This is a genomic window from Stenotrophomonas sp. GD03930 (genome assembly GCF_029839665.1).
Classification (GTDB): Bacteria; Pseudomonadota; Gammaproteobacteria; order Xanthomonadales; family Xanthomonadaceae; genus Stenotrophomonas; species Stenotrophomonas forensis.
On the sequence record NZ_JAOCAV010000003.1, the window covers coordinates 283,606 to 340,509 of the forward strand.

Genomic DNA, 56,904 nt, shown 5'->3' on the forward strand with positions numbered 1-56,904 from the left:
ATCGCAACCGTCATCGCCGCCCTGCTCTACAGCCCTCTGTCCGGCCTGGTCGGCGAGGCCCATCACCCGCGGCTGGCCGATGTGGTTGCGGTCATCTATCTGGCGTTGTCGCTGCTGGCCCTGGTGATCGGCCGCAACGAACGCTGGCTGCGGCCGATCGTGGTCAGCGGCGTGCTGGTGGACATCGTTGCCGCCACCCTGCTGTCGCATGCCCTGCCCGGTGCAAGCGCCGGCATCTCGATGTCGCTGCTGTTCAACATCGCCGCCGCCGCCACCCTGCTGCCACTCAGCCTCGGCCTGGGCCTGGCGCTGGCCGCCAGCCTGGCCACCGGCGTCGAATACACCTGGAAGCTGCTGGAAGGCGGCGACCCCACCCGCACCCTGGCCGAGCTGGCGATGTTCACCACCAGCTACCTGGCCCTGGCCTTCATCAGCTACCAGGTCGGCAACCGCGCCCGCCGCAACCAGCAGCTGGCCAACCAGCGCGGCGACGAAGTAGCCAACCTGTTCCAGATCAACGAACTGATCATCCGCCGCATGCGCACCGGCGTGCTGGTGGTGGACGCCGACAACCGCATCACCCTGGCCAACGAGGCCGCCTCGATGCTGCTGGGCGACAGCGACGGCAACGGCGAGAGCGGGCGCCTGGACCTGGCCAGCGCCGCGCCGGAACTGACCCGCCGCCTGCAGCGCTGGCGCAATGGCTGGGCACAGGACGAACTGCCGCTGCAGCTCAACCCCGACCAGCCGGAAGTGCAGCCGCGCTTCGCCCGCCTGCTGGCCGGCAGCGACCTCGCCCTGGTGTTCCTGGACGATTCCAGCGTGGTGTCCCGCCGCGCCGAATCGCTCACCCTGTCGGCGATGGGCCGCTTCTCGGCCAGCCTCGCCCACGAGATCCGCAACCCGCTGGCGGCCATCAACTATGCCGTGCAGCTGCTCGAGGAAGGCACCGGCTTCAACGAAAGCGAGCGCCGACTGCTGCAGATCATCCGCCAGCAATGCCAGCGCACCAACGGCATCGTCGAAAGCGTGCTGGGGCTGGCCCGACGCGAGCGCGCCACGCCCGAGAACGTGGACCTGGCCGCCTTCGTGCGCCGCTTCGTGCTGGAGTACAAGCAGGGGCAGACTCTGGAGACGGACAGCATCGAACCGATCATCAATGACACCGCGGTGATGGCCCAGGTCGATACCCGCCACCTGTACCAGGTGCTGACCGTGCTGGTGCACAACGCGCTCAAGTACGGGCGCATCGGCCAGCAGCCGGCGCGGGTGCGCCTGCGCGTGGCCCAGCACGAGCGCAGCGCGGTGATCGACGTGATGGACCGCGGCCCGGGCATTCCCGAGAGCGTGGCCGCGCAGTTGTTCCGCCCGTTCTTCACCACGTCCGAGCACGGCACCGGCCTGGGCCTGTATATCGCCCGCGAGCTGTGCCGGGCCAACCAGGCGCGGCTCGACTACATCCCGGTGCCGGCCGGTGGCTCCTGCTTCCGCCTGGTGCTGCCCGGTCCGCACACGCTGCTGCCCACCTGATTCCGATTCCGTGCGTCAAACATTTGTCGCATCCAGCCCCCTCGTTTATCTTTCACGCCCATGAACGAAACCCGCAGCGCCCTCGTCGTCGACGACGAACGCGACATCCGCGAACTGCTGGTACTGACCCTCGGCCGCATGGGGCTGCGCATCAGTACCGCCGCCAACCTGGCCGAAGCACGTGAACTGCTGGCCAGCAATCCGTATGACCTGTGCATCACCGACATGCGCTTGCCGGATGGCAACGGCATCGAACTGGTCAGCGAGATCGCCCAGCACTATCCGCGCACGCCGGTGGCGATGATCACCGCCTTCGGCAGCATGGATCTGGCGGTGGAAGCGCTGAAGGCCGGGGCCTTCGACTTCGTCAGCAAGCCGGTGGACATCTCGGTGCTGCGCGGCCTGGTCAAGCACGCACTGGAACTCAACAACACCGAACGCCCCACGCCCGGCCCCAGTGCCGAACAGGGTGCGCGCCTGCTCGGCGATTCGCCGGCCATGGACGTGCTGCGCACCACCATCGGCAAGGTCGCGCGCAGCCAGGCGCCGGTCTACATCCTGGGCGAGTCCGGGGTGGGCAAGGAGTTGGTCGCGCGCACCATCCATGCCCAGGGCGCGCGTGCGGCCGGCCCGTTCGTGCCGGTCAACTGCGGCGCCATCCCCGGCGAGCTGATGGAGAGTGAATTCTTCGGCCATCGCAAGGGCAGTTTCAGCGGCGCGCACGCCGACAAGCCGGGCCTGTTCCAGGCTGCCCATGGCGGCACCCTGTTCCTGGACGAAGTGGCCGAACTGCCGCTGCAGATGCAGGTGAAGCTGCTGCGCGCGATCCAGGAAAAATCGGTGCGCGCGGTCGGTGCGCCCAACGAGGAACCGGTGGACGTGCGGATTCTCTCGGCCACCCACCGCGACCTGGCGGAACTGGTCGAAGACGGGCGCTTCCGCCACGACCTGTACTACCGCATCAACGTGATCGAACTGAAGGTGCCGCCGCTGCGTGAGCGCCGCCAGGACCTGCCGGAACTGGCCGCGGCAGTGCTGGCGCGGCTGGCCCGCAGCCATGGCCGCGCCACCCCGCTGCTGGCGCCGTCGGCACTGGAGGCGCTGGCCCAGTATGCCTTCCCCGGCAATGTGCGCGAGCTGGAGAACATCCTGGAACGTGCGCTGGCACTGGCCGAGGAAGACTGCATCGGTGCCGATGACCTGCGCCTGCCGCAGCACGCCCCGCGCGCCCCAGGCAGTGCCGCCCCGGCCGAAGCGGTGGCCGACCTGCAGCCGGGCAGCGCCGCCCTGCCCTCCTACATCGAGCAGCTCGAGCGCAGCGCCATCCAGCGCGCGCTGGAAGAGAACCGCTGGAACAAGACCCGCACCGCCGCGCAGCTGGGCATCACCTTCCGCGCGCTGCGCTACAAGCTGAAGAAGCTGGGAATGGAGTAGAGCCGGGACCACGCAGTCCCGATCACGAACGCAGACCCAAGCGGTAGTGCCGGCCGCTGGCCGGCAACCTCATGCATCGCGGCATCCACGCATGGCGTGGATCTACCTCAATCCTTGGTGACGCGATTGATCTCGGCCAGGCTGGTAATGCCCGCGGCCGCCTTCTTCAATGCCGACTGCCGCAGATCATTCACGCCGATCTGCTGCGCCGCTTCGGCAATCTGCAGCGCGTTGCCGCCCGCCAGCACGATCGTGGCGATCTCATCGGTCATCGGCATCACCTGGTAGATGCCGGTGCGGCCCTTGTAGCCCTCGGTGCACTCGTCGCAGCCGACCGCCTCGTACAGCTGGATGCCCGCATCCAGCTGCGCCTGGGTGAAGCCCTCGGCCAGCAGCGCATGCTCGGGCAGCGTGGCCAGGCGCTTGCAGTTGCCACACAGGCGGCGCGCCAGGCGCTGGGCGATCACCAGCGTCACCGAGCTGGTGATGTTGTACGGCGCGATGCCCATGTTCATCAGGCGCGCGATGGTCTGCGGCGCATCGTTGGTATGCAGCGTGGACAGCACCATGTGGCCGGTCTGCGCCGCCTTGATCGCAATCTCCGCCGTTTCCAGGTCGCGGATTTCGCCGACCATGATGATGTCCGGGTCCTGGCGCAGGAACGAGCGCAGCGCAGCGGCAAAGGTCATGCCGCGCTTGTTGTTCTGCTGCACCTGGTTGACGCCGGGCAGGCGGATTTCCACCGGGTCTTCGGCGGTGGAGATGTTGCGCGTCTCGTCGTTGAGGATGCCCAGCGCCGTATACAGCGACACGGTCTTGCCCGAACCGGTCGGGCCGGTCACCAGCACCATGCCGTAGGGCTTGTGGATGGCATCCTGGAACAGCTTCTGCTGGTCCGGCTCGTAGCCCAGCTTGTCGATGCCCAGCTTGGCCGCACTGCCATCCAGGATACGCAGCACCACCTTCTCGCCGAACAGGGTCGGCAGTGTGCTCACGCGGAAGTCGATCTGCTTGGTCTTGGACAGGTTGAGCTTGATGCGGCCGTCCTGCGGCACGCGCTTCTCGGCGATGTCCAGCTGCGCCATCACCTTCAGGCGCGCGGCGATGCGCTGATTGAGCTTCACCGGCGCGCGCGCCACCATCTTCAGCAACCCGTCGATGCGCAGGCGCACCCGGTAGTCGTCTTCATAGGGCTCGAAGTGGATGTCCGAGGCGCCCTTGCGGATGGCATCCACCAGCACCTTGTTGACGAACTTCACCACCGGGGTGTCGTCGCCCTTGGCATCGATGCCGGAATCACCGCCGGTTCCCAGGTCCTCGTCACCCGCCGCTACATCCAGGTTTCCCATGCCCTCGTCGTCGCCGCCCAGCGCGTCACCGAGCGCTTCGTGGCTGGCATGCCATTGCTCCAGCGTGCGGCGGATCTGGTCTTCATCCACCAGGATCGGTTCCACCACCAGATTGGTGTGGAACTTGATCTCATCCAGCGAGTGGGTCGGGTTGCTGGTACCGACGAACAGCTTGCCGCCGCGTTTGAACAGCGGCAGCACGTTGTGCTTGCGCAGCAGTTCCTCGCTGACCAGGCTCATCGCGTTCTGGCTGGCGTCGAAGGTGGAGACATCGAACAGCGGCATGCCGAACTCGACCGCATTGGCCGCGGCCAGCTGCGCGGCACCTACCACCCTGTTCTGGGCGAACCAGGTCGGCAGGGGCTGGCGCGCGGCAGCAGCCTTGGCCATGGCATCGCGTGCGCCCGCTTCATCCAGGGCGCCGTCCTGGACCAGGCGGCGGGCCAGGCCGGTGATGCCGACGAGGTTGGCGGTGGTTACAGCATTCATATGAATCCTTGGCTCATGGGTCTGGCGGTACCACGCACCTTCCAGAGGCGCAGCACCGGGCAGCAGAACCTGCCACGGCCCCGTGACCGTCGGCATTGCCCATCCATAAGCAACACTGCCATGCCTGAACCTTCCGGCCCGGCAGGCATGATCCTGACTCCCCCGGGCATGATAGCCCCGTCAACGACCCGCCAACATCCCATTGGCGGGCCGGATTTCACTCAACAGCCTGCCGGACGATACCGCGCTTCGAAGGCACTGCCATCGCAGCTCCAGATGCCATCCGCCGCACGGCGGAGGATCAGATCCTTGCCCTGCACCGCGCTACCACCTTGCAGCGTGCAGGTAATGCTGCCGACACCCGCACTGTCCAGCTTCGCTTCAATCGTCGGGCAACGCTGTGTCGGCACAAGGCCGATATAGGCTGCCGTTACAACACTTGCATCTTTCGCATCCTGCGCCACGTACTCCATCGTGGTTTTCCCCGGTCGGATATCCGCCAGAGCAGCACCTACCTGTGCCTTGGCCATGTAGACCTGGTAAAGAGGCACAGCGATGGCAGAGAGGATTGCGATGATCGCGATGACGATCATCAGTTCGATGAGGGTGAACCCCTCTTCGTTTGGATGCTTCATGACCAGTCTGTCCCCAAACAGATTGTCTAAACCTAACCTTCGGACCCGTTGCTTCAACGTACCGATATCCCATAAACAAGAGCCCCGCATCGCGGGGCTCTTGCTCACATCATGAAAACCCGTAATCGATTACGGGTTTGCTGCGGCTTCGCCACAACCGGCCGGACGATACTTATCTTCCAAGTCAGTGGTGCAGGTCCAAGCACCGGCTGCACTGCGGTTCAGGGTGACATTCTTGGTCGCAACCTTGGAATTGCCCTTCAGCACGCAAGCAATCGAAGCGGTGCCGTCCTCGGCATCGCCGGTACCGGAGATGGCGCAGCGCTCAGTCGCCGCCGTCAGACCGATGCCAGCAGCGTCGGCGTAGCTCTTGCCTTCATTCAGCAGAACTTCGGCCTGGGTCTTGCCCGGGGTGATTTCAGCGAGGCCGGCAGTGGCCTGCGACTTGGCCACGTAGTCCTGGTACATCGGCAGAGCGATGGCGGCCAGGATGGCGATGATCGCGACGACGATCATCAGTTCGATAAGGGTGAAGCCCTTCTGGTTCTTCATTGTGGTACATCCCCAAGATAGTGGTGGTTGATATCAGCGGACAGGTTCGGTCCGGCCAGCGGCCAGTTGAGCGGGTCCTGCCCCCTGCGGGTGGATCAACGCAGGTTGCGTGCCAACCCCGGCACGCCTCCCCCTGGATTTCCCCGCGCCCATGATGGCAGCAATTCTGCGGATGGGAACCCCCCATATCCGAATCTGCGATGGACGCGGCAATGTGACGCAGTGCGTCACCTTTGGCCGGCCCCCGGCACGAAATCGCACGCTGGGCCGCCTTCCAACTGCCCAGACGGCCATGAACCGGCTACCATCGACGGCTAGACGCCCGCTGGGGATGGCGGGTCTTGGGGAGCCTATATGTCTGTCAGTGGCAGTGCGATCCAGAAGGAGCCCGTGGCGCGCAGCACCACGGAGCTGCAGCCGTTTGTCTGGGAGGGGACCGACAAGCGCGGAGTGAAGATGAAGGGTGAGCAGATGGCAAAGAACGCCAATCTGCTCAGGGCCGAACTACGCCGACAGGGCATCAACCCGGGCCAGGTCAAGGTCAAGCCCAAACCGCTTTTTGGTGCGGCAGGCAGCAAGATATCGCCGAAGGACATCGCCTTCTTCAGCCGCCAGATGGCGACCATGATGAAATCCGGCGTGCCGATCGTAACGGCGCTGGACATCATCGGCAGCGGGCACAAGAACCCGCGCATGAAGAAGATGGTGGACTCGCTCCGCACCGATATCGAGGGCGGTTCTTCGCTCTACGAGGCGGTCAGCAAGCACCCGGTGCAGTTCGATGAGCTGTACCGGAATCTGGTCAAGGCCGGTGAAGGCGCCGGTGTACTGGAGACGGTGCTTGATACCGTCGCTACCTACAAAGAGAACATCGAAGCCCTGAAGGGCAAGATCCGCAAGGCGATGTTCTACCCGGCCATGGTGCTGGCAGTCGCACTGATCGTCAGCGGCATCCTGCTGGTATGGGTTGTGCCGCAGTTCGAAGACGTGTTCAAGGGCTTCGGCGCGGACCTGCCGGCCTTCACGCAGATGATCGTCAACATGTCCCGGTTCATGGTGTCGTGGTGGTGGCTGATACTCATCGTCATCATCGGCTCCATCTTCGGCTTCATCGCCGCCTACAAGCGCTCGCCCAAACTGCAGCACACGATGGATCGGCTGGTCCTGAAGGTACCGGTGATCGGGCAGCTGATGCACAACAGTGCTATCGCCCGCTTCTCCCGTACAACGGCCGTCACCTTCAAGGCAGGTGTCCCGCTGGTGGAGGCGCTGGGCATCGTGGCCGGTGCCACCGGCAATACGGTGTACGAGGAGGCCGTCCTTCGCATGCGAGACGATGTCTCGGTGGGCTACCCCGTGAATGTGGCGATGAAGCAGCGCAACCTGTTCCCGCACATGGTCATCCAGATGACCGGCATCGGCGAAGAGGCCGGCGCCCTGGATGCGATGCTGTTCAAGGTGGCCGAGTACTATGAGCAGGAGGTCAACAATGCCGTTGACGCCCTGAGCAGCCTGCTGGAGCCGATCATCATGGTGATCATTGGTACCATCGTCGGCGGCATGGTCATCGGCATGTACCTGCCGATCTTCAAGCTCGCTTCCGTCGTCGGATAACACATACATGGCTTTTCTCGACCAGCATCCCGGCCTCGGCTACCCCGCCGCGGCCGCCCTGGGACTGCTGCTGGGCAGTTTCCTGAACGTCGTCATCCTGCGCCTGCCCAAGCGGCTGGAGTGGCAGTGGAAGCGCGATGCGCGCGAGGTCCTGGAGGAACCGGACTACTACGAACCGCCCCCACCGGGCATCGTGGTCGAGCCTTCGCACTGCCCGCACTGCAAGCACAAGCTGAGCTGGTACGAGAACATCCCCCTGTTCAGCTGGATCATCCAGGGCGGCAAGTGCCGCCACTGCAAGGCGCCCATCTCGCTGCAGTACCCGCTGGTGGAGGCCATGACCTCGCTGCTGGTGCTGGCCTGCGTCTGGCAGTTCGGCTTCGGCTGGCAGGGCTTCGGTGCCATCGTGCTGACCTGCTTCCTGATCGCCCTGTCGGGCATCGACCTGCGCACCCAGCTGTTGCCGGACCAGTTGACCCTGCCCCTGATGTGGCTGGGGCTGATAGGCAGCATCGACAACCTGTACATGCCGGCCAAGCCTGCCCTGATCGGCGCAGCGCTGGGCTATCTGTCGCTTTGGGCGGTCTGGTGGCTGTTCAAGCAGCTGACCGGCAAGGAAGGCATGGGCCACGGCGATTTCAAACTGCTGGCGGCACTCGGTGCCTGGTGCGGGCTGAAGGGCATCCTGCCGATCATCCTGCTGTCCTCGGTGCTGGGCGCCATCATCGGCTCGATCTGGCTGTACAGCCGGGGCCGTGACCGCGCCACCCCCATCCCGTTCGGGCCGTACCTGGCCATCGCCGGCTGGCTGTACTTCATGTGGGGCGGGCCGTTGGTAGAGCAGTATCTGGTCCTGAGCGGCCTGCGCTGAGGGGATTCCCCATGAGCCGGTATGTGGTTGGCCTGACCGGCGGCATCGCCGCCGGCAAGAGCGAGGTGACCCGGCGCTTCGAGGCGCTGGGCATCGTGGTGGCCGATGCCGATCTGGCCGCGCGCGCCGTGGTGGCCGCCGGCAGCCCGGCGCTGGGCCGTATCGCAGAACGTTTCGGCGCTGACATGCTGCTGGCCGACGGCAGCCTGAACCGGGCGCGCCTGCGCGCCCACGTCTTCGCCGACCCGGCCGAACGGGTGGCACTGGAAGCCATCACCCACCCGGCCATCCGCCTGCTGATGCAACAGCAGTGCGAGCAGGCCACCAGCCCCTATGCGATTGCCGCCATTCCACTGCTGACCGAGGTTGGCGGGCGGCAGGCCTACCCGTGGCTGGACCGAGTACTGCTGGTGGATGCCCCCGAAGCCGTGCAGCACGCGCGGCTGATGCAGCGCGATGGTATCGACGCCGCACTGGCCGACCAGATGATTGCTGCGCAGGCCAGCCGGGCGCAGCGGTTGGCGCAGGCCGATGACGTGGTGGTCAACGATGGGCGGCCGCAGGATCTGCAGGTGCAGGTGGAACAGCTGCATGCGCGGTACCTGGGCTTGGCCGCGGGCTGAGACCTCGTTGCCGGCCAGCGGCCGGCACTACCGAAGCGCGTCCACGCGCCGCGCAGCTCTACTCCACCTGTTGCCGCGCGTGGCGGACCAGCTCTCGAGCGCCCAACAGCAAACCATCAACCACATCCGGGCTGAGCTGCTGGTGGGCACCGCCCTGTTCGCGTGCGGCTGCAGCGGCGTGCAGCACCTGGACCAGCACATCCAAGCCCGCCAACGTACGGCCAAGCCCAGCCCGGGTTGCGGCCTGCGCGGGACTGAGACCCTGCGCATCACACCGCTGACCATCCGCGCCGTCATGGCCATCCATGCGGGCCAGCAGGGCCGGCAACAGGTCTTCGGGGTCATCGAGCAGGGCTTCGAGCCGCTCGGCCGCATTGGCAGGCAGCCGGTTGACGGCATCGCCAATCAGGGCGGAAAGATGGGGAAATTCGGGGCGTGCGGACATGGTGAGTTCCTCGCAGACGGCAAGCCACCTGCAGAAGCAAGGTGGCGGACGGTGCGGGTTGGCGTACCGGACAACTCCCGACAGGTAGAAACTCCGGCGGATTTCAAGAATCCCCTCGCACCGTCCGCCGCAGGCGAAGCACGGTGCATTGTCTTCGATGCAAAACAGAACATCGGAGACTTCCTGTCGAACAGTTGATTTCAGGACGCCAATCCCGGCCAAGGCACCCGCCCCGGCCCAGCCATCACGCCACCTCACGAAGCGCATTTCTGTAGGGAAAATCGCCACTGCAAGGATTCGTGCAACGACACACGCCAGAGGCGCGCAACGCATCACACAGGTGTCGCGATGCACCTCGGCGCTGAGCCGCACCAGTAGCGCCGAGCACGCCGGTTACGACACTCCGCGCGCTCCCTAGGCGGCCGCCTCCTCCGCACGCTGCCACCTGCGTGCCGATGCCTCGGCCACCGTCACGCCGGGCGGATTGAGATAGCAGGTGCGCCAGCGCAGATAGCCCCACTGCCAGTGGTACTCGCGCCCGGTCAGCTGCAATGCTTCATCGAAGTCGTCGGGGCGCTGCCGCCAGTCAGTCAGCGCTTCCAGCTCCTGCACCGACATTCCCAACGGCACCCGCGGCTGGAACATCTGCCCGGAGCGTTGCATGCGCTCGCGCTCCTGCCGATGGGACCGCTCAATCGCATCCAGCTCGCGCATCCGCTGCTGATACGCCTCACGCTCGCGCCGCTGCACGTGAACCCACTCGTCATCGTCCAGCCCGAACGGCTTGAACCACGCCCGCGAGTCGTGCACGTATCCATCCAGAAACGCTGCCACGGGCGCCGGCGGGGCCTGCCGCGAGTCCCAGATCGCTTGGATCTGGCCATCCAGCCACTGCTGTTCCTTTTTGCCCCGCAACCTCGCCTGCACGAAATCCTGCACGGGAATACCCTGGAACCGAGGCGGCGTGGCCATGCCGTGGTGGGCCGCGTAAGGTTCCTCGGTGCGCAGGCGGGCCGTGGCGTTGTTGTAGCGCATCGCCCGCGCCTCCTGCACCAGCTCGGCATTGCCGCCACCCAGGTCCGCGCGGTCCTGCGCAGGCGCCTGCAGGTAGCCCGGCAGGCGATCGAAGTCATCCAGATGCTGCCGACGCCACAGCAGGTACTGGCGATAATGGGCATACATCAGCACCGCGGTGCGGTTGGCCTTGGCGGCGGGGGTGCTGGCCGGCAGGAACGGCGCCATCGCCTGCAGGTACGCGTTGTAGTGCTGGCGCAGTTTCGGGGAGACCTCGAACTGAGCGGCGGTTTCCTTATCCGCTTCGTCCATCGGCAGCAACGGCACCCCTGCTGCCAGCGCATGCCGGTACATGTCGCATAGCGGAATCTGCGAAAGCTTGTCGGCATCCTTCGGCGAACGCCCCTGCTCACCGGGCGTGTAGCCGCCGCCCACATCCGAATGTACCCCGGGGTAGATGATCTGCTCGCAGTTCGCGCCGTCCACCAGGTCCACCGGGAACGAACCGCGTACTTCATGCGCAGCCACCATATGCACACAGCGGCGTACATCGGCTGGAATGCGCAGGTCTTCGGCTGTTGCCCAACCACCGTGGCCATCGAACATCGACTCAAAGAAGCTCTGCGCGGCACCTACCGACGCGACCGTATCGAACAAGCCGACGAAATCGATCTGCACCGGAATTCCACACAAGCGCAGGGGCCCGGGGCCTGGGTCGCACGCATCGCCGAGCCAGTTGCAGAACACGCGCGCCTCGGTGGCGCCGCGCGAGAAGCCGAACACCGATATACGGATGCGGTCTACACGGGGATTCTGTTTCTGGAACGGGGCCACCTTCTTCGCAAGAAAAGCGCGTCGCTCCTGCAAGACTGCCCGGCGCCCCACGTGATCGGCGCGCGCCAGATGGGTTCCGCGCACCCGCTGCAACGCGCCCACCATGTTCCAGAAGCCGCCGCTCAGTGAGTTGCGAAGATCGATTTCCTCCTGCCCTTGGTTGACCGCTAGGTAGTTGGACAGCGACATCCGCGCCGCCTGCGCCAAGCGCTCTACGTCCTGCAGGTGCAAGCGGAGATCGGCACTCATCTTGCGCGCGATGGGGACGGTGGAATCGAAGCCCATCGCGGTCGTGACGGTTGTCTCTGCAAAATGGGTCAAGAGGTGGTCCTGGACCTTCATCAGCATCCAATTCACCCGACCCTCGCCGCCCCAGCCCGCCGCCGCGCCGGCACGGGCATGCCAGCCGGTGCCGGTGTCGCCAATTTCTCTCAGCGCCTCGGTGCCGACGCCTTGGATGTAGCTCGCAAAATTGGTTGGCCGACGACCAATTCCTTTGGCTCGCCCTAGATCATAGACGTCGAAGAGTCGAGACACATTGCTCTCGCTCATGTCCTTACGCTTCTTCGATGCCAGCCTGTGATTACGAGTCCCATCGAAGAAGCAGCCCATTGACACGTCTACTCCGCAATCCGTTTCAGTCCCCATACGGGAAGAGGAGTATCTCCCTAGTTCAGTCAAACTGAGTTGCGCCGAAGGATCTGACACCGGAGGCGCCACATTTACTCTCATTCTGTCACCCCGCCCCTTGCCGTCACCTCAAGAAATCCATTGATCTTTTCTGGATCACGCTCGCTGTCGGCAAAATCAAGATCGTAAGCAAATTTAGGGAAACCCGGAAAATATGGCGTAGCTATGACCCTCACCTCATCATCAGGGAAATACATAAAGAAGATGAAACCATCCAAGAAGGGCTTGTAGCGCGGCACAAAAATCTCCTTCTCAATATAGCTATGCGGATCCTTAAGGAACATGCTACTCGTACGGTAAGCAACCGTTACTTTCAGGCCCGGATGCCAAAGCCGAGGAAGCGTCACGCAGCAGGTTCGGCCATTGCTACTGGCTCGGGCACGCATCGCACCACCCCACGCATCATTGATGAAGACTTTTCCTAATCCCTCATCAGAGTAGTTCGCAATTCCAATCATCAGATGCATTTCTGACGGCGCGTCGGTGATATCGTGGCCAGACGCAGCGTCAATGATGCGTGGCTTCGGAGGACTGGGCGGTGGTGGACCCATCCTGAAATCCATGAACTTCAGCACCAGACCCGCCAAGGCAAACAGCGCAAGCCCGATCAGTGCAATCCTGACAAACACCTTTTTCACCACGGCCATTCGCTCAACGCCCTTCATTCAAACGCACCCTCGTCTACGACGCAGGTTGGGGTAGATGATCTGCTCGCAGTTCGCGCCATCCACCAAGTCCACCGGGAACGAGCCGCGTACTTCATGCGCGGCCACCATGTGCACACAGCAACGCACATCGGCGGGAATGCGAAGCAGATCATTGAAAGATCCACACCGCAGTCGGATCCGATTTCCGACAATGAGGCCGCATATCGCCCCGCTTCACTGGAACTGAGCTGCGTTGGTTGCTCTGACGTCGGAGTAGATACCCTTACCCTCACCATTCCGCCTCCTTGCCCGCTGTTGCCTCCAGAAATCTCTTAATCTTTTCTAGATCATCGTGTCCATCACCGAAGTCGATGTCGTAAGCGAAGCCTGGATATCCTGGGGAGTAGGAAGTGGCCGTGACCCGCACCTGATAGCCCGGAAAGCAGAAGAAATCGCGATTAAAAATTTCAAAAAGGCGCGAGATGTTTGATTCAGTTTTATTACCCAGGCGATGATAATTCAGCCTGTGATTTCGCGCTCCATCGAAGAAGCAACCAATGAAGATCCCCGCACCACAATCGGAAGATGATTCGACATTCGCACCTTCATTGCGAGCTAGTTCACGATGACTCAAGCTGGCACTACTGTCAGAAGCCGGAGGTGATACAGCCACTCTCATTGCACTACCTCCTCAGCAGCGGTCTCCATAAGAAACCGTGCAATCTTTGCTTCGTCACGCTCACGCCCTGCAAACTGAATGTCGTATGCGAACCCAGGATAACCGGGCGTATAAGGTGTAGCTACCACCCTCACCTGATCACCTGGAAAGTAGAAGAAATAGATGAATCCATCTAGAAACGGCTCATATGGCGCGACAAGAATGTCCCTCTCAACGTAGCTCTGAGGATCCCTGAGAAACATGCTGCTGGTGCGATAGACCACCGTCACCTTCAACCCCGGATGCCAGAGACGAGGCAACGCTACGCAGCAGGTTGCAGCGTTCCCACTGGCTCGTGGCTCCATCCCACCCGCCCAAGCGTCATTAATGAAGACCGTCCCCAACCCGTCATCCGAGTAGTTGGCTACGCCGATTCTCAATGACATCTCCAGTGGCGCGTCAGTGATATCGTGACCAGTATCCGGCTCAATGATGCGTGGCTTCGGAGGACCTAGCGGTAGTGGACCAATCCTGAAATCCATGAACTTCAGCACCAGGCCTGCCAAAGCAAACAGCGCCAGTCCAATCAGAATCACCCTCGTCAGAAACTTCTTCATGGCGTCTCATCTTCGCCATGGCGCCCATTCCTCACGGCAACCTCCTTGATCGTCATCCGATGCGCCAGCGCGGGATGGTCGATGCCTCGGCGTGCCAGACGTCCCAGCACGTGTTCCGCGCAGCGATGCACCTGCGAGGGCAGCATGCCGTCCGGGCGCAGCACGGGCCGCTGCAGGATGAAGCGCGTGATGGCATCGGCCTGGCTTCCGCTCCGTAGTGTGGCCTCCTGCGCCGCGGTGAACGTGAGCGGCCTGGCGTCGGCATCGAGCGGCACTCCCCCCTTGCCGGTTACGCACATCCAATCTCCGATGCGGGTGGGCAGGTGCCAGTCGTGTAGACCGCCCAGTACGCGCGTCCGCTGTGCATCGTCCAGCGCATCCAGCAGGCGGGCGGCGGCACGCCCATCGGCCCAGCGCAGCAACCACGGCTGGCCGGTGCTGGAACAGCCCTCCCAGATCCGCCGTAGATGCTCGGCCAATGCACGCGGGTCGGCGGTGCTGCGCAGCACCGACAGCATCGGCGCGCCGTTGCTCAGGTCCAGCAGCGCCTGCCAGCAGCGTTCGCGTACTCTGGCTTCGTCCGGCAGGACAGCCAGGCATGGCGACAACCGGTCCAACCCTTTGCCGGTATAGCGATGCGTAAACAGCGGCACCACGTCAGCGGCCAGCGCGCGCAGCTGCGTCCAGGCCTCTGGCGCGAATGCCATGTCCAGCAGCGCACAGGCGGGCTGCGCGTCCACACGCTGGTCGCCGGGGGTCTGCCACGGCAACCTGGAATGCCGCCACGGATCAATCCACGGGGCGTCAGCCATTCTTCGTAGACCATGGCAGGCCGGCCTGCATCGCCTTCAGCAGGCACTCCACGCAGACCGTCTGTGCGAACTGCGGTAGCGGAAACAGCTCCTGCACCGGACCGGTGAAGTGCCGATTGCCGGATTTGAAGGTCAATGTGCCTGGACAGCTCACCCGCAGGTGCCCGTCCTCCAGTGTGATCGAAGCGCCGCCGGCCGTTGCGATGTGCAGCGTGTTGCCTGCCGCCAGTTGCACCTCCCCGTGCTGGCTGGCTGCCACCAGTCCAGCGCGCGCCTGCAGGTGCACGGCGTCTGCCTGCGCCTGCATATCAAGCACCTGTTGGCCAGCCACCACGCTCAACCCGGCACTTCCCGGAGTGCGTGTGGCACCCGCCAACACGCCTATGGCCTGGCGGCACTGCCAACGCCCATGGCCGGCAACGGTCACCGACGAACTGCCGCCACTGGCCAGCAACGTACTGTGCCCCACGCCCAGCTGGATCGCCTGCCCGGCCACCTGGCAGATGCCTGCCGGTGCGGACAGGCCAAGCACCGCAGACCCGGTTGCAGGAATGTCTTCGCCAGCGCCCTGCAGCCGCTGCGATGCCGCCACGCTGTCGGCCAGGGTCTGCAGCACGCTGGCACCGTTGCCCTCGGCGGCGTGGCCGCGCAGCCGCACCGTACGTTGCTGCCGTGCCGCTTCATCAAAGGAGTGCGCCAGCACGAGCGTCTGCCGCAACAGCGCGACCGGCGCAGCGCGCAGACCGGCCGGGGTGGCCGCGGAGCGCTGCATGCTGTCCAGCCACAGGCCTGCCGTGGCACGCACGGCGCCCCACGCGTCGCTGCGCAGTTCGAATCCACTTCCGCGCAGGCTGCCGCGGAAGTTGTGTTGCAGGTGACGCAGATGACCCATGCTGATCGCGCTGTGGCACTGCGTTGTGCCAAGCCGTACCTGCAGCTGGTCATCGCTGTCGTCGAACTCGAGACTGTTACCGCCATGGCCGTCCCAGCTCTGCGAGCTGATGCCCCATACGGCGCCCACATCGCGCTGGGCCGATTCACCCGCGCCTGCAGCATGCCAGCGCGGGGCGTTGCCACCGGCCAGGTTGTTCTGGGCACTGCTGCCAGCATCGCTGGACAGCCCCAGCGCTTCAGCGCGTGACTCGCCCCGGCCGTTGTAGAGCGCACCCATCACGATGGGGCGGCAGAGGTCGCCGTTGATGAAGTCCACCACCACCTCCTGGCCGACGCGGGGCAGGAACTGACTGCCCACGCCGGGGCCGGCAAAGGTCTGGGCGACGCGCAGCCAACCGCTGTCGGCCCTGCTGTCGGTGGCAAAGCCGAACCGCACACGGATGCGCCCGTTGCTGTCCATGTGCAGCGGTGCACCGTCATCGCCACCGAGCACAGTGGCCAGTTGCGGGCCAGGGGCCGTCGACCGCCCAGCCCTGCCATCCGGAGAACGTCGCCATCGACGGTCGTACGGCATGGCCTCGAAGCGATTGGCATAGCCCAGCCTCTGCGCGCGGTCGGCAGGCACGGTGTCGGGCAGTGCGTGCAACGGCAGGTGCTGCTGCAGTTCGAGAACCTCAGGCAGCGTGTTGACCGCTGCGTGCTGCACCGCTGTAAGCAGCAACGCGGGCGCTACTCGCTGGCCGGGCTCTGGCAACACCTCGAATGCGTAGCCGGGCTGGAAGTCCGGCTCGGTGCCTTCGCCGGTCCAGCGCCGCTGCTCACACAACGCTGCCTCGGTGTCGCGCATCACCTCGGCCAAGGCCTCGCGCGAGGTCTCCCACGCCGCGTGGCGTGCCGGCGAATAGTCCTCCAATGGGCCACTGGCCACAGTGCGTACAGGCAGGCTGGCCGAAACCACACGCAACGGATCGTCCAGATCCGCCACCCGGGTCATGTGGGTCGGCACGACGCGACAGGTCTCATGCAACAGCGCGATGCCCGCGTCATCGGGCACGCGCTGGGTCTGGTGCAGGCGTCGGGGCCGTGACAGCAGCGAGCATCGGGTACTGTCGCCGAAGATCATCATCGTATGCCCGCCCGGTACATCGGGCAGCGTGCGGATGCACCAGCCCAGGCCTTCATCGGCCATCAACTGCTGCAGGAACGCCATGTCCGATTGGCGGTACTGCACGCGATAGCCCCGGCACCGGCGGTCGATGGCAGCAGTACTTCCAACGTGCCAGGACCAATGCGCCAGCGGCGCGTGCACCGAGAGCACCGTGCTGATGATGCTGGCCACGTCCTGATCCTGGAACACGCGACTGTGGCGGCTGTCATGCAGCCAGGCGGTCCAGTCGGCCAGGTGCACGCGGTACCGCACGAGGCGGCCTGCGCAGGCCAGGCGCTCGACACTGCGGATCAGCCCGACCCGGACAACGTCTGCACCGTCCGGCAGGCGTGTGGTGATGCTTGCCGGCCGGGCCACCCAATCATCCAGGCTGTGCTCGCACGGCTCGCCCAGCAGATCGATCTGGCAGCGCAGGCCTTCGGACAACGATTCGCTGCCGTGCCAACGCTCCACGATCAACCGCAATGCGGTGGGACCGCAGAATCGATGGACGCGCGACGACGCCTCGTGGGCAGCAACGAACGACGATCGGTGATCCATGGCAGTTCCTTGACAGACACAGCGCGCGAAGAAACGCGCTTTCCATGCTTCAAGCCTTGGCGGATCAATGCCGAGGACGCAATCCGAAAAGTGTCTGAAAAGCGTCGAAGATCAATTTCTGCCCGGTATTACAGCCTTCGCCCGATGCATCGCGGGGGCGTGCAGCCGTTGCCGAGCCACCAGGAAGGCGGAATACGACAACGGCTGTGGGGCGGTGCCTCGCGCGCGGCGACTATTGCAGCGTCGCCGAACCCCGATTCCTTTCGGCCCGCAACTGCCGTTGTGCGTGGCTGGTCAGCTCCCGCGCAGCCAGCAGCAGGCCATTCATCGCATCCGGGGGCACGACCTGCGACGGGCCTCCCCGGGTGCGTGCGACATGCACGGCATACATCATCCGGGTCAAGCTCGTGATTCCTGCGACGGTGTGCCGGATGCCTGCCAGCGTGCCAGCCTCCGGGGCACTCAGCCCGGTGCGCTGCGTGGAACCGTCGATGTCCATCTGCCCCTTCAGCATCGGCATCAGGCCATCGGGCCCGGACAGTACGTCCTCGACGCGCTGGGCGATTTCGACAGACAGCTGCCTGATCGATTCGCCGACCAGTTGATACAGGTTCGGGTAATGGGTGCGGTATGACATGGCGCAGCTCCTGGCGGACGGTGGGTGACCCCGGCAGAAGCATCTGACTCTGTGCTCGTCGGTCCGTCAGGGGGCAAATGCGCCAACAGCGCAATCAGATCGCCGAACCGTGAGCCCTGACACGCAACAGCGCCACAACGCCCGCGGGGATCGCGAACCGGACGGCCCCGGACGGGCGTATTCGTGCTGCGTACGACAGTGGATTCACGCCCTGCGTGGGGCTCACGTGCCGACCAAGGTCGGCACCTACCAAAGCAGCGGCCCTTACAACGGCTTCGGCGAAAACGTGAGGGTGGCGATTACGCCGCGCTCGCCACCCGGGCGCACGCTTACCTGCCAGCCGTACAGATCGCACAGGCGGCTGACGATCGACAGGCCGATGCCGCCGCCCTGCGAATGGCCGGCATGGGTACCGCGATAGCCACGCTGGAACAGCTTGGCCGCGTCTTCTTCGCTCAGGCCCGGGCCGCTGTCGGTCACCGAAACCGCGTTGGCGCTCACATGCACGCGCACTTCGCCATCCTGCGAGTACTTCACGGCATTGCCGATCAGATTGCCCAGGGCCACCGACAAGGCCGCTTCCGGCGCGTCGATCACCAGATCGCGTTCGCCTTCCAGCGCCAGTTCCAGCGGCTTGCCACCCAGCTGTGCACGGTGCGCATCCAGCAGCTGCTCGGCCACCCGGGCCACGTTGCTGGTGCCCTGCCCGCGCTCGTTGCGCGACAGCAGCAGCAGCGCGCCGATCAGGTCGCTGCACTGCTGTTCGGCGCGCTGGATGCGCTGCAGGCGCTGCAGCACCTTCTCATCCAGGCCGGGGCGGGTCAGCAGCAGCTCGGTGGCGCCACGGATCACCGCCAGCGGCGTGCGCAGTTCATGGCTGACGTCAGCATTGAACTCGCGGTCGCGCTGCACCACCTCGGTCAACCGCGACGAGTAATCATCCAGCGCCTGTGCCAGCTGCCCCACCTCATCGTCGGGGAAGCGCGGCGCCAGCGGTTCGGGATCGCTGGTGCCGCCGCGATAGGCACGCAGCCGCGCTGCCAGATCCGAGACCGGCTTCATCACCTTCGACGCCGACCACCAGCCCAGCACCAGCGACAGCACGCTGAACACCAGCACCGACAACACCAGCGCGCGGTTGAGCTGTTTGCCACCGCGCACGCTGTCGGTCATGTCATAGGCAAGGAAGAACCAGGCATCATCGCTCTTGCGCACGGCCAGCTTGTAGGCATACGGCTGCCCTTGCTCGTCGGTGCCGCTCAGGTTGTAGTTGCCGGTCTGCAGATCGGCCCATTGCGGCCAGGACTCGCGCGCCTTGTCGAATTTGTCCGCCGAGTAGGCGTAAGCACGGATCTGCTGCACCGGCACGGCCGGGTTGCGCCCCGGGTGCTCGTAGAAGCGACGCGCGTACTCTTCGATGTTGTGGTTGATCACGTCTTCCACCAACTGGTTTTCCACCCGCATGCGGGCCCAGTTGGTGGCGAACGCGAACAGCGTTGTCAGGCAGAAGCCCAACAACACGAACGAGACGATGATGCGGCTGCGCAGGCGCCGCCGATAAGGCGTGCGCCGACGCTCCCCTTTCGCTGCCACCGAATCAGGCTTCCGGGGTAGCGATGCGGTATCCGATGCCATGGCGGGTCTGGATCAGCGGCACTTCAAACGGCTTGTCGACCACCGCACGCAGGCCATGGATGTGCACGCGCAGCGAATCGGAGTCGGGCAATTCCTCACCCCACACCCGGGTTTCCAGCTCCTGGCGGGTCACCACGGCCGGGGCCGCTTCCATAAGCGCCTGCAGGATCTTCAGTGCAGTCGGGTTGAGCTGCAGCAGCTTGCCCTGGCGACGCACTTCCAGCGTATCCAGGTTGTATTCCAGATCGCCGGTTTCCAGCACGCGGGTCTGCACGCCCTTTCCACGGCGCGACAGGGCATTCAGACGTACTTCCACTTCCTGCAGCGCGAACGGCTTGATCAGGTAGTCGTCGGCACCGGAATCGAAGCCGGCCAGCTTGTTATCCAGCGAATCGCGCGCGGTCAGCATCAGCACCGGGGTCTGCTTGCGCGCTTCATTGCGCAGCTTCCGGCAGACTTCGATACCGTCCATGCCGGGCAGGTTGAGATCCAGCACGATCGCGTCGAACTCGTGCACCACGGCCAGATGCAGGCCGGTGACCCCGTCAGCCGCGAAGTCCACCGTGTGCCCGCGGTCCTCCAGGTAATCACCCAGATTGGCCGCAATGTCGCTGTTGTCTTCGATTACCAGAATTCTCACTGTCACCTCTAATTGACGAATTTGCCGGTGCGCTGGGCCTGGCTCATGTCACGCTGTGCCCTGTCCTTCTGCCGGGCGCGCTCGGCAACGGTGCTGCACTGCGTCGTGGACCGGTTCGAACCCGTCACCTTCTCGCGCTGGCATATTAGACGACTATCCTCACGCGCTTGTGTCAAAACCGTGTTCACGATCTGCTGGTCGTTGAAGATATCGGTTCGCACCTGTTCAGGCATCGAATCGCGGTTCGGATGCTGCTCGACGGCCGTGCGCATGCGCACCAGCGCCTCACGTACCCGGCTGCGATCGCTCTGCTTCAGTTCGCTGTAGGTCTCGCCATCGTTGAGCTGGATTTCGATGCGCTCGATCTGCTGTTGCAGCGGCTTGCCGGGCAGGAAGACTTCGCTGGACTCTTTGGACGCAGAGGCGACGGTGGCCAGGGTCAGCCCCGAGAACAGCACCGCCGACATCAGGAGGGACTTCATGACAAACGAATCCTTGTTTGAATGGATCGCTGACTGTATTCGCACCACCTTCACGCCAGCAAGTGCCAAGCGCAGGGGCGGCGGACGGCCTAGCGGTTGCCGGGAGGCGAGAGGTCGGTGAAGGTGCGCTGGTCATGGAGCAGGGCCTTGCCCTTCTCCTCGATGCGCCGCCGTTCGGCCACGGTCATGCAGCGGCTTTTGGGCATGTTGCTGCCGGTGGTACGGGTGTATTGGCAGACCTGCCGGCTGTCATCATGGGCCCGCGCAAGCAGGGTATTGACCCGTTCCTGATCATTGAAGACGTCGTTCTGGACCTGCGGCGGCAGTTCCTGCAGCGTCTGGCGGTCCCCCATCCGCTGGGTGATGCGCGCCAGTGCCTGTCGCACCTGGGCGCGGTCATCCGCGGAGATCTCACTGTAGTCGCCGTCGTCCAGGGCCTTCTCGACCTTCCGGACCTGTTCGGCCACCGGCATCTGCCGGTCCATCTGTACAACGGCTTTTTCCGGCTTGGCGACAGCCGTGCCTGCCAGCCCCAGCAACAACGCGATCATGGTGACGCGATACATCGCTTGCCTCCGATCCATCCAGGAACGATGGAGGCCACTCTACGGCCGTCACGGCGCCTCCACAAGCGGTGCGCGACGCCCATAAAAAAGGTTCTTCACCCAACTCCGGGGAAGGCTGCGCGGATCTTGAGGAAGAAGTAGGCATCGTCCCGGTATCCGTAGGCTACGCGCTTGATGACCTTGATCTTGTTGTTGACCCCCTCGACCAGGTTCGTCCCCAGCGGCCATCGGCAGTGGGCCATAATGCCTGGCAGATAGGGCTGCAGGCGATGGACAAAGGCCCTCAGGGGCTCAAGGCGACTGCGCAGAGCGCGCTGTCGCCAGCTCTTCCATGCTTTTTCTGCCCACGCTTGGCTGCGGTAGCGCCAGAGCTGCTTCAAGTCGTCTTTGAGCAGATAGGTCGTCAGCAGGGCTTTGTTTGCCTCCAGCAATTCCTTGAGCTTGATGCGCTGATCGCCCGGGACATTCTGTCGGTTACGTAGCAGGAGCCAGCGCGAGGTCTTCACCACGCGCCGGGCAGGCTTGTCGTGGCGCAGCCTGTTGGCCTCATTCACGCGGATCCGGTCAATGACCTCCCGCCCGTATTTGGCCACCACATGGAACAGGTCATAGACCACTTCGGCGTTCGGGCATTGGGCCTTCACTTCCAGATCGAATGCCGAGTTCATGTCCATGGCGACCGCTTGGATGCGCTCGCAGCCCTCCTGGCCCAGCAACTCGAAAAAGGGGCGGATATCAGCCCGGCTACGACCTCGCCCAACCCACAGCACGCGTTTGCGGGACGGCTCTACTATCACCGTGGCGTAGCGATGGCCCTTCTGGATCGCAAATTCGTCCATTGCAAGAATACGGACTCCGGAAAGGTCCACCGGTCCCAGCGTCTGCTGCAAGTGCCTGAAATCAAGCGCCTTGACGGTTTTCCAGTTCAGACCATGCCACTTTGCCGTGGCATGGATCGAGGTAGTAGCACACATCCGTGCAACGCTCTTTGCCAGTCGTTGCGTGACCCGGCTGTGCCGATCCAGCCAGTCCAGATGCTCCAGCCTCGGCCCACAACGAGGGCAGGCCACGCGCTGCCGCTGCACCTCCAGCTCGACCGGCTCATCGAACACAGGCAGATCACGGACACGCCGGATCACCTGGTCGTGGATGGAGGTGACCCACTTGGAGCAGCCGCTGCAGCGGCGCCTACGGCGTCCATCGGGGAACAGCGAAAGCACCAGCCACGAGACTCCATCACGGACTTCGCGTCGCCAATCATCCAGGCGATACCCCGCCCAGGCCCCCAACAACGGCATACAATCCAGCTTGGCCACGGCCGGCCCCAGTTTGTAGTCTCGACAACCACAATCTAGCGGGTCGGCCGTGAGCCTCTCCCCTCAGATGGGAGAAGAACCATAAAAAAGACCCAGGCGGTGCCCCCGCCTGGGTCTGAAGATGTATCCCGATACCGATCCTGCTGAGAGGCAGAGCTGCGGTTCGCTGAAGGCTACGCCGGGGCCGATTAAAGGCATGTTAAACCCGGCCTCATCAACCCATGAGATTTATAAGCAACTGAATAATCAAGGCTTTTTAAGCTTCTCCACGTGCTCGATGATGCGCGTGGCCACGTCCACCCCGCACGCCGCTTCGATGCCCTCCAGCCCCGGCGTGGAGTTGACCTCCAGCACCAGCGGGCCGCGCGCGGAACGGATCAGGTCCACCCCGCACACCGACAGGCCCAGCGCCTTGGCCGAACGTACCGCGACCTGCTGTTCGGCGCGGCTGGCCTTGGCCGCCACCGCCGTACCGCCCGCATGCAGGTTGGAGCGGAAGTCGCCCTCCGGCGCCTGTCGCTGCATCGAGGCCACCACCTGGTCACCGACCACGAAGCAGCGCAGGTCCGCGCCCTTGGCCTCGCCGATGAACTCCTGCATCAGGAAATTGGCGTACAGCCCGCGCAGCGCCTCGACGATGCCACGCGAGGCGCTGGCCTTCTCGGTGAGGATCACACCGCGACCCTGGGTGCCCTCGTTGAGCTTCACCACATGCGGCGGCGGGCCGAGCATGGACAGCAGGTCGACGGTGTCGTCGGGGTTGTCGCCGAACACGGTGACCGGCATGTCGATGCCCTTGGCAGCCAGCAGCTGGTGCGCACGCAGCTTGTCACGCGAGCGCAGGATCGCATCGGACGGGTTGGGCGTGCGGGCCCCCATCAGCTCGAACTGGCGCAGCACGGCCGTGCCATAGCGGGTGATCGAGGCACCGATGCGCGGGATGACCATGTCCACGCCGGTCATCGGCCGGCCCTTGTAGTGCATCGAGAAGCCATCGGCGGCGATGCGCATGTAGCAGCGCAGCGGGTCAAGGATACGCACGGTGTGGCCGCGCGCGCGCGCCGCCTCGACCAGCCGGCGGGTGGAATACAGGGAGCTGTTGCGGGACAGGATGGCGAGCTTCATCGCGGCGGGATCGGGCGGCAGGCGCGCAGCATAGCGCGCGCGTGTGGCGGGCGGATGATGCCGCGCCCGATGACGCCGGCACCGCCGCAGAGGCTGTGCCAAGATGGCCACGCCGGCCACAGGACAGGAACACGGCCGGCTTACACAACCCAAGGAGAACCACAGATGCGAATGGGAATTCCGCTGTTGTTGCTGTTTGGCCTGGCGGGTGGCGCCACCGAAGTGCATGCCGCGCCCACCCATGCAGTCTCCCGGCTCTATTTCGACGCCAGCAACACGCTGATTGGCCAGAGCCTGCGCTACTGCACCGGCAGAACCCAACACCAGGGGGCTGCCTCACATACCAACACCCGCTGGATCGATGTCACCTATGCCTGCAACGGCGACTCGACCGAGGTGAGCTACGGAGGCTGGGTACCGGCCGACCTGCGGCAGGATTTCTGCGGCCTGTATGACGCCTGCACCTTGTTGATGCCGTGGCCGGAACACACGTTGCCCGGCCCGCTGGCGCCCGGATTCAATTCCGACTGACCGGCCGCCCCGCGGCAACGTCTCCGGCGATGGAGCCATCGTCGCCGGAGACACTTTTCGACAGTGCGATGATCTCTTCCATCCGTGCGCGCGCCTGTTGCATCTGCTCGGGCGCAAGCATCCCATGGCTGTACAGCTCCTCAAGCGAGTTGTAACCACACACACCGGCGCGGCACATGCGTTGGAGAATGGGGGAATCGGCGCCGCATGGTACCCCCTTTCGGCAGCCCGCCAGCATCCATGCGGCCTCCTCGACGGCTGTGCCCGCCTTGTAGGGCTTCAACGCTTCGATGCGGTGGGAGGCGGCTTCCCCCATGGTTGCCGCAAGTGCCATGTAGGCTTCACCGTCGTCCTGCATGAGCACGGCTTCGACAAACGTCTTGTGGTCCTCCACCGAAAGATCCTGATCAGCGAGGTGGAGGCCAGGCGCCGCCTGTTCGATCTGTGCAGCAAGGCTTCCCTGATTCACCGCCAGTTCCCGGTAGCGCTTCAGATTGCGGAAGCCGCTCACAACGTCCTCGGGCATTCCTTCGCATCGCGCCTTGAACCACGCCGTGCTGCGCTGGAGTGCGACCTTCTTTTCCTGTGCGATGTCCAATCCCGCGAGCGAGCCCCAGTCAGGAATGACGGCACAGTCGTCATGGATGCGGCTGAGTAAAAAACTCGCGTTCGCGTCGCCGCTCCTGGACAGGAATTCAAGGTCCGCCATCAACGGTTGAACGTTTCGAGCGGTGTAGTACTTCTGATAGGCGGCGGGCGCATTTCCCGTGGCCGCCATGCCGGAGTTAGCGACTCCTGTGGCGGGGATGACCGTGGCGCTTGCGGTGCGCGCTGCATGTCCGGCTTCAGAAGGGGCCGTGCTGTCCGTGCACGCTGTCGTTGCCAGTGCCAGCACTGGAGCCAGCAGAAAGGTGTTCCATCGTGAGCTGGCCCGCATCCTCATTCCTTGTCCCAACGTCATCATCCGGCGTGAAGGGGCATTCACTCTAGTGATGCTGCACGTCGGTCACAAGGCTGGATCGACAGGCATACGAAAGCGGGCATCGAGCGCCCGAATCTGCGGTGCAAAAGAAGGAGGTGCGATGGAGCGGGCGATGGGAATCGAACCCACGTCAGTAGCTTGGGAAGCTACAGCTCTACCATTGAGCTACGCCCGCGTTGCGGTGGAAAGTCTATGCGCTGGGGCCGGTGTTGCGCAATGGTTGGCCGCGCCGCATGCGCCGGACACGGTCCGGCGCTGTTGTCAGGCATCCCGGGCACCGTGCGGTGCCCGGGATGACGCGTGGATCAGAAGCTGCCGCTGAAGTTGGCGAACAGCGTCGCGTCCTGGGCACGCTTCTGCCCGGCCGAAGCGCTCAGGCCGAAGTTGCTCTGCAGGCCGAACATCTCGGTACGGGCACCCAGTACGACGGTGGCGTAGTTCTTGTCGAAGTTCAGGCCCGGCACGCGGTAGCTGCCCAGTTCCGGCAGGGTCTGCAGCCAGGCGCTGGCCTGCTTGGTGTCTTCGAACTCGTGGTCGTAGGTCAGCTGTGCGTACGGCTTGACCGCACCGCCGTCGAAGCGGGCCTGCCAGCCGATGCGGCCGACGGTCGAATCGACATTCTGGCGGTCATAGCCCAACGCGGTGGCCAGCGTGCCGGTCGCGGCGCTTTCGGTGTAACCGTCGATCTTCACCTTCTGCCAGATCACCGAAGCGATCGGGCCGTGGCGGAAACCGCCCTCGGTGCCGAACTCGTAACCGGCGTTCAGCGCTGCGGTCAGGTTGCTGCCGTCCGGCGAACCGCCGTGCTCGCGGGTGGCCGGGCCGAGCTGGACCTTGCGGTTCACGTCATAGGACAGCCAGGTGTAGCTGACCTGGCCGTTGACCCAGATGCGGTCGTGGTACCAGCCGGCGAACAGACCGGCGGTGGTGTCCTTCTGGGTGAAGTCACCGCGGCTGTTGCCGAAGTCGGCGTTGAGGCGGCCGAAGCCGGCGAAGCCGCCGAACACCATGCCGTCGCGTGCCCAGTCGACACCGAACAGGCCGGCCGGCGCCAGGCCGTCGTACAGGTCGGCGTGGTCGTAGCGCTGCAGATCGCCTCGCACGCCGCCCCACCAGGACAGGCCGTCGGCCGGACGCCCACCCAGGTGCATGCTGACCTGGTCGGCGCGCGAACGGCCGATGGTCTGCGCCGAGTGGCTCAGCACCTGCTGCAGGCGCGGGCCTTCCAGTACCGAGACCGCGTACTGGCCCAGCAGCTGGTGGCCGGCCGTGGTCGGATGCACGCCATCGGCGAACAGATAGGTATTGGCCGCATCCGGGCTGACATAGCTGGTCGGGTTGCAGGTCAGGATGCTCTGCGTCGGATTGGTCGGATCGATCTTGCAAGCGGTGCTGGTGACGTTGGTGAAGCCGTACATGGCCGGGTTGGCGGCCACTTCGCCCAGCACGGTGAAGGTGTCGAGCGGAATGAACTCGATGCCGGCCTGCTTCAGGCCGCCGTACAGGGCCTTGTTGTAACCGGCCGACAGCGCGGTGGCGGCACCGGCATTCGGGCCACGGAACGACGGGGTCAGGCCGACGTTGGGCAGGTTCGGCACCAGCACGTACTGCGCGCCGGCCTGCTTGAGCGCGCCGACCAGGGCGATCTGGTCGGTGACGGCCGCGCCGATGATGGCCTGCGCCTGTGCCGGCGCTGCCGCTGCCGCGAACAGGTCGTTGGCGCCACCCCAGACGGTATACAGGGCATTTGCGTCAGCCTTGCCGCCATTTGCGGCGAGGTAACGAGCAGCCTGCGACTTCAGCGAGGGAATCGGACCCAGCGCGCCGCTGCCTTCCACCGACACGCGGGCACCGCCCACGGCGTAGTTGTCACCGTTCTGGCCGTTGCCGTTGGCTGCGCCGTTGAGACCGTAGTAATTGGCCAGCTGCTGCGACCAGACCCAGCCCGGGTTGGTGGTGAACTGGCCGGTGACCGGCTGCACGCCGGGCGGCAGCAGCGGGCGGAAGTAGCCGGCGTCGGTCAGGCTGTCGCCGAAGAACACCGCGTGGGTATACGGGGATTCGCCTGCCATGGCCGGAACCGCGGCCAGCGCGATCGCGGCCGCCATCAGGGAGCGGATCGGGCGTTTGCTGAGCAGCATGTAAAGAACTCCTGTGGGGAAATCGTTGAGGACCCGGCGGACGTACGCCGGCGCACGGTGAATGGTTTCACCGCGCCGCCTTTTGCTCACGCTGCGCCGCCGCATGGATTGTCACCCGGCCCTGCGCCAGCGTGCTGTGCAGGACGTGGCATATGGCGCAGATTGCAACGGTTCCGATCCCGCCGGGCTATCAGCGACAATGCGCCGATGAACATCCAGCTCAATGGCGAACCCCGTACCCTGCCCGCTTCGGCGACCCTTCACGATCTGCTTGAGGCCGAGCAGCTGCTGCAGCGCCGGGTGGCGGTGGAGGTCAACGGCGAGATCGTCAGCCGCAGCCGCCATGGCGAGCATGTCCTGGCCGAGGGCGACGTGGTGGAGATCGTGCACGCGCTGGGCGGCGGTTGAGGCCATTCCGGGTAGTGCCGGCCGCTGGCCGGCCATCCGACGCTGTCTGACGCCTCACATCTGCCGGCCAGCGGCCGGCACTACCTTTGGTTGCGTGACCCCATCTTCAGGCGGATAAGCGATAATCGCGCCATGAACGTTCATGTCTCCCCCGATTCGCTGGTGATCGCCGGCAAGACCTATGGCTCGCGGCTGCTGACCGGCACCGGCAAGTTCAAGGACCTGGAAGAAACCCGCCTGGCCACCGAGGCTGCAGGCGCCCAGATCGTCACCGTGGCCATCCGCCGGACCAACATCGGCCAGAACCCGGGCGAACCTAACCTGCTGGACGTGCTGCCGCCGGACCGTTACACCATCCTGCCCAACACCGCTGGCTGCTACACCGCCGAGGACGCCGTGCGCACCTGCCGCCTGGCCCGTGAGCTGCTGGACGGCCACAACCTGACCAAGCTGGAAGTGCTCGGCGACCAGAAGTCGCTGTACCCGGACGTGGTACAGACCCTCAAGGCCGCCGAACAGCTGGTCAAGGATGGCTTCGAGGTGATGGTCTACACCTCCGACGACCCGATCCTGGCCAAGCGCCTGGAAGAGATCGGCTGCGCCGCGGTGATGCCGCTGGCCGCGCCGATCGGCTCGGGCCTGGGCATCCAGAACAAGTACAACCTGCTGCAGATTATCGAAGACGCCAAGGTGCCGATCATCGTCGACGCCGGCGTCGGCACCGCCTCGGATGCGGCGATCGCGATGGAGCTGGGCTGCGACGGCGTGCTGATGAACACCGCCATCGCCGGCGCGCGCAGCCCGGTGCTGATGGCCAGCGCGATGCGCAAGGCGGTCGAAGCCGGCCGCGAGGCGTTCCTGGCCGGGCGCATCCCGCGCAAGCGCTACGCCAGCGCCTCATCTCCGGTGGATGGGCTGATCGGCTGATGACCAATCCTTTCGACAGCGCCGGCTCCAAGGCCCCGCCCAAGCCTTTCACCGTCAGCGAAGGCCGCCGTGAAGTGCGCAGCTTCGTGCTGCGCCAGGGCCGATTCACGCCCGCCCAGCAGCGTGCGTTCGACGAACGCTGGCCGCGTTTCGGCATCGACTACAACGGCCAGCCGCGCGATCTGGATGCCACCTTCGGTCGCCCCGCCCACAAGGTGCTGGAAATCGGCTTCGGCAACGGCGCCGCGCTGCGCTTCGCGGCCCAGCACGACCCGTCGCGTGATTACATCGGCATCGAGGTGCATGCGCCCGGCGTGGGCCGGCTGCTGAACGCGCTGGCCGACGACAACGCCGACCACGTGCGCCTGTACCACCACGATGCGGTGGAAGTGCTGCAGAACGAGATCGCCGACGGCGCGCTGGATGAAGTGCGCATCTACTTCCCGGACCCGTGGCACAAGAAGCGCCACAACAAGCGCCGCCTGCTGCAGCCGGCGTTCGCCGACCTGCTGGTGCGCAAGCTGCGCCCGGGTGGCCGCCTGCACTGCGCGACCGACTGGGAGGACTACGCCGAGCAGATGTGGGATGTGCTCGACGCCACCGCCGGCCTGGTCAACCGTGCCGGCCCGCGTGGCAGCGTGCCGCGCCCGGACTGGCGCCCGCAGACCCACTTCGAGACCCGTGGCCAGAAGCTCGGCCATGGCGTCTGGGACCTGTTGTACGACCGCACCTGACGATCGCCTGAGGACGCCGCGCCCCACATGGATACCGCGCTGACGCTGACCAACGACATGAAGCTCGTGCTTGGGCTGGTCGGCTTCACGATGGCGATGTTCCTGTTCGAGCGCATCCGTGCCGACGTGGTCGCACTGGTGGTGCTGGTGGTGCTCGGCGTCACCGGGCTGATCGCGCCGGAGGAGATCTTCGGCGGTTTCTCCGGCAACGCGGTGATGAGCATCATCGCCACCACCATCCTCGGTGCGGGCCTGGACCGCACCGGGGCGCTGAACCGGCTGGCCGCCTGGCTGCTGCGGCGCGGCCACGGCGTCGAGCAGCGGCTGCTGATGATGACCACGGCCATTGCCGGCCTGAACTCGTCCTTCATGCAGAACCCGTCGGTGATGGCGCTGTACCTGCCGGTCGCCTCGCGGCTGGCCGCGCGCACCGGGCTGACCCTGCAGCGCCTGCTGCTGCCGATCTCGGCGGCGATCGTGATGGGCGGCGCGCTGACCATGGTCGGCAACTCGCCGCTGATCCTGCTGAACGATCTTCTGGCCTCGGCCAACAACAACCTGCCCTCGGGCCTGGCCACCATCGAGCCGCTGCGCATGTTCGCGCCGCTGCCGATCGGCGTGGCGCTGCTGGTTGCCTCGCTGCTGTACTTCCGCTACTACGGCGACCGCAAGCTGATCGAGGAAGAGAACCTGGTCAACGACGGGGTCACCCCGGCACGTACCGAAAGCTACTTCGCCAAGACCTACGGCATCGAAGGTGATGTGTTCGAGCTGGTGGTCAGCGCCGAAAGCCCGCTGGTGGGCATGACCCTGGGCGAGGCGGAGAACCTGCACGATGCACCGCTGCTGCTGGCCCTGAAGACCGGCAACGACACCCGCCTGGCACCGCCTGCGGAGATGCGCATCTGGGTCGGCAGCGTGCTCGGTGCGATGGGCCCGCGCCAGCAGATCAGCGACTTCGCGCAGAACCAGTTCCTGCGCATGTCCTCGCGCCTGAAGCACCTGGGCGACCTGTTCAATCCCAGCCGCGCCGGTATTTCCGAGGCCGTGGTGCCGCCGACCTCGAACGTGATCGGCAAGAGCGCGGCCGACCTGCGCCTGCGCAAGGAGCGCGGCATCAGCCTGCTGGCGATCAACCGCGACAAGCAGGTGATCCGCGAAGACGTGCGCGACGTGCAGTTGCGTGCGGGCGACATGCTGGTCTTCCACAGCATCTGGACCGACCTGGCACAGGCCGCCAGGAGCCGGGACTTCGTGGTGGTGACCGATTACCCGACCGGCGAGCAGCGCCCGCACAAGTTCAAGATCGCAATGGCGATCTTCGCGTTGACCATCCTGATCGCGCTGACCAGCAAGCTGCCGGTGGCGCTGACCCTGATGACCGGCGTGGCCGGCATGCTGCTGACCGGCGTGCTGCGCATGGACGAGGCCTATGCCTCGATCAACTGGAAGACGGTGTTCATGATGGCCGGGCTGATTCCGCTGGGCTGGGCAATGGACTCCAGTGGCGCGGCGGCGTGGGTGGCCGGCCATACCATCGACAAGCTGCCCACCGGTATTCCGCTGTGGGTGCTGGAAGTGGCGCTGGCGTTGCTGACCACCGCGTTCTCGCTGGTGATCAGCCATGTGGGTGCGACCATCGTGATGGTCCCCATCGCGGTGAACCTGGCGCTGGCTGCCGGCGGCAGCCCGACCGCATTCGCGCTGATCGTGGCGCTGTCGGCGTCCAACAACCTGATGACGGCCTCCAATCCGGTGATCTCGATGATCACCGGTCCGGCCAACTACACCCCGCGCGAGATGTGGCGGGTCGGCGGCCCGCTGTCGCTGATCTACACCTGCGTGGTGGTGTTGATGATCAACCTGATGTTCTGAGGGTTGGGTTTGTTGGCAGGGCTGCGCCCTGCACCCCGGTAGTGCCGGCCGCTGGCCGGCAACCTCAACAGCAACAGCGTGCATTCCGTGGGATGGCGGGGCACTGTGGGTTTGCGGGGACGCCGTAAACCCATCCATGGGGGCTTGGTCGCGGCATCCATGCCGCTCACACCCCGCAAACCCACAGTGCCCCGCCTTCGACAGTTTCACGCGGCTGGTGGTGGGTGCCGACCGTTGGTCGGCACGGATCTCGCTCTGGTAGTTGTCGACCTTGGTCAACACGGCTTTTGTAGAGTCGAGCCGTGCTCGACTGCTCCTGGCTTGATGGGGTCAGAGCCGTTTTCCTGAGGAAACGGATCCGCCCCCTGGCTGGCCTCAGGCCAGATAGACCTGCCCGTCGCGCACGTCCACCGGCACGGCCCGCAGGCGGTCGCCCTTGCACGGGCCGGCGATGCAGTCGCCGCTGTCCAGCGCGAACGAGGCGCCGTGCGCGGCGCACACCAGATGGCCTTCACGGCTCTTCAGGAACTGGCCGGGCGCCCAGTCCAGGCGACGGCCGGCATGCGGGCAGATGTTCAGGAAGGCACGCACCTGCATGCCGTCGCGATACAGCAGCACCGACTCGGCATCGCCATCGACCACCGCTTCGACCTCGGCAAACGCGCCATCGGCAATGGCATCAAGGGCGATCAGGGCAGCAGCGGCAGTCATGGCGAAGGCTCGGACAGTAAAGCGACATTGTCGCACGCCTGCTCAGGTGACTGGCTGCAAGATGAACACAAGTCATTGATTCGTAATAAGCACAGGCTATATTTAACGAGTTTTTCACTCAATGACAGTGGCGCGTCCCGATACTCTGTTTTCGCTGATCCCAGCCTATCGAGCCGCCATGTTCAATCGCGCATCCGCCTTCAACCAGTTCCGCACCCTGTTCGCGCCGCGCAAGCCGCGCCATCCGTTGGTGCGCGTTGCCGTGGGCCTGCTCGGCCTGGCGATCCTGGCCGCGATGGTGTTCATCGGCGTGTTCGTCGGTGCGGCGATGATTCTGGTCGGCCTGGCGTGGAAGCTGCTGGCTGCACGCAAGCCGGGCACCGCCCGTCCGGTCGATCCGACCGTGGTCGAGGGCGAGTACCGTGTGGTGCGCAAGCCGGTGTTGCCGGCCTCGCGTTGATCCATGCCTTCCGCGCCCGCTGACGGCGGGCGCCATGCGTTCTAGACTGCGGGCACGCCCTTCCTGGATGCCCGCATGTCCGATGTCTCCGATGTGATCCCTGCCGTTGCCCTGCCGCGTGTGCCGGTCGTGGGCGGCGGCAGTTTCCCCGTGCACCGCATCTACTGCGTGGGCCGCAACTTCGCCGACCATGCCCGTGAAATGGGCGCGGCGTTGCCGGCCGCCGATGACCGCGGCCGCCCGATGTTCTTCAGCAAGCCCGCCGATGCGATCGTGGTCGGCCATGACGATGCCATTCCCTATCCGCCGGCGACCGCCAACCTGCACCACGAAGTGGAACTGGTGGTGGCGATCGGCCGTGATGCACCGGCCGGCGAGCTGGCCGTGGCCGATGCCGATGCACTGGTCTACGGCTATGCCGTCGGCCTGGACCTGACCCGCCGCGATCTGCAGGCGGCCGCCAAGGACAAGGGCCACCCGTGGGATGCCGCCAAGGGCTTTGATGCCTCCGCGCCGATCAGCGAGATCGTGCATGCCGCCGAGGTTGGTGACCTGGCCGCGCTGAACCTGTCGCTGGAGGTCAACGGCGAAGTGCGCCAGCAGGCGTTGCTCGACCAGATGATCTGGAACGTGCCGGAGATCCTGCATGAGCTGTCCAAGCTGTGGCAGCTGCGCGCCGGCGACCTGGTGTTCATGGGCACCCCGTCCGGGGTGGCTGCGCTGAAGCCCGGCGACCGCTTCAGTGCCCGACTGGAGAACGTGGCCGAGCGCCACGGCGTGATCGCCGGCTGACATCACCTGCGCTACCCTGCGCGCTGTCCACTTCCCTCACCGGAGAAAAACAACAATGGGAATGCTCACCGAGTTCAAGGAATTCGCGATGCGCGGCAACGTCATCGACCTCGCCGTCGGCGTGGTGATCGGCGCGGCCTTCGGCAAGATCGTGACCGCGCTGGTCGAGAAGATCATCATGCCGCCGCTGGGCCTGCTGATCGGCAAGGTGGACTTCTCGCAGCTGGCCTGGACGCTGTCACCGGCCAGCATCGGTGCCGACGGCAAGGAGATCCCGGCGGTGGTGATCGGCTATGGCGACTTCATCAATACGCTGATCCAGTTCGTGATCGTGGCGTTCGCCATCTTCCTGGTGGTGAAGACGATCAACCGCCTGTCGCGCAAGCAGGAAGCCGCCCCGGCCGCACCGGCCGAGGAAGTGGTGCTGTTGCGCGAGATCCGCGACAGCCTGAAGAAGTAAGGTCGCAGAACGGTAGTGCCGGCCGCTGGCCGGCAACATCGGAATATGTGGGTGCCGGCCAGCGGCCGGCACTACCGCGACTACCGAAAGCCCCGCTCCGGCGGGGCTTTCGCTTTGCCGGACGTGGCGGAAAACAGCGTTCGCGCCAGCCATGACCTCCCGCCCATGCACACGCCTGAACGACTGTTAAGCTCCAAGGCTTAGGTCCCTTCCCGGAGTTGTCCATGCGTCGCCGTGTGCTTGCCATCGCATCCTCCCTCGCCCTGCTGGCCGCCCCGGCCTTCGCGGCGCCGCGCACCACCACCCTGCCCCCGGCCTCGCTGGCCACCGCCGCACAGCTGCGCGACCAGGCACTGGCTGACGACACCGGCTGGAAGGTGGTCGAATCGCTCACCACCGAGATCGGTCCGCGCATCGCCGGCAGCGAAGCCGATGCCCGCGCCGTGGCCTGGGCCGAAGCCAAGTTCAAGGCACTCGGCTTCGACAAGGTATGGAAGGAACCGGTGACGTTCCCGAAGTGGGAACGCCGCAGCGAACATGCCGCGGTGACCGGCAAGAATCAGCAGCCGCTGCAGATCACCGCGCTGGGCGGCAGCCCGGGCGGCACCGTTGAAGCCGAGGTGGTGCGCTTTGCCGATCTGGCCGCATTGCAGGCCGCACCGGCCGGCTCGCTGAAGGGCAAGATCGCTTTCGTCGATTACCAGATGCTGCCGTTCCGCGATGGCCGCGACTACGGCCGTGGCGGCGCGATCCGCAGCAAGGGCCCGTCGGAGGCGATCCGCAAGGGCGCGGTCGGCTTCCTGATGCGCTCGGCGGGTACCGACTCGCATCGCGTGCCGCACACCGGTATCACCCGTTTCGATGACGGCCTGACGCCGGTGCCGTCGGCAGCACTGTCGGTGCCCGATGCCGATCAGCTGGCGCGCCTGCTGGCCCGTGGCAGCACCACGGTGAAGGTGGCGCTGGATTGCGGCTGGGATGGCACGGCCACCTCGTACAACGTGATCGGCGAGATCACCGGCCGCAGCCTGCCGAAGGAAGTGGTGGTGATTGGCGGTCATCTGGATTCGTGGGACCTGGGCACCGGCGCGGTCGATGACGGCGCAGGCGTGGGCATCACCATGGCGGCCGGCCACCTGATCGGCCAGCTCAAGCAGGCGCCGAAGCGGACCATTCGCGTGATCGCCTTCGCCAACGAGGAACAGGGCCTGTACGGCGGCAAGGCCTACGCCGAAGCGCACGCCAAGGACGTGGCCCTGCATCAGCTGGCAGCCGAGAGCGACTTCGGTGCCGGCCGCATCTATGCCTTCAACACCGGTTCGCCGAACCCGGAGGGCTCGCGCGAAGCGACCCGGCAGATCGCCGAAGTGATGAAGCCGCTGGGCATCGAGTACCAGGCCGACAAGGGCGGCCCGGGCCCGGATGTCGGCCCGCTGGCGGCCAAGGGCGGTGCGTGGGCATGGCTGGCGCAGGATGGCTCGGACTACTTCCACCTGCACCACACCGCCGACGACACGCTGGACAAGATCGACCCGAAGGCCCTGGCGCAGAACGTGGCTGCCTACACGGTATTCGCGTACCTGGCCGCGGAAGCTGACGGTGGTTTCGGCAGCGAGGCCAAGGCAACCACGCCGCCGAACGAATGACGCTGGCGCCGGGCCATGCCCGGCGAGCGCAGCGGGAAGAGCGGTGCGAACCGAGGTTCGCACCCACCGGGCAATGGCGCACCCACAGGGCGTGGCGTGGGTCAGCGCCCTCGCCCTGGCGAGGGATCGGACCTCGATCCTGTCAGCCCTCCCACACACGGGTGTTGCGCACGCCCAACCGCTTTGGATTGAACAGCGGATCCGTACCGGCATGCCGATGCTGTTCGTAGTCGCGCAATGCCGCCAGCGCCGGCTTCTGCAGCAGCAGGATGGCGATGATGTTGAGCCAGCTCATCAGGCCCACCCCGATGTCGCCCAGCGACCATGCCACCGTTGCGCTGTTCACCGCCGAGTAGCCGGCAACCGCCAGGAACAGCAGCTGGAATGCCCCCATCACCCACCGCGAAGGACGATCCCGGCACAGGTAGCTGACGTTGGTCTCGGCCATGTAGTACAGCGCCAGGATGGTGGTGAACGCGAATGGCAGGATCGCCAGCGCCACGAACGAACGGCCGAAGCCCGGCAGCGCCGATTCCACGGCGTGCTGCACGAAACGCGGCCCGGCCTCGACACCCGGAAGATTGGCCAGCAGCAGGCGGGCCTCATCGGGAACGCCGTTCACCGCCGGGTCGTAGATGTTGTACAGGCCGGTGGACAGGATCAGGAATGCGGTTGCGCTGCACACCACCATCGTGTCGATGTAGACCGAGAACGACTGCACCAGTCCCTGCTTGACCGGATGCGAGACTTCGGCGGCAGCGGCCGCATGCGCGCCACTGCCCATGCCGGCCTCGTTGGACAGCACGCCGCGGCGAACGCCCCACTGGATGGCGGTGCCGATCATCGCGCCGAAGGCCGCGTCCACGCCGAATGCGCTGTTCAGCACCAGCATGATCACGCCGGGCACTTTTTCCGCGTTGAGCACCATTACCACTGCGGCCACCATCAGGTAGGCCACCGCCATCAGCGGCACCACCCATTCCGCCACTCGCGCGATGCGCCGCACACCACCGATCAGGATGATGCCCAGCACCACCAGCAGCACCACGGTGGTGGTCATCACCGGCACATCCCAGGCTTCGTTCACCGCACTGGTGATCGCATTGGACTGGGTCCCTGCCAGCATGGCGCCTGCGAGCACGGTCACCAGCGCGAACAGCACTGCATACCAGCGCTGGCCCAGGCCCTTCTCGATGTAGTACGCCGGCCCGCCGCGGTACTGGCCCTTGGCATCACGGTCCTTGTAGATCTGCGCCAGGGTGGATTCGATGAAGGCACTGGAGGCACCGAGAAAGGCCACCACCCACATCCAGAAGATCGCCCCCGGGCCGCCGAAGGCGATGGCCATGGCCACGCCGGCGATGTTGCCTACGCCGACCCGGCTGGACAGCGAGATCGACAGTGCCTGGAACGGTGACACTCCGGATTCGGAGCGTTCGTGGCGGAACACCAGGCGCAGCATGTCCGGCAGCGCGCGCAGCTGGATGAAGCGGGTACGCACGCTGAAGTACAGGCCGGTGAGCAGGCACAGCACCACCAGGTAGGGGCTCCAGACCACGCCCAGGATCGCATTGACGATGGATTCAATGTTCATCGGCGGCCCCTCAGAAGAACATGCCCAGGGCGACCTGGGGGCTGACGATACGCCCGGTGTTGCGCCCGGCCACGGTGAATTCGACGCCGGCAATCAACCCCAGCGAGGGGCTGAAGTGATACTCCACGGCAGGCGCCAGGCTGACGTTGCGGCTGGCCGGGCGGCGTTCGTCGATGCGCTCGATCACACCGGCGCCGTTGCGTGCGAAACCACTCAGCCGCTGGCCGGTCTCGCGGCTGGCGGACATTTCCATCACCCCCACCCAACGCGAATTGAAGCTGTACTCGGCGCCCACCGACAGCCCCAGCACCGAGCCACGCGCGACGTGTCCCTGGAAGCTGTCGTCGGTGCCGTAGACGCTGGTGCCGGAAATGGCGGTACGCGAGGGAGCGGGGCCGGCGCTGAACTGGGCCCGCCACCGCAGCGGGCGGTCGTTGCCCAGCCACACCACCTGCTGCACGCCCAGGGCAGCGGTGGTGCGCTGCACGCCGTCGCCCTGCGCATCGAGCGGATTGCCGGTGATGCGGTCATGGCTGCCGGTGCTGAAGCGCTGTACCAGCGCGACCGAGACGGCCGGGCGGGTGCCATCGGCGTTCGGCGCCTGCAGCAGGTACTGCAACCGTGCGGTGGTGTCGCCAGCGCGGAAACCACTGCTGCGTGCACTGCCGGATTCCGAACGTGTGGCACTGAGGTTGACCTGGCCCATCACCCGGTCGCTGAAGCCATAGACGATCGGCACCACGGTTGCCCACGCGCCACTGCGCTCGGCACTGCGGCGACGGTCACCGTTGTCGTCGTAGTGGTCGCGGCTGTCGACCCGCACCAGATAGGGTTCGATGTACCAGTTGCCCTGCGGCAGGCCGGCCGGATTCGGGGTGATCAGCGGTCCGGTGAAGTTGATGCCGTCCAGGCTTCGCTCATCGGCGTGCACCGCCGGTGCGGCGAGCGCACACAGGGCCAGCAGCAGGGATGCGCGCATCGTGGGGTGTTTGACTCGATGCATGGGAACCACTCCTGTTCGACGTTGGATGGAGATCCACCGTGCGATACGGGATATGGCTCGACAATGAGACAATTACTAAAAACACCTGATCATCGATCAAGCGTGCTTGATGCGACACGCGGTGAAGTGATTGGCGTGCCAGCCGCGCAGCGCGGCACGCCTGTTTCCGCACCGCGCAAAAGAAAACCCGGCCACAGGGGCCGGGTCCAGGTCATCGATGGGACGGTATCGCGGCAGTATCAGCCGTCGCGACGGCTCGCCCACTGCGCCAGCAGCACTGCCGTGGCCGAGGCCACGTTCAGGCTTTCCACCGCGCCGCTGCCGGGAATGGAAACCTGCTGATCGCACTGGCTGGCCAGCGCACGGTCCATGCCTTCGCCCTCGGCACCCATCACATACACCAGCCGCGCCGGAAGCGCCGCACGGAATACATCGTCACCGCCCTCGACCAGGGTCGCGGCCAGGCCGAAACCAGCGTCCCGCAGCTGCGCCATCGCCTGCGCGGTGGCCGGCAACTGCACCAGCGGCACCGCTTCGGCACCGCCCTCCGCCACGCGCGCGGCGGCACCGGACAGCGCCAGCGTGCTGCCTTCGGGCAGCAGCAGCGCCTTGGCGCCGAAGTGCGCTGCCGAGCGCAGGATCGCGCCGAGGTTGTGCGGGTTGCCCACGCCGTCCAGCCACAGCGCCAGTGCCGGGCCGTCACCGACCTGCTGCAGCCACTGCGCCAACGGCAGTGCCGGTGCGCGCAGCACATCGGCCACCACGCCTTCGTGATGGGTGGTACCGGCGAGCTTGTTCAGATCGCCGTCCTCGACCACGCGATAGCCCACGCGGTTGGCCACGCACCACTTCAGCAGCGGCTGCAGGCGCGGGATGCGCGCCTCCAGCAGGTACAGCTTGCGCAGCGCCTGCGGCCGCGCGTCGAACGCGGCCAGCACGGCGTTCAGGCCGTACAGGCGCAGCTCGTCGCTGCCGCCGCGCCCACCACCGCCCGTAGCCGGCACCTCCGGGCGCGGCAACGGCGTTGCGCGCGGCGGACGGGCGGACGGGCGGCGGTTGTTCCAGGGGTTGTTCACTTACACACTCTCCTGCTTGCGCTGGCGCCAGAAATCGGCGTTCTTGATGCCCAGGGCATCAGGGTCGAACACCGGATCCAGGCCCAGCTTCTTCTGTCGTTCGTAGTCACGCAGCGCCAGCATCGCCGGCTTCTGGATGATGAGGATGGCGATGATGTTCAGCCAGGCCATCAGGCCAACGCCGATGTCACCCAGCGCCCAGGCCAGGGTCGCATTGTGGAACGCACCGAACACCACCATGCCGATGATGCCCAGGCGCAGCACCAGCACGGTCAGCGGGCGCTTCTTGTTGTGGTTCACATAGCTGAGGTTGGTCTCGGCCATGTAGTAGTACGCCATGATGGTGGTGAAGGCGAAGAAGAAGATGGCGATCGAGACGAACGCCGAACCCCAGCCCGGCAGCACCGCTTCCACGCCGGCCTGCGCATAGCCCGCGCCTTCCGGAATGCCGGCCAGGCCCTGGAAGATCGGCGGGGCGCTGGCGCCTGCCGGCGAGTACACGTTGTAGGTGCCGCTGGCCAGGATCAGGAACGCGGTGGCGGTGCACACCATCATGGTGTCGAAGTAGATGGCGAAGGCCTGCACGTAACCCTGCTTGGCCGGGTGCGAGACTTCCGAAGCGGCTGCCGCGTGCGGACCCGAGCCCTGCCCGGCTTCATTGGCATAGATGCCGCGCTTGATGCCCCACTCCACCGCCAGGCCCATCATCGCGCCGAACGCGGCGTGGGTGCCGAAGGCGCTCTTGAAGATGATGCCGAACATCTCCGGCACGCGATCGTAGTTGATGATCATGATGACGATGGCCATCAGGATGAAGCCGGCGGCCATGAACGGCACCACCACTTCGGCGAAATTGGCGATGCGCTTGACGCCACCGAAGATCACCACGCCCAGCAGCAGTGCCACCACGATGCCGATGCCCAGCTTCAGGGCCTGCACCGATTCCATGCCGAAGGCCTGGCCGTCCAGCGGACCGCACAGCGCGGTGCCGCGGCAGGCGTTGATGATGCTGTCGGCGATGGCGTTGGCCTGCACGCCCGGCATCAGGAAGCCGGCCGCGATGATCGTGGCGATGGCGAAGGCCAGCGCGTACCACTTCAGGCCCATGGCCTTTTCGATGTAGTAGGCCGGGCCACCGCGGTAGCGGCCTTCGGCATCCTTGGTCTTGTAGATCTGCGCCAGGGTGCATTCCACGTACGAGGTGGACGCGCCGAGGAAGCCCATCACCCACATCCAGAAGATGGCACCGGGGCCGCCGAAGGCGATGGCGGTGGCCACGCCGGCAATGTTGCCGATGCCCATGCGGCCGGCCATCGACATGGCCAGCGCCTGGAACGAGGACACGCCGGCGTCGGACTTCTCGCCCTTGACGGTGAGGCGGCACATCTCGAGGAAACCACGGATCTGCATGAAGCGGGTGCGCAGGCTGAAGAACAGGCCGGCGGCCAGGCACATGAAGATCAGTGCCTTGCTCCAGATGATGCTGTTGATGAAATGTACGGTAGCTTCCACGCGCGCTCTCTCCAGTCGGCGGGTTGTAAGGACGTCCCGTCGGCTGGAGGGGACCGGTCGATTCTCCCTGATCGAAGGCCGCTGCGGTAGCGCCAGAAGGAATTCGCCGCTCAGGGCAGCTGCATGCGAACCCGGGCAAAGCGGCGCAGGTCGTGCAGGACGCCACGCTTGTAGACCGCACAGCGCTCCACGCCCTCCTCCTGGAAGCCGTTCTTCTCCAGCACCCGGGCCGAGCCAAGGTTGAAGTCGACCACCGTGGCCTGCAGCCTGAACAGGCGCAGTTCGTCCATCACCCAAGGGGCGAACAGACCGACCACGCGGGTCATCAGGCCTTGGCCCCAGTAGGCCTGCCCCAGCCAGTAGCCCAGTTCGGCCATGTGCGCGCGCTCGGCGCTGCCCTGCTGGGCACCGATGCTGCCGCAGGCGTGGCCGTCGATCTCGATGGCCAGGTTGAGCGTTCCCGGCGCCAGTACGCGGCCGGCGAGGAACGCCTCGCCATCCTCGCGGGTGTACGGGAACGGGAAGCGGTCGCGCAGGCCGCGCGCGACCTCGGCGTCATTGGCGTGGCGCAGCAACGAGTCCAGGTCGTCGCTGCACCACGGCCTCAGCACGAAGCCGTCACCGTACAGGCGCTGCGCCGGGTCAGGCATGGCCACCCACCGACGGCGACGCGGCTTCCTGCTTCTCCAGCTCGCGCTTCACCGCTTCCGGCGAACGCGTATAGGGCGCCAATCGCGCGTAGAACGCCGGCACCACGAACAGCGACAGGAACGTCGAGAGAGTCACGCCGAAGATGATCACGATGCCGATCGTGCCACGGCTGGCCGAACCCGGGCCACCGGCCACCACCAGCGGGACCGCGCCAACCACAGTGGCGATCGAGGTCATCAGGATCGGGCGCAGGCGCACCATCGCCGATTCGATGATCGCCTCGCGTACCGTGCGCCCATCGTCACGCAACTGGTTGGCGAACTCGACGATGAGGATGCCGTTCTTCGCGGCCAGGCCGACCAGCATGACGATGCCGATCTGGCTGAACAGGTTCACCGTACCCCCACTCACCCACAACCCGACCAGCGCGCCGAGCACGCCCAGCGGCACCGTCAGCATGATGGTCAGCGGGTGGATGAAGCTCTCGAACTGCGCGGCCAGCACCAGGTACACCACCAGCAGCGCCATGGCGAAGGTCAACAGCACCGCGCCACCGGCGCTCTGGTACTCGCGCGACTCGCCCTTCCAGTTCACCTGCGCGTACTGCGGCAGTTCCTCGCGAGCCACGTTCTGCGCCCAGGCGATGGCCTCGCCCAGCGGGTAGCCGGGCGCCAGGCCGGCGGTGATGGTGATCGAGCGCAGCCGGTTGAAGCGGTTCAGGGTGCCGGCCTCGGCCACTTCACTCAGCGTGACCAGGTTGGACAGCGGCACCAGCTCGCCGGAGGTGGCACGCACGCGGATCGCGGCCAGGTCGGCCGGGCTGGTGCGTCCATCGCGGCCGGCCTGCACCAGCACGTCATACTCCTCGCCGTTGTCGACGAAAGTGGTGACGCGGCGCGAGCCCATCATGGTTTCCAGCGCCGAACCGATCGCGGTGACCGGCACGCCGAGGTCGGCCGCACGCTGGCGGTCGATGTTCACCCGCATCTGCGGCCGGGTTTCCTTGTAGTCCGAGTCCGGGCCGACCAGGCCGGGATTGTCGGCCATGCGCAGCAGGATGCGATCGCGCCACTGCGCGATCTCGGCGTATTCCGGCCCGCCCAGCACGATCTGGAACGGCTGCCCGCCACTGCGCACCAGGCCCCCGCCCACCTGCGTACGCACGCGAACGCCGCGGATGGTGTCCAGTTCCTTCTGCAGCTCGTTGGCCACCTCTGGCGTGCCTTCGCTGCGCTGCCGCCAGGGCTGCAGGAAGATGCTGACGCGGCCGGTGTGCATTTCCTCGCTGGCGCCCCAGCCACCGGGCACGCGCGGGTTGGCACGCACGATCGGCTTGTCCGCGCCCACGTGCGGCGCCAGCATCGCTTCCACCTGCTGCACCTGCTGCACGGTGTAGTCGTAGCCGGCGCCTTCCGGGCCATCGATCATGATCTGGAACGAGCCACGGTCTTCGGCCGGGGCCAGCTCCGAGGGCAGCAGCTTGAGCAGGCCCCAGCTGGCGGCCAGCGCGGCCACCATCACCAGCAGGTAGATCCAAGTGCGGTCGACATGGTGGTCCAGCACGCGGCCATAGGCGCCGGCCAGGCGCTCCAGGTTGCGGTTGACGAAGCCATGCAGGCCGCGCGGCGCCTGCCCGGTGTGCGGCTTGAGCAGCTTGGAGGCCATCATCGGCGTCAGTGTCAGCGCGACGAAGGCGGACAACGCCACCGCCGCCGCCAGCGCCACCGCCAGTTCGCGGAACAGGCGCCCGGTGTTGCCTTCCAGGAAGCCCACCGGCAGGAACACCGCCACCAGCACGGCGGTGGTGGCGATCACCGCGAAGGCGACCTGCGCGGTACCGCGCTTGGAGGCGACCAGCGGTGGCTCGCCCAGGTCGATGCGGCGCTGCACGTTCTCCACCACCACGATCGCATCGTCCACCACCAGGCCGATGCACAGCACCAGGGCAAGCAGGGTCAGCAGGTTGATCGAGAAATCGAACGCATACAGCGCGATGAACGCGGCCACCAGGCAGACCGGCACCGTCACTGCAGGAATCAGTGCGGCGCGGAAGCTGCCGAGGAACAGCCAGATCACCGCCAGCACCAGGATCATCGCCTCGACCAGCGTGGCGTAGACGCGGTCCACGGCGGCTTCGATGAAGGTGGTGTTGTCGAAGGCGACGAAGATCTGCGTGCCCTTGGGCAGCGTCAACGCAACCCGCTCGGCTTCCGCGCGCGCCACGCGGGCCACGTCCAGCGAGTTGGCGGTGGAGGTCTTGACGATGCCCAGGCCGATGCCCGGCTCGCCGTTGCTGCGGTAGTACGCGCGGCGCTCGGCCGAGGCCAGCTCGATCTTCGCCACGTCGCCCATGCGCACCACATAACCGTCGCGGCCCTTGCCCAGCGGGATGGTCGCGAAGTCTTCCGGCTTGATGTAGTTGCGCTCCACGCGCAGGGTGAAATCACGGTCGGTCGATTCGATGCGACCGGCCGGCAGTTCCACGTTCTCGTTGCGCAGCGCGGTTTCCACGTCGCCGGTGGTCAGGCCGCGCGCGGCCAGCTGGTCGCGGTCCAGCCAGATGCGCATCGCGTAGCGCTGGCGGCCACCAATGCGGACCTGGGCCACGCCGTCCAGGCTGGAGAAGCGATCGACCACGTAGCGATCGGCGTAGTCGCTCAGTTCCAGCGTGTCCATGGTCGAGGAGACCATGTTGAACCAGATGATCGGGTCGGCATCGCTCTCGACCTTGGCGATTTCCGGCGGGCGCGCTTCCTCCGGCATGCGGTCGGCGACGCGGCTGACGGCATCGCGCACGTCGTTGGCCGCCGCTTCGATATCGCGGTTGGAGGTGAATTCGATGCTGACCTGCGAGCGGCCGTTGGTGCTGCGCGCGTTGATCGTGTCGATGCCTTCGATGCCGGCCAGCGCATCTTCCAGCACCTGGGTGATGCGGCTTTCGATGACCGCCGCCGAAGCGCCGGTGTAGTCCACCGACACCGAGACGATCGGCGGATCGATGGCTGGCAGCTCGCGCAGGGTCAGGCGGGTGAAGGACATCACGCCCAGCACCAGCAGCAACAGGCTCATCACCACGGCGAATACCGGCCGCTGGATGGAGATGTCGGACAGCTTCATCCGCCGTGGCCCTCGGCGGCGACCGGCGCCGGCGCGTCAGCCGGCTTGGCACCACTGGCCGGTGCGGCGTCCTTGGCGGCGACCTTCAGGCCCGGGCGCAGCTTGCCGGTGCCATCCACCACGATGCGCTGCCCGGCCTCCAGGCCCTGCTTGATCTCGACCACGCCGGCACGGCGCGCGCCGGTGACCACGTCTACCCGTTCGACGCTGTCGTCGGCCTTGATGCGGTAGACGAAGGTATCGCGGCCGACCTGCACCACGGCGATTTCCGGCACCACCAGCGCCGCGCGTTCGGGGTGGAACAGGCGCACGTCCAGCAGCATGCCCGGGCGCAGTGCGTGGTCGCCGTTGGCGAAATCAGCGCGCACGGTCACCGCGCGGGTGGCCGGATCGATGCGCGCATCAATGGTGCTGACCACACCCTCGAAGGTACGGCCCGGCCAGGCCACGCTGGTGGCGCTGACCTTGTCACCCACGCCCAGCGCGGCCAGTTCCACTTCCGGCACCTGGAAATCGATGTGCATGTGTTCGATGTCATCCAGCGTGGCGATCACCGTGGTCGGCGTCAGCAGCGTGCCCGGACTGACCTGGCGGATGCCGAGCACGCCGGCGAACGGCGCACGCACGCGACGGTCACCGATGTCCGACTGCATCTGCGCCACGCGCGCCTCAGCCGCGTCGCGGATCGACTTCTGCGTATCCAGCGTAGCGCTGGACACCAAGCGCTGGGTGGCCAGTTCGCGCTGGCGCTTGTACAGCTGGTCGGCCTCATGGAAGGTGGCCTGCGCCTGCACCAGCGCCGCTTCCTGCGCCTGCCCACGCAGGGTCACGATCGGTGCACCGGCGGCGATGTGCTGGCCGCTTTCGAAGTGCACCTTCTCGACGATTTCGCTGACCTTGGCGGTGACGCTGATCGACTCGCGCGCCTTGGCCGTGCCCAGCGCCTGCAGGGTGTCGTTCCACTGCGTGGGCCGCACCACCTGCGCGGTCACCGGCACCGCTTCGCCCTGCCGACGCGCGGCGGCCTCCTGCTTGCCTGCGCACCCGGCCAGCACGGCCAGGCTGAGGCCAAGGGCCAGGGTCGAAGCGATACGAGCCAACATGAACGGTCCTGATTGATCCACGGCCGCCGAGTGTAGGCAAGCGCCTGCAAAAGCGGTATGTGCCAAGCGTTTACCGGCGTGGAACCAGGGCCGCGATAGCGCCTTGAACCCGTTCCGTGCAAGGCTGCCGCGGGCAGTGTCGGCGTGTGTCGGGGTGTATCCAGTCGCGCCTGCAGCGCCGGGGATTGCCCGGCGCTACCGGTGACACGAACGGATCAATACCGGTAATTCACCTTCATCCACACGCTTCGCCCCGGCTCATTGATGCGCACAGGGTCGGCCGGGAAGCCGAAGTCGGCACTGCCGGCCAGGTTCAAGTGCTCGCTGTAGGCCCGGTCGAACAGGTTGTCGACACCCGCACTGAGCTGCAGCTGCGAACTGAAACGGTAGGCGGCATTGAGCGCGAACGTGGCGAAGCCGGCGCTCGGTCCGAGGTCCTGGGCGACGACGTTGCCCTGGCCATCTGCGACACGGTGCTGGTGGGTCACCGCGCGCAGCAGCGCACCGGCACTCCAGCGCTGGCCTTCCCAGTTCGCACTCAGCCGCGCTTCCAGTGGCGGCATCTGCGGCAGCGGACGCTGCTGGTCGCGGTTCTCGCCCCAGGCGTAGGCCAGCGTGCCACCCAGTTTCCACTGTTCGGCCACGCTCACCTCCAGCCCCGCCTCGGCGCCGGCAATGCGTGCGTCGACGTTGCTGGCCTGGCTCATGCCCATCATGCCGCTGCCGTGGTAGGTGAACAGGATGTAGTCCTGGATCTGCCCGGCATACGCAGAGACCCAGGCCTGCACGCGCGGCCCCTTGTACTGCAGGCCCACGTCAAGCTGGGTGGTGCGCTCGGGCTGGATGCCGGCAAACGCGTTCAGCGCGCCAGCCGGGCCATGGTCGGGCGAGAACAGCTCCCAGTAGTCGGGCATGCGCTCACTGCGGCCGAGGCCGGCGTACCAAGTCAGGCCATCGGCCAGGTCCTGTTCGTAGCGCAGGAAACCGCTGCCCAGCCATTCCTTGCGGCGCTGGCCCGCGGTCGGATCGGGCATGTTGCCCATCATCCCGCGGATCGACTGCCGCTCATCGCGGACGCTGGCGCGATCGATGCGCAGGCCAGTGATCCAGCGCTGGTCGGTGCCAGCGCCGAGGGTCAGTTCAGTAAATGCACCATAGCGACGGAAGTTGGCATCGGTCTCCCAGGCAGCCTGGCGGTAGGTGTTGCGGCCCATGCCCATGCGACCGCGATGGCGGCTGTCTTCGCCATCCACACCGGCCACCAGCTGCACGTCCTGCCAGCGCCATTCGGAACTGACCCGGCCGCCCTGGGTACGGCGGTCCACGTTGGAGGCCATCGGCATCGGCATCATGCTGTGCGGATTCGGCGTGCGCAGCGTGTAGTTGTCCATCACGTGGTCGGCCTCGTTGTAGTACACGTTGGCCTGCACCGTGTCCCAGGCGCCGGGCAGGTTGCGTTTCTCGAAGCGCGCAGCGTAGCTGGTGCGTTCGAAGGCAGCGCCATCCATGCCACGCCCGGCGTAGCGCGCGATCGCATCACCGGCACCAGCGGAGATTTCCAGCAGCGTGTCGGCATCCGGCGTCCAGCCGATGGCCACGTCGCCGTTCCACTTGCGCCACTTCGACGGCACCACATCACCGTTGCCATCCTTGTAGTCGTCGGCCTCGGAACGGTTGCCACTGGCGCGCACGTAACCGGTCGGGTTGCCCAGGGTCAGGTCCAGCACCTGGTCGTTGCGGTTGCGCGAACCAACCAGCGCACTGGCGTCGGCGCGCAGGCCCGGTTCCTCGAAGCGCGGCGTATCGCGTTCGAAGCGCACGGTGCCGGCCGAGGCCCCCGCGCCCCAGCGCACGCTCTGCGGCCCCTTGATGATGGTCAGCCGGTCGAAGCTTTCGGGCGCGATGTAGGACAGCGGATTGTCCATGCGTGACGGACAGGCGCCGATCAGGTTGCCGTCGTTGCTGAGGATGTTCAGGCGCGAACCGAACATGCCACGCAGCACCGGGTCGCCGTTGGTGCCGCCGTTGCGGATGGCGGAGAAGCCGGGAACGGTCTTGAGGTAATCGGCACCGTCGCTGGCCGGTACCGGCTGCCGTGGCAGGCGCGGATCGGTCACCCAGTGCAGTGGTGAAGACGGTGCGGCGGCGGTCACCACCATCGTGTCGAGGGTGCGCGCCTCGTCGGCGAGCGCAGCGTGGGCCAGTGACGCGGCCACGGCCAGGCCAAGGGCAACCGGCAGGCGCGCATAGGCGCCCGCGGGGCGGGAAGTCATTTTCATCGGAACAGCTCCAGGGTACGCACGCGCGCACGGCGCCCGGTCAGGCGTCGTGCGGCAGATTCGATAGGGACATCAGCGGACGATGGAAGCGCGCGGCGGCCCGCGTGCGGCATGTGCCGGCCAGCGCGCGATGGGCAACACGCGTTGCGACCACGGGAACACCAGCCGCGGCCGCCACAGCAGCGGCAACAGCAGCACCAGCACGGCCAGCCACGGCAGCAGGCGCATGGCCAGCACGCAGTATTCGCAGGCTTCGCCATGCATGGCGTGCGGGTCGGCCGGGCGGCTGGGCGATGCCGGCGCTGCGCTGTGGTGATCGTGCCCGGGCATGGCCATGTCCTGCATGTCATGGCCCATGGCGGCGTGGTCCATGCCCACCCTTGCCGCATGATCCATCGGCGGTGCCTGCAGCGCGCGGCTGACCAGTGGCGCAAGCACCATCAGCAGCGTCGCCAGGACGGCGAGCTGGAGCAGGAGGCGCTGCGGGTGGGACAGGCGGGTCACCCCGCTAGTGTAGAGCCGGGTCCAGGGTTACCCGTGCGACGAACCGTCGCAGGAGGGGGTTATCGGCAGGGCTGCGCCCTGCACCCGCCGAATCCACATCAACATCAACGTCAAAAGCGGGCAGTCCGTGGGATGGCGGGGTGGGTCCGGTTGCGGGGGTCGCTGCAAGTACGTCCATGTAAGCTCGGTCGCCGCATCCATGCGGCTCACGCCCCCGCAACCGGACCCACCCCGCCTTCGACAGTTTCCCGCGATCTGCAGTAGATCCACGCCATGCGCGGATGAATCTCCATCGGAATCGAATATTTCGAATTGGAATCGAAAAGCATCCACGCATAGCGTGGATCTACCGTGTCGACCAAGGTCGACACCTACCAACAGCCATCGGAATCTGTCAGAGGTGGGGCGGTGTCGGAGTGCGGGGTGTCAGCCGCATGGGCCCGAGGCATGCCTCGGGCGGGTTGGGCAGGACGCCCAACCCCGGTCTTGCCGTGTGCGCAGGAACGCGCACACGAGCAAGCGGCTGCCAAGCCCCCATGGATGGGTTCACGGCGTCCCCGCACTCCGACACCGCCCCGCCATCCCACGGAATGCAAGCTTTTGACGTTGCTTTTGACGTTGCTTTTGACGTTGCTTTTGACGTTGCTTTTGACGTTGCTTTTGACGTTGCCGTTGCCGTTGCCGTTGCCGTTGCCGTTGCCGTTGCCGTTGATTTTGCAGGTGCAGGGCTGCAAGCCCTGCTCGACCAACCTCACACCGTGATGGTCTGGGTCAGTGACTCCCAGGTCGGGGGTACCGGCCACGCCGCAGCCTGGTTGCCATCCAGCACCCGCCGCAGGTCGCGCGGATCGATCTGCGGTGCCAGCACATGCACCAGCTCCAGCGCGTAATCGCGCAGCACGCGGTCGCGCGGCAGCACCGCCCACGCAATGCACTCGGTGATCGGTGCCGGGGCCGGCCACGAGCGCAGGTCCTCATCGTTGGAACTGACCGCCATCTCGGCCAGCAGCCCCACGCCCAGCCCGGTACGCACGTAGGTCTTGATCAGATCGGCATCCAGCGCGGTCAGCGCCAGGTCCGGCACCAGGCCGTGGCCAGCAAAGGCTCGCTGCAGCGAGGAATTCGGCCGTGTCGAGGATTCGTAGCTGATCAGCGGTTGCCGGGCCAGCGCCGCCAGGTCCGGCGCGCGGCCGGCGCGGTCCAGCGGGTGCCCCTTGGGCACCACCACCAGACGCCGCCAGCGGAACAACGGCACGGCGACGCCATCGGTCGGCTCACCGCCGGCCGTGCTGATGATGGCGATATCGGCGTCCCCCTGGTTCAAGCGGTCCAGCGCGTCGGCTTCACCGGCCTGCTGCAGATGCACGCTGACCTGCGGATACGCCTGCTTGATCGCCGCCACCGCCGGCGGCAGCACGAAGCGCGCCTGGGTGTGGGTGGTGGTCAGGATCAGCTGGCCCTGGCTCTCGCGGCGCTGGTTGGCGGCATAGGTGCGGATGTTGTTGGCCTCGGCCAGCACCGCGCGGGCGCGGGCGATGACCTCGGTCCCGGCCGGGGTGACCGATTCCAGGCTGCGCCCCTTGCGCACGAACAACAGGAAGCCGAGCTCGTCCTCCAGCTGCTTGAGCTGCTTGGACAGGCCCGGCTGGGTGGCGTGCACGCGCGAGGCGGCCAGCGTGATGTTCAGCTCGGCGTCGGCGATGGCAACCAGATAGCGCAGCTGGGTCAGCGTCATGGGAGGCGGGGGCGCAAGGGGGCGGAGGTCCACTCTAGGGTCTATTGCCGTCACCAGCTTATAACCAAAGGTTGTTTAAGAAAGGTATCTGGTCATTTCCGGGCGTCATATGCCGGCGCTACGGTCAGCCGGCAGCCGCTGGCCTGAACAGCCAGCCCTCCCCCTTCGCCCGCCGAAGCCCGGCGCGGCCCCGTTTCCGGAGCGCTTCCATGGCCCTGTACGACTCCATCCTCGATACCGTCGGCAACACCCCCATCGTCAAGCTGCAGCGCCTGGCGCCACCGCAGGTCAGCGTCTACGCCAAGGTCGAGTCGTTCAACCCGGGCGGCTCGGTGAAGGACCGCCTGGCGCTGGCGATCATCCTCGATGCCGAAGCACGTGGCCTGCTCAAGCCCGGCGACACGATCGTCGAAGCGACCTCCGGCAATACCGGCGTGGCGCTGGCGATGGTCGCCGCCGCGCGCGGCTACAAGTTCGTGGCCACCATGGTCGAGACCTTCTCGGTGGAACGCCGCAAGCTGATGCGCGCCTATGGCGCCAAGGTGATCCTGACCCCGGCCGCCGAACGCGGCAGCGGCATGGTGCGCAGGGCGCGCGAACTGGCCGAAGAGCATGGCTGGTTCCTCGCCAGCCAGTTCGCCAACCCGGCCAACCCGGCGTATCACCGCAACACCACCGCCGCCGAGATCCTGCGCGACTTCGCCGGCAAGCGGCTGGACTATTTCGTCAGCGGCTGGGGCACCGGCGGCACGCTCACCGGTGTGGGCGAAGTGCTGAAGGTCGCGCGCCCGCAGACCCGCATCATCGCCACCGAGCCGGCCGGCGCCGCACTGCTCAAGGGCGATGACTGGAAGCCGCACAAGATCCAGGGCTGGACGCCGGACTTCGTGCCCGACGTGCTCAACCGCGATGTGGTGGACGAACTGGTGTCGGTCGAAGATGACCGCGCGATCGCCACCGCGCGCCGCCTGGCCGCCGAGGAAGGCATCTTCGTCGGTATCTCTGCCGGTGCCACCGTGGCCAGCGCGCTGGATGTGGCCGCGCGTGCCGAACCGGGCTCGGTGATCCTGGCGATGCTGCCAGACACCGGTGAACGCTACTTCTCCACGCCGCTGTTCGCCGATGTGAACGAAGGGTCCGACGACGACTGGCTGGCCGGGCTGCCGTGACGCATTCCGCCGGGCACGGCCCGGCGCTGCCGCCCGTCACAAACCCCACCTGCTTCAGCCTGCGTGAAGGCGCCGCCCGCCATCGTGCGTGAAGGCCGTCGGATCGCAGCGCGTGAGACGGTCATGACGCAGTATCGATGCCCTGTCCCCTACCGTGGGAACAGCCGGCGCAGATGCTGCGCGGAACACCTCACAGGCAGGAGACGGACGCATGAAGATCGAAGTTTGGCAGGGCGACATCACGACCCTGGCGGTGGATGCGATCGTCAACGCGGCCAATGAGACATTGCTCGGTGGCGGTGGTGTCGACGGTGCGATCCATCGCGCCGCCGGCCCGGCACTGCTGGCCGAATGCGAACAGTTGCCAGAGCTTCGCCCGGGCGTGCGTTGCCCGACCGGCGAAGTGCGCGCCACCGGCGCCTACGCATTGCCGGCGCGGCATGTGCTGCACACGGTGGGACCGGTCTGGCACGACGGCCAGCGTGACGAACCGGCGCTGCTGGCCAACTGCTATTGGAAGTCCTTGCAGCTGGCCGAATCCCTGGGCGTGCAGTCGATCGCGTTCCCGGCAATCAGCTGCGGCGTGTACGGCTATCCGCTGTACCAGGCCGCGCAGATCGCGGTGACCGAAACGCTGGCGTGGCAGCGCAGCCATGCACAGCCGATGCGCATCGTGCTGGTTGCGTTCAATACCGCCACCGCCAAGGCCTACCAGCAGGCGCTGGCAGCCGCCGGGCAGAGCATGGAGAGCGAGTCGCGCAGCCCGCTGCTGCCACCACTGGGCGATACAGGCTTCGCTGCCGCACATTGAGCCGCACTGTTCCGCGGAAAGGAAAAGGCCGGGCATTGCCCGGCCTTTTCCGTTGCATCGTCGATGTCATCCACACAAGGGGTGGATCTGCCTCAACGGCTCGCCGCTTCCACCGCAGCGTCATCGTCGGCAACGGCTGCCGCGTCGGCCGCGGCACGTGCCGCCGAGGCAGCGGCGCCGTCGGCGCTGGCCCCATCCACCTGCACGCGCACTTCCACCAGGCCCGCGCCGTTGTTCACGCTGGTCACGTCGACGGTGTAGTGCCCGGCTGGCAACGTTTCCTGCAGGCGTGCGTTGGTGCCATTGCCACCATCATCGTCGGACAGCTCGACATTGGCGCCGACCACGCGCAGCACGGTGTCGACCTGGCTGGAAATCGCATCCAGGCGCACATCGGCCGGACGATCCAGGGTCAGCAGGAAGCGGCGGCGACCTTCGTTGTCGAGCATCGTGTACACGCTGCCCGTGCTCGGCAGTGCGGTGCCATCGCGCTCGACCAGATTGCCCGGCAGTTCGATGCGGGTCGCCGACAGGGTGAACATGCCAGTGACGCCGTCACCGAGGCCGCGCGCGGTCAGGGTGTACTTGCCCGGCTTCAGCGACAGGCTCAGGCGTGAGTTGGTGCTGTCGCTGCTATCGTCGTTCTCGGCATCCACGCCCTGGCCGGACACCTTCAGCACCGGATCGAAGGCATCCGACACCAGCCGGATCTCGTACAGGCCTTCCTTCTCCACCTGCAGGGTGTAGTCCTGCGAGTCGCCGCCCAGCATGTCGACGATCTCGCCACCGCCCACCAGTGGCTTGCCGTCGTACGGCTTCAGCTTCTCGGCACGCAGGCGGTACGGACCGAAGGCGGACGGGCCATCGGCATTGACCGCCACCTGGTAGGTGCCGCCACCACTGGCACGGAATGCCACCGAGACGTCGCCCTCGCGCTCGTAGACGGTATTGCTGGTGGATACCAGGCTGCCGTTGTTGAACACGGCGATCGAACCGCTGAGCCTGCCGGTCAGCTTCAGGCCAACCAGGTCGTTGTCGTCCAGCTTGATCTGGTAAAGCTGGTGATGGCTGCCGTCGTTGAAGTTGATGCCGCTGCGCGTGGTGATCTCGCCGGACACCGGCTTGTCGAATTCGAGCGACGCGGCCTTGCCCGCATCCATGCCCGCACCGATGCGGTTGCAACCGCCGGCGACCAGGGCCGCGGCAACGGCCAGTGTAAGTGCTGCCAAACGCATGTTGTTTCTCCTTGGCCTTCCATGTCATTCCCACCTACCGGCCGGGTACGCGGGGGCGGAAAAGATACCCGCAAAAGCAAACGCCGGCGTGATGCCGGCGCTGCCTTTTCATCCAGCAATGGAACCGATCAGCCGTTCCACTTGCCCAGCGCGGCCAGGCCGTTGTCCTTGGCGCGCTCGTACACGGTCTTCTGGGCAGCAGCGTAGTTGCCCTTCATGTCCTTGGCCCACAGCTTCAGGGCGGCCTGCTGCATGGCGCGGCCGTAGGAGAAGCTCAGCGGCCACGGCAGGTTGCCCAGCTGGTTCATCGCGTTCAGGTGCTCAGTCGACTGTTCGTCGGTCTGGCCACCGGACAGGAACACCACGCCCGGCAGGATCGCCGGCACGGTGCTCTTCAGGCACATCACGGTCGACTCGGCCACTTCCTCGACGTCGGCCTGCTCGTCGCAGCCCTTGCCGGAGATGACCATCGATGCCTTCAGGATGGTGCCTTCCAGCAGCACGTTCTGCTGGTACAGCGCATCGAACAGCGAGCGCAGGGTGGCTTCGGTGACTTCGTAGCAGGTCTCGATGTCGTGGTCGCCGTCCATGATCACTTCCGGCTCGACCATCGGCACCAGGCCGCATTCCTGGCACAGGGCGGCATAACGGGCCAGCGCGTGGGCGTTGGACTCGATGCAGGTGCCCGACGGGATGCTCTCGCCGATGTTGATGACCGCACGCCACTTGGCGAAGCGCGCACCCAGCTTGTAGTACTCCTGCAGGCGCTCGCGCAGGCCGTCCAGGCCTTCGGTCACCAGCTCGCCCGGGCAGCCGGCCAGCGGGTGCGCACCCTTGTCCACCTTGATGCCCGGAATCATGCCGTGGTCGGCCATGTACTTGGCGAACGGCACGCCGTCCCTGGTCGACTGGCGGATGGTTTCGTCGTACAGGATGGCGCCGGAAATGTGCTCGTTGAGCTTCGGCGTGGTCAGCAGCAGTTCGCGGTAGGCGCGACGGTTCTCCTCGGTGTTCTCGATGCCGACGCCAGCGAAACGCTTGGCGATGGTAGCGGTGGATTCGTCGATCGCGATGATGCCCTTGCCCGGGGCAACCATGGCCTGGGCGGTTTCAGCCAGCTGTTCGATGCTCATGTACTTCCTGTGGCGGGTGCGGGAAAAACGTAAGTATAGCCCCGCCACCCGTTGCCTCGACGTCGAGGCCAGGATGGAAACGATTCCAATGTCCGCACAGGACAGACGTTGACCTGCCACGACCGGGCCAGAGCCACGTTGGCGTCCGGCCCCGGGGGCCGGACCCGCGCAGGGTTCCGGCCCGATGCAGTCCGTCTCTTACAGATCGCCCAGGCCGCTGGCGCGGCCGTCTTCGCCCACTTCCAGCAGGCGCAAGGTGTTGGTCGCACCCAGGGTTTCCATGTGCTCGCCACTGGTGAACACCACGCGGTCACCGGCCTGCAGCAGTTCCGATTCCACCAGCAGGCGGATGCTGCCGCGTGCGGCTTCGCGCGGGGTCAGGCCGCGGCTGTCGAAATTGATCGGATAGACATCGCGCATCAGCGCCATCTGGCGACGGGCACCGTCGTGGCGGGTGACCGCGAACACCGGTGCCTTGGCGCGGAAACGCGACAGGTAGCGCGCGGTACCGCCGGATTCGGTCATCGCCACGATCGCGCGCACGCCCACGTGCTGCGACAGGAACATGGTGGCCATGGCGATGGCCTGGTCGGCGCGTTCCAGGTTGCGCGGCGAGGCGTTGAAGTCGGTCTCGGTCTGGAACTGGCGCTCGGCGCCCAGGCAGATGCGCGCCATCGCTTCCACGGCCTTGACCGGATAGGCGCCGGCGGCGGTTTCGGCCGAGAGCATCACCGCATCGGTACCGTCGATGACCGAGTTGGCCACGTCCAGCACTTCGGCGCGGGTCGGGATCGGGCTTTCCACCATCGACTGCAGCATCTGCGTGGCGGTGATCACCACCTTGTTCTGCGCCAGCGAGGCCTTGATGATCTTCTTCTGCAGGCCCGGCAGCTCGGCATCGCCGATTTCCACGCCGAGGTCGCCACGGGCGACCATCACCACGTCGCTGGCCTCGACGATTTCTTCCAGGTTCTCGATCGCTTCGGTACGTTCGATCTTCGACACCAGCGCGGCATCGCAGCCGTGCGAGCGGGCGATGTCACGCGCGTCGTTCATGTCCTGCGCGTTGCGGCAGAACGACACGGCGATGAAGTCGACGCCGATCTTGGCAACGATGCCGATCAGTTCCTTGTCACGCTCGGTCAGCGCACCCAGCGACAGGCCACCGCCCTGCTTGTTCAGGCCCTTGCGGTCGGACAGCACGCCATCGTTGAGCACGGTGTTGACGATGCGGTCACCCTGCACTTCCACCACCTGCAACTGCATCAGGCCGTCATCGAGCAGCAGCACGTCGCCCGGGCCCACGTCCTGCGGCAGGCCGAGGTAGCTGACGCCGACCTGGCTGGCACTGCCGGGGCCGGCGTTCTCGCTGGCGATCAGGTCGAAGCGGTCGCCCGCCTTCAGCTGCACCTTGCCTTCGGCGAAGCGCTCGATGCGGATCTTCGGGCCCGGCAGATCGGCCAGGATGCCCACTTCCACGCCGACGCGGGCCGCAGCGGCGCGCACTTCGGCGGCACGCTTGGCCTGGCCGGACGGATCGCCGTGGCTGAAGTTCAGGCGCACCACGTTGACGCCGGCGCGGAACAGATCCTCCAGCACGCCCGGCGGATCAGTGGCCGGGCCGAGGGTGGCAAGGATCTTGGTGCGACGCTGACGCTCGAACATGGTGAAGGGGCCTCTCCCGATAAAGAACGGAAATTAGCACATCCTTCACGCCGCATGTATACGGTTACAGCCTTGTGCTGCCTGACTTCGCGGGTCATGGAACGGACATGGTCCGGACATACGCTGGCGCAGGGAGTTCTGTAGAGCCGAGCCCGTGCCCGGCTCTACAGGGAGCTAGGCCAGCAGCGTTTCCAGCTGTGCCGGCTCACGGGCCAGCTGGCCGGCGCCGGCTTCGGTGAGTTCCGCTTCGCCGCCAAAGCCCCACAGCACACCGACACTGCGCAGGCCGTGGTGACGCGCGCCTTCGATATCCATGCGGCGGTCGCCGATCATCCAGCACTGTGCGGGCTGCACCTGCAGCCGGCGCAGCGCCTCGCCGACCAGCTCCGGCTTGTGGCTGCGCGAGCCGTCCAGGGTCGAACCGATGATCTCCTCGAACAGCCCGCCGAACGGCAGGTGGGCAAGGATGCGGCGCGCATGCGGTTCGTTCTTGGCGGTGACCACCGCCAGGCGGTGGCCACGACCATGCAGCGTGCGCAGGGTGTCTTCCACCTGCGGGTACACCGTGTGCTCGCGCCAGCCCTCGGCGTCGAAGCGTTCACGGTAGTAGCCCACCGCCTGTTCCACCCGCGCCGGTTCAACGAACAACGGCGCGAAGGTGGTGCGCAGCGACGGACCGATCCAGCCCAGCAGTGTCTCCTGCGGCGGTACCGGATGGTCCATCTTCTGCAGCGCATAGGCGATGCACGCGGTAATGCCGACCTGCGAATCGATCAGCGTACCGTCGAGGTCGAAGAACAGGACATCACTGCTACGATCGGTGCTCATGCGCC

52 protein-coding genes and 1 tRNA gene (2 of these 53 cut by a window edge) are annotated in these 56,904 nt (G+C 66.0%); 17 read left to right on the forward strand and 36 right to left on the reverse strand.

The annotated features are described in order from the left end of the window. Both N5C18_RS16960 and N5C18_RS16965 read left to right on the forward strand, forming a co-directional pair. On the forward strand, positions 1-1,530 hold the 3' portion of the coding sequence (locus tag N5C18_RS16960) for an ATP-binding protein (protein WP_164242417.1). 84 nt of this gene lie to the left of the window's left edge; 1,530 of the gene's 1,614 nt are visible here — the last part of the coding sequence; its start codon lies beyond the left edge, outside the window; it ends in the stop codon at positions 1,528-1,530. A gap of 60 nt (positions 1,531-1,590) precedes the next feature. Then, positions 1,591-2,964 carry a sigma-54 dependent transcriptional regulator gene (locus N5C18_RS16965; protein ID WP_053510575.1) on the forward strand — a complete coding sequence of 458 codons (1,374 nt, stop codon included), beginning with the start codon at positions 1,591-1,593 and terminating at the stop codon, positions 2,962-2,964. Positions 2,965-3,071: 107 nt separating this feature from the next. On the opposite strand, the gene pilB is transcribed toward N5C18_RS16965, so the two are convergent. The 3 genes from pilB to N5C18_RS16980 all read right to left on the reverse strand — a co-directional run bounded on the left by pilB (position 3,072) and on the right by N5C18_RS16980 (position 5,989). Continuing rightward, positions 3,072-4,802 carry a type IV-A pilus assembly ATPase PilB gene (gene pilB / locus N5C18_RS16970; protein ID WP_053510577.1) on the reverse strand — a complete coding sequence of 577 codons (1,731 nt, stop codon included), beginning with the start codon at positions 4,800-4,802 and terminating at the stop codon, positions 3,072-3,074. A 221-nt stretch (positions 4,803-5,023) separates the two neighbouring features. Next, positions 5,024-5,437 (reverse strand): pilin, encoded by a 414-nt coding sequence (locus tag N5C18_RS16975; RefSeq protein ID WP_053510599.1) that lies wholly within the window; start codon positions 5,435-5,437, stop codon positions 5,024-5,026. A gap of 129 nt (positions 5,438-5,566) precedes the next feature. Beyond that, positions 5,567-5,989 carry a pilin gene (locus N5C18_RS16980; RefSeq protein ID WP_004154422.1) on the reverse strand — a complete coding sequence of 141 codons (423 nt, stop codon included), beginning with the start codon at positions 5,987-5,989 and terminating at the stop codon, positions 5,567-5,569. A 354-nt stretch (positions 5,990-6,343) separates the two neighbouring features. Between N5C18_RS16980 and N5C18_RS16985 the strand changes: the two genes are divergently transcribed. The 3 genes from N5C18_RS16985 to coaE are packed head-to-tail and all read left to right on the forward strand — an operon-like array spanning position 6,344 to position 9,097. Continuing rightward, positions 6,344-7,603 (forward strand): type II secretion system F family protein, encoded by a 1,260-nt coding sequence (locus N5C18_RS16985; RefSeq protein WP_279945194.1) that lies wholly within the window; start codon positions 6,344-6,346, stop codon positions 7,601-7,603. 7 nt (positions 7,604-7,610) lie between these two features. Further along, the gene (locus N5C18_RS16990) at positions 7,611-8,474 is read left to right on the forward strand and encodes an A24 family peptidase (protein ID WP_008268831.1); all 864 of its coding nucleotides are present in this window, start codon (positions 7,611-7,613) and stop codon (positions 8,472-8,474) included. Positions 8,475-8,485: 11 nt separating this feature from the next. Next, on the forward strand, positions 8,486-9,097 hold the full coding sequence (gene coaE / locus N5C18_RS16995; RefSeq protein ID WP_279945195.1) for a dephospho-CoA kinase: 612 nt from the start codon (positions 8,486-8,488) through the stop codon (positions 9,095-9,097). Between the two features lie 58 nt (positions 9,098-9,155). On the opposite strand, the gene N5C18_RS17000 is transcribed toward coaE, so the two are convergent. The 14 genes from N5C18_RS17000 to rimK all read right to left on the reverse strand — a co-directional run bounded on the left by N5C18_RS17000 (position 9,156) and on the right by rimK (position 23,817). Continuing rightward, positions 9,156-9,542, reverse strand: coding sequence for a hypothetical protein (locus N5C18_RS17000; protein ID WP_279945197.1), 387 nt, complete (start codon positions 9,540-9,542; stop codon positions 9,156-9,158). A 414-nt stretch (positions 9,543-9,956) separates the two neighbouring features. Next, positions 9,957-11,942 carry a DUF2235 domain-containing protein gene (locus N5C18_RS17005; RefSeq protein WP_345782066.1) on the reverse strand — a complete coding sequence of 662 codons (1,986 nt, stop codon included), beginning with the start codon at positions 11,940-11,942 and terminating at the stop codon, positions 9,957-9,959. Positions 11,943-12,118: 176 nt separating this feature from the next. After that, a complete protein-coding gene (locus tag N5C18_RS17010; protein WP_279945199.1) occupies positions 12,119-12,745 on the reverse strand; it encodes a DUF3304 domain-containing protein in 627 nt (208 codons plus the stop codon). A gap of 271 nt (positions 12,746-13,016) precedes the next feature. Then, positions 13,017-13,361 carry a hypothetical protein gene (locus N5C18_RS17015; RefSeq protein ID WP_279935490.1) on the reverse strand — a complete coding sequence of 115 codons (345 nt, stop codon included), beginning with the start codon at positions 13,359-13,361 and terminating at the stop codon, positions 13,017-13,019. Positions 13,362-13,402: 41 nt separating this feature from the next. Continuing rightward, positions 13,403-14,002: a DUF3304 domain-containing protein gene (locus tag N5C18_RS17020; protein ID WP_279945200.1), complete on the reverse strand. Its 600-nt coding sequence runs from the start codon at positions 14,000-14,002 to the stop codon at positions 13,403-13,405. Then, a complete protein-coding gene (locus N5C18_RS17025; RefSeq protein ID WP_279945201.1) occupies positions 13,999-14,814 on the reverse strand; it encodes a DUF4123 domain-containing protein in 816 nt (271 codons plus the stop codon). The genes N5C18_RS17020 and N5C18_RS17025 overlap by 4 nt, the downstream gene beginning before the upstream one ends. Next, positions 14,807-17,416, reverse strand: coding sequence for a type VI secretion system tip protein TssI/VgrG (gene tssI, locus N5C18_RS17030; protein ID WP_279945203.1), 2,610 nt, complete (start codon positions 17,414-17,416; stop codon positions 14,807-14,809). The genes N5C18_RS17025 and tssI overlap by 8 nt, the downstream gene beginning before the upstream one ends. A gap of 232 nt (positions 17,417-17,648) precedes the next feature. Next, entirely contained in the window at positions 17,649-18,053 is a 405-nt protein-coding gene (locus tag N5C18_RS17035; protein WP_053510694.1) for a hypothetical protein, read from the reverse strand. A gap of 264 nt (positions 18,054-18,317) precedes the next feature. Beyond that, positions 18,318-19,688, reverse strand: a complete 1,371-nt coding sequence (locus tag N5C18_RS17040; RefSeq protein WP_053510696.1) for a HAMP domain-containing sensor histidine kinase — start codon at positions 19,686-19,688, stop codon at positions 18,318-18,320. Beyond that, the gene (locus N5C18_RS17045; RefSeq protein WP_005410804.1) at positions 19,651-20,328 is read right to left on the reverse strand and encodes a response regulator transcription factor; all 678 of its coding nucleotides are present in this window, start codon (positions 20,326-20,328) and stop codon (positions 19,651-19,653) included. Before N5C18_RS17045 ends, N5C18_RS17040 begins: the two co-directional genes overlap by 38 nt. An 8-nt stretch (positions 20,329-20,336) precedes the next feature. After that, the gene (locus N5C18_RS17050; RefSeq protein ID WP_053450628.1) at positions 20,337-20,810 is read right to left on the reverse strand and encodes a hypothetical protein; all 474 of its coding nucleotides are present in this window, start codon (positions 20,808-20,810) and stop codon (positions 20,337-20,339) included. Between the two features lie 89 nt (positions 20,811-20,899). Beyond that, the gene (locus N5C18_RS17055) at positions 20,900-21,376 is read right to left on the reverse strand and encodes a hypothetical protein (protein ID WP_053510697.1); all 477 of its coding nucleotides are present in this window, start codon (positions 21,374-21,376) and stop codon (positions 20,900-20,902) included. Positions 21,377-21,471: 95 nt separating this feature from the next. Then, positions 21,472-22,674, reverse strand: coding sequence for an ISL3 family transposase (locus tag N5C18_RS17060; protein WP_279944506.1), 1,203 nt, complete (start codon positions 22,672-22,674; stop codon positions 21,472-21,474). 264 nt (positions 22,675-22,938) lie between these two features. Next, positions 22,939-23,817 (reverse strand): 30S ribosomal protein S6--L-glutamate ligase, encoded by an 879-nt coding sequence (gene rimK / locus N5C18_RS17065; protein WP_005410807.1) that lies wholly within the window; start codon positions 23,815-23,817, stop codon positions 22,939-22,941. A gap of 171 nt (positions 23,818-23,988) precedes the next feature. Between rimK and N5C18_RS17070 the strand changes: the two genes are divergently transcribed. After that, entirely contained in the window at positions 23,989-24,348 is a 360-nt protein-coding gene (locus N5C18_RS17070) for a hypothetical protein (protein ID WP_053450631.1), read from the forward strand. Here the strand turns inward: N5C18_RS17070 and N5C18_RS17075 are convergent. The 3 genes from N5C18_RS17075 to N5C18_RS17085 form a co-directional block, all read right to left on the reverse strand. Next, positions 24,335-25,285, reverse strand: coding sequence for a hypothetical protein (locus tag N5C18_RS17075; protein ID WP_279945205.1), 951 nt, complete (start codon positions 25,283-25,285; stop codon positions 24,335-24,337). The genes N5C18_RS17070 and N5C18_RS17075 overlap by 14 nt on opposite strands. A 146-nt stretch (positions 25,286-25,431) precedes the next feature. Beyond that, positions 25,432-25,505 (reverse strand) — tRNA-Gly (locus tag N5C18_RS17080). 130 nt (positions 25,506-25,635) lie between these two features. Continuing rightward, on the reverse strand, positions 25,636-27,471 hold the full coding sequence (locus N5C18_RS17085) for an autotransporter domain-containing protein (RefSeq protein ID WP_271261159.1): 1,836 nt from the start codon (positions 27,469-27,471) through the stop codon (positions 25,636-25,638). A 207-nt stretch (positions 27,472-27,678) separates the two neighbouring features. Between N5C18_RS17085 and thiS the strand changes: the two genes are divergently transcribed. The 4 genes from thiS (at position 27,679) to N5C18_RS17105 (ending at position 31,415) form a co-directional block, all read left to right on the forward strand. After that, complete coding sequence (gene thiS / locus N5C18_RS17090; protein ID WP_008265079.1) at positions 27,679-27,879, forward strand: sulfur carrier protein ThiS; 201 nt, start codon at positions 27,679-27,681, stop codon at positions 27,877-27,879. A gap of 132 nt (positions 27,880-28,011) precedes the next feature. Continuing rightward, positions 28,012-28,806 carry a thiazole synthase gene (locus tag N5C18_RS17095; protein ID WP_053450634.1) on the forward strand — a complete coding sequence of 265 codons (795 nt, stop codon included), beginning with the start codon at positions 28,012-28,014 and terminating at the stop codon, positions 28,804-28,806. Further along, entirely contained in the window at positions 28,806-29,540 is a 735-nt protein-coding gene (gene trmB, locus N5C18_RS17100; protein ID WP_008268324.1) for a tRNA (guanosine(46)-N7)-methyltransferase TrmB, read from the forward strand. The genes N5C18_RS17095 and trmB overlap by 1 nt, the downstream gene beginning before the upstream one ends. 27 nt (positions 29,541-29,567) lie before the next feature. Beyond that, entirely contained in the window at positions 29,568-31,415 is a 1,848-nt protein-coding gene (locus tag N5C18_RS17105; RefSeq protein ID WP_053510704.1) for an SLC13 family permease, read from the forward strand. Between the two features lie 375 nt (positions 31,416-31,790). On the opposite strand, the gene N5C18_RS17110 is transcribed toward N5C18_RS17105, so the two are convergent. Then, positions 31,791-32,126 (reverse strand): Rieske (2Fe-2S) protein, encoded by a 336-nt coding sequence (locus N5C18_RS17110; RefSeq protein ID WP_164242260.1) that lies wholly within the window; start codon positions 32,124-32,126, stop codon positions 31,791-31,793. A gap of 178 nt (positions 32,127-32,304) precedes the next feature. Between N5C18_RS17110 and N5C18_RS17115 the strand changes: the two genes are divergently transcribed. The 4 genes from N5C18_RS17115 to N5C18_RS17130 all read left to right on the forward strand — a co-directional run bounded on the left by N5C18_RS17115 (position 32,305) and on the right by N5C18_RS17130 (position 35,484). After that, the gene (locus N5C18_RS17115; protein WP_053510706.1) at positions 32,305-32,586 is read left to right on the forward strand and encodes a hypothetical protein; all 282 of its coding nucleotides are present in this window, start codon (positions 32,305-32,307) and stop codon (positions 32,584-32,586) included. Positions 32,587-32,661: 75 nt separating this feature from the next. Then, positions 32,662-33,378 (forward strand): fumarylacetoacetate hydrolase family protein, encoded by a 717-nt coding sequence (locus N5C18_RS17120; RefSeq protein ID WP_279945207.1) that lies wholly within the window; start codon positions 32,662-32,664, stop codon positions 33,376-33,378. A gap of 55 nt (positions 33,379-33,433) precedes the next feature. Then, the gene (mscL, locus tag N5C18_RS17125; protein WP_004154386.1) at positions 33,434-33,838 is read left to right on the forward strand and encodes a large-conductance mechanosensitive channel protein MscL; all 405 of its coding nucleotides are present in this window, start codon (positions 33,434-33,436) and stop codon (positions 33,836-33,838) included. Positions 33,839-34,062: 224 nt separating this feature from the next. Then, positions 34,063-35,484, forward strand: coding sequence for a M28 family peptidase (locus tag N5C18_RS17130; protein ID WP_279945209.1), 1,422 nt, complete (start codon positions 34,063-34,065; stop codon positions 35,482-35,484). A 142-nt stretch (positions 35,485-35,626) separates the two neighbouring features. On the opposite strand, the gene N5C18_RS17135 is transcribed toward N5C18_RS17130, so the two are convergent. From N5C18_RS17135 to N5C18_RS17175, 9 genes are all read right to left on the reverse strand, one after another. Beyond that, complete coding sequence (locus N5C18_RS17135) at positions 35,627-37,078, reverse strand: alanine/glycine:cation symporter family protein (RefSeq protein WP_053510712.1); 1,452 nt, start codon at positions 37,076-37,078, stop codon at positions 35,627-35,629. A gap of 10 nt (positions 37,079-37,088) precedes the next feature. Then, complete coding sequence (locus tag N5C18_RS17140; protein ID WP_279945211.1) at positions 37,089-38,081, reverse strand: hypothetical protein; 993 nt, start codon at positions 38,079-38,081, stop codon at positions 37,089-37,091. A gap of 239 nt (positions 38,082-38,320) precedes the next feature. Then, positions 38,321-39,157 (reverse strand): TrmH family RNA methyltransferase, encoded by an 837-nt coding sequence (locus N5C18_RS17145; RefSeq protein ID WP_180879243.1) that lies wholly within the window; start codon positions 39,155-39,157, stop codon positions 38,321-38,323. Next, entirely contained in the window at positions 39,158-40,669 is a 1,512-nt protein-coding gene (locus N5C18_RS17150) for an alanine/glycine:cation symporter family protein (RefSeq protein ID WP_279945212.1), read from the reverse strand. 110 nt (positions 40,670-40,779) lie between these two features. Continuing rightward, the gene (locus tag N5C18_RS17155) at positions 40,780-41,319 is read right to left on the reverse strand and encodes a GNAT family N-acetyltransferase (RefSeq protein WP_279945214.1); all 540 of its coding nucleotides are present in this window, start codon (positions 41,317-41,319) and stop codon (positions 40,780-40,782) included. After that, on the reverse strand, positions 41,312-44,437 hold the full coding sequence (locus tag N5C18_RS17160; RefSeq protein WP_004154366.1) for an efflux RND transporter permease subunit: 3,126 nt from the start codon (positions 44,435-44,437) through the stop codon (positions 41,312-41,314). Before N5C18_RS17160 ends, N5C18_RS17155 begins: the two co-directional genes overlap by 8 nt. Next, positions 44,434-45,540 carry an efflux RND transporter periplasmic adaptor subunit gene (locus tag N5C18_RS17165; protein WP_053510722.1) on the reverse strand — a complete coding sequence of 369 codons (1,107 nt, stop codon included), beginning with the start codon at positions 45,538-45,540 and terminating at the stop codon, positions 44,434-44,436. The genes N5C18_RS17160 and N5C18_RS17165 overlap by 4 nt, the downstream gene beginning before the upstream one ends. Before the next feature lie 215 nt (positions 45,541-45,755). Further along, on the reverse strand, positions 45,756-47,819 hold the full coding sequence (locus N5C18_RS17170; protein ID WP_279945215.1) for a TonB-dependent copper receptor: 2,064 nt from the start codon (positions 47,817-47,819) through the stop codon (positions 45,756-45,758). 72 nt (positions 47,820-47,891) lie between these two features. Beyond that, positions 47,892-48,323, reverse strand: a complete 432-nt coding sequence (locus tag N5C18_RS17175; RefSeq protein WP_279945216.1) for a DUF2946 domain-containing protein — start codon at positions 48,321-48,323, stop codon at positions 47,892-47,894. 600 nt (positions 48,324-48,923) lie between these two features. Between N5C18_RS17175 and N5C18_RS17180 the strand changes: the two genes are divergently transcribed. Next, positions 48,924-49,085, forward strand: a complete 162-nt coding sequence (locus tag N5C18_RS17180; protein WP_279945217.1) for a hypothetical protein — start codon at positions 48,924-48,926, stop codon at positions 49,083-49,085. Here the strand turns inward: N5C18_RS17180 and N5C18_RS17185 are convergent. Further along, entirely contained in the window at positions 49,075-50,058 is a 984-nt protein-coding gene (locus tag N5C18_RS17185) for a LysR family transcriptional regulator (protein ID WP_279945218.1), read from the reverse strand. The two genes, N5C18_RS17180 and N5C18_RS17185, sit on opposite strands and share 11 nt — an antisense overlap. A 209-nt stretch (positions 50,059-50,267) precedes the next feature. Here N5C18_RS17185 and cysK point away from each other — a divergent pair, with 209 nt between their 5' ends. Continuing rightward, positions 50,268-51,227 carry a cysteine synthase A gene (cysK, locus tag N5C18_RS17190; RefSeq protein WP_049458222.1) on the forward strand — a complete coding sequence of 320 codons (960 nt, stop codon included), beginning with the start codon at positions 50,268-50,270 and terminating at the stop codon, positions 51,225-51,227. A gap of 211 nt (positions 51,228-51,438) precedes the next feature. Next, positions 51,439-52,038: an O-acetyl-ADP-ribose deacetylase gene (locus N5C18_RS17195; protein ID WP_053450647.1), complete on the forward strand. Its 600-nt coding sequence runs from the start codon at positions 51,439-51,441 to the stop codon at positions 52,036-52,038. Positions 52,039-52,130: 92 nt separating this feature from the next. On the opposite strand, the gene N5C18_RS17200 is transcribed toward N5C18_RS17195, so the two are convergent. The 5 genes from N5C18_RS17200 to N5C18_RS17220 all read right to left on the reverse strand — a co-directional run. Next, complete coding sequence (locus N5C18_RS17200; protein WP_279945219.1) at positions 52,131-53,273, reverse strand: ABC transporter substrate-binding protein; 1,143 nt, start codon at positions 53,271-53,273, stop codon at positions 52,131-52,133. 128 nt (positions 53,274-53,401) lie between these two features. Next, entirely contained in the window at positions 53,402-54,406 is a 1,005-nt protein-coding gene (locus N5C18_RS17205) for a class I fructose-bisphosphate aldolase (protein WP_053450649.1), read from the reverse strand. Positions 54,407-54,604: 198 nt separating this feature from the next. Continuing rightward, positions 54,605-56,071: a pyruvate kinase gene (gene pyk / locus N5C18_RS17210; RefSeq protein ID WP_053450650.1), complete on the reverse strand. Its 1,467-nt coding sequence runs from the start codon at positions 56,069-56,071 to the stop codon at positions 54,605-54,607. A 174-nt stretch (positions 56,072-56,245) separates the two neighbouring features. Then, complete coding sequence (locus tag N5C18_RS17215; protein WP_279945220.1) at positions 56,246-56,899, reverse strand: HAD hydrolase-like protein; 654 nt, start codon at positions 56,897-56,899, stop codon at positions 56,246-56,248. Next, positions 56,896-56,904 carry the end of a phosphoglycerate kinase gene (locus N5C18_RS17220; protein ID WP_053450652.1) on the reverse strand. It continues 1,167 nt past the right edge of the window, so the window shows 9 of its 1,176 coding nt (coding positions 1,168-1,176); its start codon lies off the right edge, out of view; it ends in the stop codon at positions 56,896-56,898. The genes N5C18_RS17215 and N5C18_RS17220 overlap by 4 nt, the downstream gene beginning before the upstream one ends.

What these genes read in the sequence shown, in the direction of transcription:
- pyk (WP_053450650.1), bottom strand. Translation starts at nt 56,071, where the DNA reads ATGTTCGAGCGTCAGCGTCGCACCAAGATCCTTGCCACCCTCGGCCCG.
- mscL (WP_004154386.1), top strand. Translation starts at nt 33,434, where the DNA reads ATGGGAATGCTCACCGAGTTCAAGGAATTCGCGATGCGCGGCAACGTC.
- N5C18_RS17075 (WP_279945205.1), bottom strand. Translation starts at nt 25,285, where the DNA reads ATGCGGGCCAGCTCACGATGGAACACCTTTCTGCTGGCTCCAGTGCTG.
- N5C18_RS17070 (WP_053450631.1), top strand. Translation starts at nt 23,989, where the DNA reads ATGGGAATTCCGCTGTTGTTGCTGTTTGGCCTGGCGGGTGGCGCCACC.
- N5C18_RS17120 (WP_279945207.1), top strand. Translation starts at nt 32,662, where the DNA reads ATGTCCGATGTCTCCGATGTGATCCCTGCCGTTGCCCTGCCGCGTGTG.
- N5C18_RS17140 (WP_279945211.1), bottom strand. Translation starts at nt 38,081, where the DNA reads ATGCATCGAGTCAAACACCCCACGATGCGCGCATCCCTGCTGCTGGCC.
- N5C18_RS16990 (WP_008268831.1), top strand. Translation starts at nt 7,611, where the DNA reads ATGGCTTTTCTCGACCAGCATCCCGGCCTCGGCTACCCCGCCGCGGCC.
- N5C18_RS17205 (WP_053450649.1), bottom strand. Translation starts at nt 54,406, where the DNA reads ATGAGCATCGAACAGCTGGCTGAAACCGCCCAGGCCATGGTTGCCCCG.
- N5C18_RS17095 (WP_053450634.1), top strand. Translation starts at nt 28,012, where the DNA reads ATGAACGTTCATGTCTCCCCCGATTCGCTGGTGATCGCCGGCAAGACC.
- N5C18_RS17035 (WP_053510694.1), bottom strand. Translation starts at nt 18,053, where the DNA reads ATGTCATACCGCACCCATTACCCGAACCTGTATCAACTGGTCGGCGAA.
- tssI (WP_279945203.1), bottom strand. Translation starts at nt 17,416, where the DNA reads ATGGATCACCGATCGTCGTTCGTTGCTGCCCACGAGGCGTCGTCGCGC.
- N5C18_RS16980 (WP_004154422.1), bottom strand. Translation starts at nt 5,989, where the DNA reads ATGAAGAACCAGAAGGGCTTCACCCTTATCGAACTGATGATCGTCGTC.
- N5C18_RS17185 (WP_279945218.1), bottom strand. Translation starts at nt 50,058, where the DNA reads ATGACGCTGACCCAGCTGCGCTATCTGGTTGCCATCGCCGACGCCGAG.
- coaE (WP_279945195.1), top strand. Translation starts at nt 8,486, where the DNA reads ATGAGCCGGTATGTGGTTGGCCTGACCGGCGGCATCGCCGCCGGCAAG.
- N5C18_RS17050 (WP_053450628.1), bottom strand. Translation starts at nt 20,810, where the DNA reads ATGAAGTCCCTCCTGATGTCGGCGGTGCTGTTCTCGGGGCTGACCCTG.
- N5C18_RS17155 (WP_279945214.1), bottom strand. Translation starts at nt 41,319, where the DNA reads ATGCCTGACCCGGCGCAGCGCCTGTACGGTGACGGCTTCGTGCTGAGG.
- rimK (WP_005410807.1), bottom strand. Translation starts at nt 23,817, where the DNA reads ATGAAGCTCGCCATCCTGTCCCGCAACAGCTCCCTGTATTCCACCCGC.
- N5C18_RS17195 (WP_053450647.1), top strand. Translation starts at nt 51,439, where the DNA reads ATGAAGATCGAAGTTTGGCAGGGCGACATCACGACCCTGGCGGTGGAT.
- N5C18_RS17115 (WP_053510706.1), top strand. Translation starts at nt 32,305, where the DNA reads ATGTTCAATCGCGCATCCGCCTTCAACCAGTTCCGCACCCTGTTCGCG.
- N5C18_RS17025 (WP_279945201.1), bottom strand. Translation starts at nt 14,814, where the DNA reads ATGGCTGACGCCCCGTGGATTGATCCGTGGCGGCATTCCAGGTTGCCG.
- N5C18_RS17135 (WP_053510712.1), bottom strand. Translation starts at nt 37,078, where the DNA reads ATGAACATTGAATCCATCGTCAATGCGATCCTGGGCGTGGTCTGGAGC.
- N5C18_RS16965 (WP_053510575.1), top strand. Translation starts at nt 1,591, where the DNA reads ATGAACGAAACCCGCAGCGCCCTCGTCGTCGACGACGAACGCGACATC.
- N5C18_RS17110 (WP_164242260.1), bottom strand. Translation starts at nt 32,126, where the DNA reads ATGACTGCCGCTGCTGCCCTGATCGCCCTTGATGCCATTGCCGATGGC.
- N5C18_RS16985 (WP_279945194.1), top strand. Translation starts at nt 6,344, where the DNA reads ATGTCTGTCAGTGGCAGTGCGATCCAGAAGGAGCCCGTGGCGCGCAGC.
- N5C18_RS17040 (WP_053510696.1), bottom strand. Translation starts at nt 19,688, where the DNA reads ATGGCATCGGATACCGCATCGCTACCCCGGAAGCCTGATTCGGTGGCA.
- N5C18_RS17105 (WP_053510704.1), top strand. Translation starts at nt 29,568, where the DNA reads ATGGATACCGCGCTGACGCTGACCAACGACATGAAGCTCGTGCTTGGG.
- N5C18_RS17020 (WP_279945200.1), bottom strand. Translation starts at nt 14,002, where the DNA reads ATGAAGAAGTTTCTGACGAGGGTGATTCTGATTGGACTGGCGCTGTTT.
- N5C18_RS17000 (WP_279945197.1), bottom strand. Translation starts at nt 9,542, where the DNA reads ATGTCCGCACGCCCCGAATTTCCCCATCTTTCCGCCCTGATTGGCGAT.
- N5C18_RS17055 (WP_053510697.1), bottom strand. Translation starts at nt 21,376, where the DNA reads ATGTATCGCGTCACCATGATCGCGTTGTTGCTGGGGCTGGCAGGCACG.
- N5C18_RS17130 (WP_279945209.1), top strand. Translation starts at nt 34,063, where the DNA reads ATGCGTCGCCGTGTGCTTGCCATCGCATCCTCCCTCGCCCTGCTGGCC.
- N5C18_RS17215 (WP_279945220.1), bottom strand. Translation starts at nt 56,899, where the DNA reads ATGAGCACCGATCGTAGCAGTGATGTCCTGTTCTTCGACCTCGACGGT.
- N5C18_RS17085 (WP_271261159.1), bottom strand. Translation starts at nt 27,471, where the DNA reads ATGCTGCTCAGCAAACGCCCGATCCGCTCCCTGATGGCGGCCGCGATC.
- N5C18_RS17160 (WP_004154366.1), bottom strand. Translation starts at nt 44,437, where the DNA reads ATGAAGCTGTCCGACATCTCCATCCAGCGGCCGGTATTCGCCGTGGTG.
- N5C18_RS17010 (WP_279945199.1), bottom strand. Translation starts at nt 12,745, where the DNA reads ATGAAGGGCGTTGAGCGAATGGCCGTGGTGAAAAAGGTGTTTGTCAGG.
- N5C18_RS17060 (WP_279944506.1), bottom strand. Translation starts at nt 22,674, where the DNA reads ATGCCGTTGTTGGGGGCCTGGGCGGGGTATCGCCTGGATGATTGGCGA.
- pilB (WP_053510577.1), bottom strand. Translation starts at nt 4,802, where the DNA reads ATGAATGCTGTAACCACCGCCAACCTCGTCGGCATCACCGGCCTGGCC.
- N5C18_RS17200 (WP_279945219.1), bottom strand. Translation starts at nt 53,273, where the DNA reads ATGCGTTTGGCAGCACTTACACTGGCCGTTGCCGCGGCCCTGGTCGCC.
- cysK (WP_049458222.1), top strand. Translation starts at nt 50,268, where the DNA reads ATGGCCCTGTACGACTCCATCCTCGATACCGTCGGCAACACCCCCATC.
- N5C18_RS17005 (WP_345782066.1), bottom strand. Translation starts at nt 11,942, where the DNA reads ATGAGCGAGAGCAATGTGTCTCGACTCTTCGACGTCTATGATCTAGGG.
- trmB (WP_008268324.1), top strand. Translation starts at nt 28,806, where the DNA reads ATGACCAATCCTTTCGACAGCGCCGGCTCCAAGGCCCCGCCCAAGCCT.
- thiS (WP_008265079.1), top strand. Translation starts at nt 27,679, where the DNA reads ATGAACATCCAGCTCAATGGCGAACCCCGTACCCTGCCCGCTTCGGCG.
- N5C18_RS17165 (WP_053510722.1), bottom strand. Translation starts at nt 45,540, where the DNA reads ATGTTGGCTCGTATCGCTTCGACCCTGGCCCTTGGCCTCAGCCTGGCC.
- N5C18_RS17170 (WP_279945215.1), bottom strand. Translation starts at nt 47,819, where the DNA reads ATGAAAATGACTTCCCGCCCCGCGGGCGCCTATGCGCGCCTGCCGGTT.
- N5C18_RS16975 (WP_053510599.1), bottom strand. Translation starts at nt 5,437, where the DNA reads ATGAAGCATCCAAACGAAGAGGGGTTCACCCTCATCGAACTGATGATC.